The organism is Pantoea sp. 18069 (assembly GCF_902706035.1).
Lineage (GTDB): Bacteria > Pseudomonadota > Gammaproteobacteria > Burkholderiales > Burkholderiaceae_C > Comamonas.
In genome coordinates, this window is record NZ_CACSJA010000015.1 from 1 (window position 1) to 56,368 (window position 56,368).

A 56,368-nucleotide genomic window follows, 5' to 3' on the forward strand; every position below is an offset into this window, starting at 1 on the left:
GCGCAAAGCCCGCAAAGGCCAAGTGCGCAGCCTCTGCGAAGCAGGAACCCACCGAAGTGACTTGTTCAGGCTCAATGCCTGCAATGGGCGCGGTAGGAATCCCCTGCCGTTAGGCAGGGGAGGATGTCAAGATTTCTCTGAACGCTGGTCACGATGCGATATCGCTTAAATTGAAGGCGGCGAATGCAGACGTCAACAAAGTGAATGAAGATGGTCTCTCTGCACTCACCTATGCCGCAACGCATCAGGATTCGGGCGCGATAGACTTTTTACTGAAAGAAAAATTCCAGTTATCGAAGAGCCAGGTATGGGAGGCAATCGGCATCTCTGCCAAGACAAATATTGCTATTTGTTTGACATTGTGGGCAGCTATCGAGAGAAATCCTGAAAATTTCATCGATACCGGCGAAGACCTGGTGATACCTGCCGAAGTGAAGATATTCAAGAATTCTGCGGCTCCCACGCTGGAGAGAGGCGTGGATTATAGTCTTCAAGACAGGAATGTGAGCCCGGCACTGGCTCTTGCGACCAGGCCTGCGCAGGGCGACGCGGCGCAGGGGGGGCAAAGAGCAATGGCCCCGATGGGACGGGTCAACGCGAGTCATGCAGTCTTCGATCATTCCGGCATGGACAAAAAGAGGCCGTTAACGCCTCTTGCGGCAGACGAAAGAAATGAATATGAAGAATTATCTTCCTCTGTCAGGCAAAGGCAAAAAATCGTGAATGAGTCTGCTGCTGATGATGATCTCCACTCCATGGTGCAGCTGTCAGCTGGCGTGATCCCTTCTTCCGCGAATAGCCCTAGAGCTGCGCATCCGGATCGCAATGACATGGCGAACAATTCCATGCAGGATCTGCAAGAGCCCGGGAAAGACAGAATGGCTTGAATCACGACCCGCGCCCTGGAGCGCCCATGCACATGGGCCTGGGCACGGCGCGCCGGAAGCTCACTTCATGGACAGGCCCGAGCCGCGTTGCGGCGCAGCGCAAGCGCCTGTGCACGGTGCTGCGGGGCGGATGTTTTCACTGCGCGCCCGAGACCTGCGCCATGAAGGTCGGGCCGGTCTCGCCGTCGCGCCAGCCGGGGTAGGTTTCCATCACTTCGGCGAACAGCGCCGAATCGATCCAGCGCTGCAGCCAGGCCTGCAGCGCGGGCCAGGGCTGCTCGGCCCACTGGGCTTCGTCTATGCGCGCGAACTGGCGCACGAACGGGCGCAGCGCCATGTCGGCCAGGCTGGGGTGCAGGCCGAACAGATAGCCGGTGTCGGCGAGCTGGTGGTCGAGCGCGGCCAGCCAGGTCAGGGCCTCGGTCTGGGCGTCGTTGACTTGCGCCGCGCTGTAGCGCTCGGGGTACTTGCAGCGGTCGAGCGCGGGCTTGAAGCGCGTGTCGAGATCGTCGATCAGCGCCAGCATGTCGGCTTCGCTGCCTTCGGTCGGCGCGAGCCAGCCGTCGGGGTCGTTCTGGCGCAGCGCCCAGAGCATGATTTCCAGGCTTTGCTCGATCACGCCGTCCGCGTTCACCAGCACCGGCACCGTGCCCTTGGGCGAGGCCTGCAGCAGCGCGTCGGGCTTGGCGCGCAGATTGACTTCGCGCAGCTCGCAGGCAATGCCCGAATGGGCGAGCGCCAGGCGGGCGCGGATGGCATAGGGGCAGCGGCGGAAGGAATAGAGAACGGGCAGGGGCATGGGCAGGAGAATCTGGGCCGGAAGGCGGATCGGTGGGAAGGGCAAGGATGATAGCGCCGGCCGGCAGAGGACGGCTGGCGCGAGGCCATTCGCCCGCTGCGGCGCGTCAGAGCTTCTTTACCAAAACCTGGCTCTTGCGGTCCCAGTTGTACTTGGCCTTGCGCGATTCGGGCAGCCAGTTCGGGTCCACGGGCTGGAAGCCGCGCTTGATGAACCAGTGCATGGTGCGGGTTGTGAGCACGAACAGGCTTTCCAGCCCCTGGTTGCGCGCGCGCTGCTCTATGCGCTTGAGCAGTTTTTCGCCGTCGCCCGTGCCCTGGCTCTTGGGCGAGACCGTGACGGCCGCCATTTCGGCGGTCTTTTCCTTGGGATAGGGGTAGAGTGCGGCGCAGCCGAAGATCACGCCGTCGTGCTCGATCAGCGTGTAGTTGGTGATGTCGCGCTCGATCTCGGTGCGGCTGCGCTTGACCAGCGTGCCGTCGTTCTCGAACGGCTCTATCAGCTGCACGATGCCCGCGACATCGTCGGCCGTGGCTTCGCGCAGCTCTTCGAGCTTTTCGTCGATGACCATGGTGCCTATGCCGTCGTGTACATAGATTTCGAGCAGCAGCGCGCCGTCGACCGCGAACGGCAGGATATGGCTGCGTTCGACGCCGGCCTTGCAGGCCTTGACGCAGTGCTGCAGGTAGAAGGCGGTATCGGTGGGCTGCTGCGGCGCGGGCAGCTGGGCCAGCAGGGATTGGGCCGTCGCCAGCGGCAGCTCGGTGTCTATGGGGTTGTCGTCGCCCGCGGGCTCGAGCGGGTGCTGGTGGATTCCCGGCACTTCGGTCATGAAGATCAGTTTGTCGGCCTTGAGCTCGATCGCCACGCTGGTCGCGACTTCCTCCATGTTCAGGTTGAAGGCTTCGCCCGTGGGTGAGAAGCCGAACGGCGACAGCAACACCATCGCGTCCATGTCCAGCGTCTGGCGAATCGCATTCACATCGACCTTGCGCACCAGGCCCGAGTGCTTGAAATCCACGCCGTCCACAATGCCCACGGGGCGCGCGGTGACGAAGTTGCCGGACAGCACGCGCACCGTCGCGCCGGCCATCGGGGTGTTGGGCAGGCCCTGGCTGAACGCGGCTTCGATTTCATAGCGCAACTGGCCCGCGGCCTCCTGCGCGCAGTCGAGGGCCACCGAGTCGGTGATGCGTATGCCGTGAGAGTACTGCGGCGCATGGCCCTTGGCCAGGAGCTGTTCGTTGACCTGGGGGCGAAAGCCATGGACCAGCACGATGCGCACGCCCATGGCCTGGATCATCGCCAGATCCTGGGCAATGCTGGTGAGCTTGCCGGCCGCGATCGCCTCGCCGGTGATGCCGACGACAAAGGTCTGGTTGCGGAATTTATGGATATAGGGCGCAACCGAACGGAACCAGGGAACGAAGGTGAAGTTGAAAACGGTGGACATGGGCGGGGCGGGCGTGCGGGGCGTAGGGCGGCGATTAGCCTTGTTCGATAAGTGTCGCATCATAAGCACGCAGCGGTCGCCTGCAGGGCGCAGGGCAAAGAAGTTGTTGGCGCGCATCAGTCGCCGCCAGAGTCCTGCGCCGGCTTGGAATAAATGAGGCAGCGCGAGCGCCGCCAGCCCGGCCTGCGGATAATGGCGGGCTATGCCTTTTTCCGATCCGCAGACCGCTGCAGCGCCGCGCGCGTACACCCTTGACTTTCCTGCCTCCCTGCCCGTGTCCACACGGCGCGAGGAGATCATGCGCGCCATGGCGCAGCACCAGGTGATCATCGTCTGCGGCGAGACCGGCTCGGGCAAGACCACGCAGCTGCCGAAAATCGCGCTGGCGCTGGGCCGCGGCAAGTGCAACGCTCCGGCCGGCAGCCAGGGCAAGCTGATAGGCCACACCCAGCCGCGGCGCATTGCCGCGAGCTCGGTGGCCAAGCGCATCGCCGAGGAACTCAAGACGCCGCTGGGCGGCGTGGTCGGCTACAAGGTGCGCTTCCAGGACCGGCTGTCCAAGGACACCACGGTCAAGCTGATGACCGACGGCATCCTGCTGGCCGAAACCCAGACCGACCCGCTGCTCAAGGCCTACGACACGCTGATCATCGACGAGGCGCACGAACGCAGCCTCAACATCGACTTCCTGCTCGGCTATCTGCGCCAGATCCTGCCCAAGCGCCCCGACCTCAAGGTGGTCGTGACCTCGGCAACCATCGATGCCGACCGCTTTGCGCGCCACTTTGCATCGAGCACGGGCCCGGCGCCGGTGATCATGGTCTCGGGCCGCACGTTTCCGGTCGAGCAGCGCTACCGGCCGTTCGAGGAAAGTCGTGACTACGGCCTCAACGAAGCGATTGCCGACGGCGTCGACGAACTCTGGGCCGGCGGGCGCGGCGGCGACATCCTGGTGTTCCTGCCGGGCGAGCGCGAAATCCGCGAAGCCGCCGACCATCTGCGCCGCCACCTGCAGCACCAGCCCGTGCTGCGCGGCGCCGAAGTGCTGCCGCTGTTTTCGCGCCTCTCGCAGGCCGAGCAGGACCGCATTTTCGAAGGCCATACGGGCCGGCGCATCGTGCTGGCGACCAACGTCGCCGAAACCTCGCTCACCGTGCCCGGCATACGCTATGTGATCGACGCGGGCACGGCGCGCGTCAAGCGCTACAGCTTCCGCAGCAAGGTCGAGCAGTTGCTGGTCGAGCCCATCAGCCAGGCCGCGGCCAACCAGCGCGCGGGCCGCTGCGGGCGTGTGGCCGACGGCATCTGCATACGCCTTTATGACGAGACCGATTTCGGCACGCGCCCGGCGTTCACCGACCCCGAAATCCTGCGCAGCTCGCTGGCCGGCGTGATCCTGCGCATGAAGTCGCTGGGCCTGGGCGACGTGGTGAACTTCCCGTTCCTCGAAGCGCCTTCGGGCCGGGCGATCGCCGACGGCTACCAGTTGCTGGCCGAGCTGGGCGCGGTGACCGACCACGGCGACATCACGCCCATGGGCCAGGAGCTGTCGCGCCTGCCGCTGGACCCGCGCGTGGGCCGCATGATTCTCGAAGCGCGTGCGCGCGGCGCCGTCGCCGAAGTGCTGGTGATCGCCTCGGCACTGTCGGTGCAGGACGTGCGCGACCGGCCTATAGAGGCCCAGCAGCAGGCCGACCAGCAGCACGCCAAGTTCGACGACGAGAAAAGCGAATTCAGCGGCTATCTGCGGCTGTGGAAATGGCTGCAGGACGCGCGCGGCGGCAAGGTCGTCGCGCAAAGCCGCCGCGAGATGGCCAGCCAGGCCGCGCCCGCGCCCAAGGCCTCGGCGCGCAACGCGGCTTTCCTGCCCGTGGCCCAGCGCAGCACGGGCGCCCAGTCGCCCGCCGACGCGGCGGGCGTGGCAGCCCCGGCCTGGAAGCCCGACGCGGGCGTGCCCGTGCCGGCCGACGACGCCACGCACAAGATCAGCAACCGCCAGTGGGAGCAGCTGCTGCGCCAGAACTTCATCAACATCCGCCGCGTGCGCGAGTGGCGCGACATCTATTCGCAGCTGCTCACCGTCGTGAAGGAGCAGCGCTGGCAGATCAACACCCAGCCCGCGGGCTACGAGGCGCTGCACCTGTCCATGCTCTCGGGCCTGCTGGGCAACCTCGGCTACAAGGGCGACGAAAGCGACAGCTACCTGGGCGCGCGCGGCATACGCTTTCACCCGCACCCGGGCGCGCATCTGTCCAAGAAGCCCGGCCGCTGGATTGTCGCGGCCGAACTCGTCGAGACTTCGCGGCTTTACGGCCGGGGCATCGCGGCCGTGGAGCCGGTGTGGCTGGAGGAAGTCGGCGCCCATCTGCTGAAGAAACAGTTGCTCGACCCGCATTGGGAAAAGAAGAGCGCCGATGTGGTCGCGCTCGAGCGCGCGACGCTGTACGGCCTCGTGGTCTACAACGGCCGGCGCACCAGCTTCGGCAAGGTCGATCCGCAGTCGGCGCGCGAGCTGTTCATCCGCCAGGCGCTGGTCGACGGCGGCTGGGACACGCGCCTGCCTTTCCTGCAGGCCAACCGCAAGCTGGTCGCCAAGATCGAGGAGATGGAGCACAAGTCGCGCCGCCAGGACGTGCTGGTCGACGACGAGCTGATCTACGCGTTCTATGACCAGCAACTGCCCCAGGACGTGTTCAGCGGCGCAACCTTCGAGCGCTGGTTCCAGACCGCAAGCCGCGAGAACGCCGACCTGTTGCGCCTCACGCGCGACGAACTCATGCGCCACGAGGCCGCGGGCATCACCACCCAGGCGTTTCCCAAGGTCATCAAGCTCGGCGGCGTCGATTGCGCGGCCCAGTACCTGCATTCGCCGGGCGACGCGCGCGACGGCGTCACCGTGACGGTGCCGCTGTTCGTGCTCAACCAGGTCAGCGAGGAACGCGCCGAATGGCTGGTGCCGGGCATGCTCAAGGACAAGATCCAGGCACTGCTCAAGAGCCTGCCCCAGCGCCCGCGCAGCCGCTTCGTGCCGCTGCCCGAAAACGCGCAGCGCCTGGCCGCGCTGCTGTGCGCGCCCGAGCGCTTCGTGCAGGGCGGGCTGATAGACGCGCTGCTCAAGCAGGTGCGCGATGAAACCTCGCTGGACGTCAAGCGCGCCGACTTCAAGCTCGACATGCTGAGCCCGCACCTGTTCATGAACTTCCGCGTGACCGACGAGCATGGCCGCCAGCTGGGCCAGGGCCGCAACCTGGGCGCGCTCAAGGCCCAGTTGGGCGCCAAGGCGCGCGGCGCGTTCCAGGCGCTGGCCGGAATGAAGCTTGCGAACGTGCTGGAAGACGGCGCGCCCGCGGCTGCACCCGTGGCCGCCAAGCCTGCGGGCAAGGCCCAGGCTGCGGCGCCCGCCGGCAAGACTCCGGCGCAGACCGCGGCCAAGCCGGCCAGCGATGCGCCCGCGGCCGGCCAGCGCTACACCCAGTGGAGCTTTGGCACGCTGCCCGAGCTGATGGAAATCCGCCAGGGTGCGCAGTCGCTGGTGGGCTTTCCGGCGCTGATCGACCACGGCGATGCCGTGGGCATCGAAGTCTTCGACGAGCCCGAAGTCGCAGCCGCCAGGCACCGCGCGGGCCTGCGGCGCCTGTTCGCGCTGCAGATCAAGGACGCGCTCAAGTACCTCGAGAAGAACATTCCCGACCTGCAGAAAATGGCCGTGGCCTTCATGCCGCTGGGCACGCAGGAGGAACTGCGCCAGCAGATCATCGATGTCGCGCTGGACCGGGCTTTCGTGCTCGATCCGCAGCCCACCAATGCCGCCGAATTCACCCAGCGCGTGCAGGACGGGCGCGGCCGGCTGACGCTGATCGCCAACGAGGTCGCGCGCCTGGCAGGCGCCATCCTGGTCGAGTACTCGGCCGCGGCGCGCAAGATCAAGGACACGAAGAACGCGCCCGAGGCCACGGCCGACGCCCAGCAGCAGCTGCAAAAGCTCATGCCCAGGCAGTTCATCGCCGCCGCGCCCTGGGTGCAGCTGGCCCACTTCCCGCGCTATCTCAAGGCCATTACGCTGCGCCTGGACAAGTGGCGCGCCGACCCCGCGCGCGACGCGGCGCGGCTGGCCGAGCTGCGCCCGCACGAGCAGCGCTACTGGCGGCTGGTGGCCGACCGCAAGGGCCAGGTCGATGCGCGCATGCAGGAATACCGCTGGATGCTCGAAGAGCTGCGCGTGGGCTTTTTCGCCCAGGAGCTGCGCACGCCGTATCCGGTCAGCGTCAAGCGCCTGGACAAGCTCTGGGCGCAACTGCAGCGGTGAACTGCAAGCACCCCCTGAGCGGCCTGCGCCGCTTGGGCGCAATGCGGTCCACTTGGCGCGGATTTCGGGAGCATTGAAGGCCACACGGGGCGGGTCGGCGACCGTCCATGCCCCGACGGGGCGAAGGGCCCTTTAGAACGTGAACACGTTCTTAGAACGTGTTCAAAGTTTCCTGGGCAAGAGAGCCGAGTTGACGAACTGCAAGCTGGTGCTGAGCCAGCGCTCGCAGTTCTTCCACAGCCGCCAGTTCTTGTCCAGCCACGATCCAGCGCTTGGGCATCACCTTGAAGGTGTGCGACTCGCTTCTTCGGCCTTGAGCGAGCCCGCGCTGGACGCCGTGCGGCGTCATCGTGCCAGCCGGTGCGGATGCAGGCGCGCAGGGCTGGGAAGACCTGGACGGCAAGTTCCTGCCGTTCATGGACCGGCACGGCATCGAGACCCTGCTGGTGCGGCCCGATTTCTACCTCTATGGTGCGGTCGGCGCCGCAGAGAGCCCTGAGGCCTTGATCCTGGAGGCTGCGGCATAGCTGGCGAAGGCCGGCTTGAAAGGGGCCGAACCGGCCGCGGCCTGACCCGGTTCGCCAGCGGGGCTCACTGGAGCCCCATCAACAGTGAAGCCGGCGTGCCTGAGCACGCCGGCTTCACTTCTTGCGCCGTCCCGGTTCTTTTCAGTTCGGCTCGACGCCGATCTTCTTGGCCAGGCCCTCGTAGAGCTGCGTCTCCGAGTCGTAGAACTTCGCCACGTCCGGCAGGCTGTTGGCGGTCACGAGCTCCATGCCGGTGGAGCTCACGTACTCGCGGAACGAATCGTCCTGCATGGCGGCCACGATGGCCTGGTTGAGCCGGGCGACGGTGGCTTCGGGCGTCTTGGCGGGCACGAGGAAGGCGATCCAGGTGCCGTAGACGAAGTCGGCCAGCTTCTTGTCGGAGGCCGCGAGGGCGGGCACCTGGGGCAAGGCGGGGCTGGGCTGGGCGCCGGTGGTGGCGAAGGCGCGCACCTTGCCGGATTCGATCATCTGCAGCGTGGCGCCGCCCAGCGGCAGAAAGCTCAGGTCGATCTGTCCGCTCATCAGGTCCTGCACCACGGGCGGCACGCCGCGATAGACCACGTGGTTGATGCCCGATCCGCTCTGGCGCGCCCATTGCTCGCCCAGCAGGTGGATCATCGAGCCGGGCCCGATGTGGCCGAAGTTCAGGCCCTGGCTGCCTGCGGCCTGGGTGTGGGCCGCCAGCTCGCTCAGGTTGCGCGCCGGCAGCTTCGTGCTGCCGGTCAGGATGTAGGGCAGGCGCGCGACCAGCGCCACCGCACGCATGTCCTTGGCGCTGTACTTGACGTGCCGCAGCGTGAACGGCGTCAGGATGGGCTCGGTCTGCGAGGCGATCAGCAGCATGTTCCCGTCGGCCGGCGCATTCAGCAAGCGCTGGGTGCCGATGGAGCCCCCCGCGCCGGGCTGGTTCTCGACGATGACGGGGCGCTGCAGCTGGGCCTGCAGAAGCGGCTGGATCTTGCGCGCCACGCCATCGGTGGGGTTGCCGGCGGGCTGCGGCACCATGATGGACAGCGGCCGTGCCTGGCCTTGCGCACTCGCGCTGGCCGGCGCCAGCGACGCCAGCAGGGTCGGCAGGGCCAGCGCGAGGCCGGCCAGGGTCTGGGTCTTTGTCATGGGTGAAGTCCCTTCAGTCCAGTTTCAACTGGGCCACCATGGGGCGGAACTGCGCCAGTTGCTTGTTGAGCAGCTCCGTTTGCTCCGCCGGGCTGCTGCCTCGGGGCTCGGCCGCCAGTGCGGCCATGCGCTGCTGCAGGGCCGGGCTCTTGACGGCCTTGAGCACGGATTGCTGGATTTTTTGCACCACGTCGCGCGGCGTCTTCGTCGGGGCGAGCAATCCGTTCCAGCCCTCTGTCTCTATGCCTGCCAGGCCGAGCTCGCGCACCGTGGGCACCTCGGGCAGCGAGGGGGAGCGCGCGGGCGACGTGACGGCCAGCGGCTTGAGCGATCCGGCCCGGATGTCGGGCAAGGAGGTGGACAGCTGGTCACCGCCCATATGGATGCGCCCCGCCAGCATTTCCTGCTTCAAGGGCGCGGCGCCCTTGAAGGGAACGTGCGTCAGCGAGGTTTTCGTTTCCTGCTGAAGCCATTCGCCCACCACGTGTAGGTAGGAGCCCGGACCGGTGCTTCCGTACACATAGTGGGTGCCGGCGTCGTTGCGGGCCAGATTCAGGAAGCCCTTCAGGTCCTTGGCATCGACCGAAGGGTTGGCGGTGATGACCAGGGGCACGCCCGCCACAATGCTGACCCCTTGGAAATCGGCGACCGGGTCGAAAGTCAGGCGCTTGGCACGTTCGGCCACCAGGGCGGCCAGCGGGACGGAGATGTTGCCCATCAGCAGCGTATAGCCATCGGGGGCGGCCTTGGCCACGAGGTCGGCCCCCAGCAGGCTGCCGGCGCCGGGCCGGTTCTCGATGACCACCGGCTGCCCCAGTTCCTGGGACATCGGGGGGGCGATCAGGCGCGCCAGCAGATCGGTGGTTCCGCCTGCCGGGAAGGGGACCACGATCTTGATCGGGCGCGCGGGCCAGTCCTGGCAGAAGGCCAGTGGCGTGCCCAGCATCAGGCCGCATGCGGCCAGGGCCTGGAACAGGCGCCGCTTTCCGGCATTCACCGGCGCTGTGCGGGCAGCGCCGCAGAGGGGTTCGAACATTCTTTGTCCTTCGGGTCGGTCGGTTCTGGAGGCGTTGGGGAAGGGCGCAGGCCTGCCGCGCAAGCGCGGCGACCCGCGCCTACGGCACTGGCCAGGCCAGCGGTTCAGCCGGCCTTTTGCTCGTCCTGGATGCGGTTGCGCAGCAGGCCGATGCGTTCGATCTCGACTTCGACGACGTCGCCGTGCTTCATGTAGAGCTTGGGCGTGCGGCCGAAGCCCACGCCCGCCGGCGTGCCCGAGAAGATGACGTCGCCGGCCTGCAGCGTGATCGCCTCGCTGATGGTCGAGATGGTGGTGGCCACGTCGAACAGCATGTCGCGCGTGTTGGACGACTGCATCGTCTGGCCATTCAGGCGCGTTTCGATCTTCAGGCCCGCGCCGCCCGCGGGCAGCTCGTCGGCCGTGACCACGTAGGGGCCCCAGGTTCCCGTGCCATCGAAGTTCTTGCCGACGGTCCATTGGGGCGACTTGAACTGGTATTCGCGCACCGAGATCTCGTTGCCCACGGCATAGCCGAACACGCAGTCCAGTGCCTTGTCCTTGGGAATGTGGCGCCCGCCGCTGCGCAGCACCACCACCATCTCGCCCTCGAAGTCCAGCGAATCGCTGACCAGCGGGCGCTCGACCACGGCGTCGTGGGCGCCCAGGCTGGTGGATGCGCGCAGGAACAGCGTGGGGTAGTCCGGTTGCTCATACGGACTCTCCTTGGTGTGGTCGGCGTAGTTCAGTCCGACGCAGAAGGTCTTGGGCGGCTCCTGGGAGGGCGCCAGGAAAGTGGCGTCGGCGGGGGCGATGAACTGGGTCGCTTCGGCCGCCAGTCGCGCCAGATCCTGGGAGGTCTTTCCCTGGCGCAGCAACGTGCCCAGGTCGACGCCCGGTTCGGCCAGCAGGGCCAGGCCCTGATCGGTGAGCGCGGCCGCGCGCGCAGCGCCGTTGACGAGGAGGGTGGCGAGCTTCATGGGGGTTCCTTGCTTGGACAGATGAGGAGGGTTCCAATAATTATATATTTTCATAAAAAATATATAGATTATGGATTTCCCTACATGATCTGACTTCATGCATTCTTCGCCTGCGATTCGTGGTGTGCAGCCACGCATCTCCTGTCGCACTGCTGCCTCCGCGCTGACCAACGGCATCCGTGCGGACCTCATCAAAGGCAGCCTGCCGCCCGGTGCGCGAGGCTTTGTCGCGCCTGGCCAGCGGCGGCTTCGTGGTGACAGAGGACCAGCGCGGATTCCGGGTGGCCGATGTGTCGGCGCAGGAACTGCACGCCATCATCGAGACCCGCGTGCTCGTGGGGTGCGAGGCGCGCCTGATGGGGGCGCACTACCGGCTCGGCCGGCTAGCTCCAAGTGGCCGAACAACCTTTCGGAGCTGCTGCGCGACCAGACGGCGCGCTACCGGCACCTGTCCGTTGTCCAGGCGCCGGCTTCGGAGGGCAAGGCGGCGTTATTCCCGGAAAATCCAGCCACGACTTCGCAGCGGAGCACCGCCAACTGCTGGAAGCCACCCTGGCCCGTGATGCCGGGCTCGCCACGCAACTCCTGGCCGAGCACCTGCGCAGCACGACGCAGCGGGTGCTGGCGAAATCCTGAACCTCGACAAGCGCCTGAACCCGGCCGGCAGCCGCCCGGGAACGGGAGGTCAGGTGGCGCATCTGCGACAGGAATAGGAATGAAAGTTGTTCTTAGATCTAAGCCGTTCCTGGCGGGCTTGCCGCACCAGGCCAGCGGCCACTGTCGACGAGCGTGCCGAGCTGTATGGCGACCACGCGGTGCACGCGCCATGCATTGTGGGCGCTGAGCAGCGTCTTGCCGGGGACGAAGGCGATGGTGCGCTGGATTTCCTCATCCCTGAGCTCAAAGGCCTGCAGCACGCCTTGGGACACATCATTGAGCACGGCGGCCAGCGGCAGGATGGTGCAGCCACACCCCTGGCGAACCAGCTCCAGCGTGATGTCGATGGAGCTGTCGCTTTCCAGCACGATGCGGGGCTGGAAATCATGGCGTGCGGCAATGCTTTCCACCAGTACGCGCAGCCCATGCTTGGTGCCGGGCAATATCAGGGGGATGTCTTCGAGGTTCTCGAAGAACCATTGCTGGCGTTCGCTACGAAAGCTCGCGGGTGTGATGAGGCAGATGCGCTCCGTGGCCAGCGGCTCGTAGTGCAGGGTATTGAGCGATGCGGGCTTGTACATGATCGCGGCGTCGATCTCGCCCTGGTTGATCTGCTCCAGGATGCTGCTGGCCAGTCCCTCGGTGAACTTGATGCGCGTGGCGGGAAACTCCCTGCGCAGCGCATGGTAGAGCCCGCCGAAGAGCAGCTTGGCGATGGTCGGCTGGGCTGCCAGGTGCAAGGTGGCCGGCCCCGTATCGTGCAAGGCGGCAAGCGCGCCCTGGGCTTGATCGAGCAATTCCCGCACCTGCAGCGCATAGCGCTTGAGCGTTTCGCCGTGCGCCGTCGTGCTCACTCCGCGGCCGCTGCGATGGAAAAGCCTGCAGCCCAGGCGTTGCTCCATCTGGCTGATCCGGCGGCTGAGGGTGGAGACGTCACAGCCCAGTTTCAGCGCGACGGCGGACAGGCTGCCTGCTGCGGCGATCAGCTCGAACAAGTTCAGATCTTCGGAGTTCATGGCCCCAAGGGTAATGCAGGGCCTGTCTTTCGCTGATCGGCCCGGGGTTTGTTTTTTCTGCAAACCAGTTTTGTCGTGCGTTGCGCCCGGGGTGGGCGCCCGAGAATGGCTGACCCTGACCGAGGGCAAGAACGCAGATTCAAAAAATGGAGACAAGAATGCTCAACCGTAAGCTCAAGAACAGCGTGTGCGCGCTGGTTCTGACCACCATGGCCGCAGCCGCCTGGGCCTGGCCCGACAAACCTGTGACCATCGTGGTGCCCTGGCCTCCGGGCGGCCCGTCCGATATTGCCGCGCGGCCGATGGCCAAAGGGCTGGGCGAGGCGCTCAAGCAACCGTTCCTGATCGAGAACAAGCCCGGGGCCGGCGGCAACATCGGCACGGCGGCGGTCGCGCATGGCAACCCCGACGGCCACACGCTGCTGATCACGGCCAGCGGACCCATCGTGATCAACAAGCACCTGTACAAGAAGATGCCGTTCGATCCGCAAAAGCAGCTGCAACCGGTCAGCAACCTGCTGCGCGTGGCCCAGGTGCTGGTGGTGCATCCCTCGCTGCCGGTGAACAATCTGCGTGAGTTGATGGACTACATCCAGCAGCAGAAGGGAAGCTTTTCCTGGGCATCCGCCGGCAATGGCACGACACAGCACATGACGGGCGCATTGTTCCAGGAGCGCACGGGCCTGAACATGAAGCACATTCCCTATCGCGGCTCGGCGCCCGCGATCACGGACCTGGTGGGGGGACATGTTCCCATGCTGATCGACAGCACGATTGCGGTGGTGCCGATGATCAAGTCCGGCAAGGCCAAGGCCATTGCGGTGTCCGGCAAGCAGCGCTCGCCCCATTTGCCCGATGTTCCTACGTTCCAGGAGTCGGGCCTGGCAAGCTTCGAGTCCTATGCCTGGTACGGCCTGTTTGCCCCCGCCAATATCCCCCAGTCCGCCCTGGGCCAGCTCAGCCAGGCGGCGCAGACCTATATGAAATCCGCGGAGTTCCAGCGGGTGATTGCCGACACCGGCTCGGACCAGGTCGCGTCCGATCCTGCCACCTTCTCGGCATTCATCCAGGAGGAGGCCGCGCGCTGGGAAAAGCTCGCGCCCACCCTCAACCTGTCCCTGGATTGACGCACGCAACCCCCATTCCAAGTGAGTGAAAGTCTTGTCATGAGCGAACAACAAATAAACGGTGGCGCACTGCTTGTCCAGGCATTGCAAAGCAACCAGGTGGATACGGTCTATTGCGTTCCGGGAGAGAGCTATCTGCCGGTGCTGGACGCACTCTACGAGCACCCCGGCATGAAGACGATTGTCAGCAAGCATGAAGGCGCTGCGTCCAACATGGCGGACGCCTATGGAAAGCTGACGGGCAGGCCGGGCATCGTCTTCGTGACGCGCGGGCCGGGCGCGACGCATGCGAGCAATGGGGTGCACACCGCCATGCAGGACTCGACGCCCATGATCCTGTTCATCGGCCAGGTCGGCTCGGACGTCAAGGAGCGCGAGGCGTTCCAGGAGATCAACTACCGCAGCATGTTTGGCGATGTGGCGAAATGGGCCACGGAGATCGATTCGATAGAGCGCATTCCCGAGATCGTGAACCGCGCATTCAGCGTGGCGATGTCCGGGCGCAAGGGGCCGGTGGTGATCGGCCTGCCCGAGGATGTGCTGTTCGGCATGACGCAGGCCTTGCCGGCATTGGCACCGGCGAAGACGGTGGAGGCCGCACCCTGTGCCCTGGCATTGCAGGCGCTGCAAGAGGAGCTGCAGCAGGCCCGCCGCCCCTTGGTGGTGGTCGGCGGCACCGGGTGGACCGAGCAGGCCAGCGCGGATCTGCAGCGCTTTGTGCAGGCCCATCAGCTTCCGGTGGCCGCAGGGTTCAGGCGCCAGGACATCCTGGACAACCGCGATCCGCATTATGTGGGGCAGCTGGGGCTGGGCATCTCGCCGGCGCTGGCCGAGACCGTCCAGCAGGCGGACCTGCTGATCGTGGTGGGCAGCCGCCTGTCGGAGGTGACGTCGGGTGCCTATGCGCTGATTCGCAGCCCCCGGCCGGCCCAGCGGCTGGTGCATGCGCATGCGGATGCGCAGGAACTCAATCGCGTCTTCCAGTGCGACGTCCCGGTGCAGGCCGGCGTGGCGGCGATGGCCCAGGCATTGGCGCGCCTGCCCGTTCCCGGCCAGATCGCCGGGCGCGAGACCTGGCTGCAGGAGGCCCGGAAGAACTACGAGCAGCACAACACTCCCTTGCCGCGCCAGCCGCAGCAGACGGGGGTGAGCCTGGCCCATGTCATGGGCTACCTGAACCAGCATTTGCCAGAGGATGCGATCCTCACCAACGGCGCCGGCAACTACACCGTCTGGTTGCACCGCTTCTATCAGTACAAGAAGCTGGCCACCGAACTGGCGCCCACCAATGGCGCCATGGGCTACGGCCTGCCAGCGGCGATTGCCGCCAAGCTGCACGCGCCCGAGCGTACGGTGGTCTGCTTTGCCGGCGACGGCTGCTTTCTGATGTACCCCCAGGAGCTGGCCACGGCCAAGCAGTTCGGGGCCAACGTGATCGTGATCGTGGTCAACAACGGCATGTATGGAACGATACGCATGCACCAGGAGCGCGAGTTCCCGGGCCGGGTGAGCGCCACCGATCTTGAGGGCCCGGACTTTGTCCTGCTGGCGCAGGCATTCGGCGCGCATGGCGAGCGTGTGGAAACCGATGACGCCTTTGCCCCGGCCTTCGAACGGGCCATGGCCTCGGGAAAGCCGGCGCTGATCGAGCTGCGCACCGACCCGGCCCAGATCGGTCCGCAAGCGCGCCTTGCCGCATGAGCCGGGCGACACCGCATCCAGGCAATCCACAGAACATGGGCTTTCCAATGCAGCATTCCTATACCGACACGCGCCTGTTGATCGACGGGCAATGGGTGGACGCCGCCAGCGGCAGGACCATCGCCGTGCGCAACCCCGCCACGGGCCAGGTCATCGGCCATGTGGCCCATGCCGGCATCCCCGAACTCGACCGTGCGCTGGCCGCCGCCCAGAAGGGCTTCGAAGTCTGGCGCGACACGTCGGCGCACGAGCGCGGCGCCGCCATGCGCCGCGCCGCCGGCCTGCTGCGCGAGCGCGCAGACCAGATCGCCCGCCTGCTGACCCAGGAGCAGGGCAAGCCCCTGGCCGAAGCCAGGGGCGAGGTGCTGGCCGGCGTGGGCATCATCGAATGGTTTGCCGACGAGGCCATGCGCCTGTACGGGCGCATCGTGCCCGCGCGCCGCCTCGACGTGCAGCAGCAGGTCATCAAGGAGCCCGTGGGGCCCGTGGCGGCCTTCACGCCCTGGAATTTCCCGGTCAACCAGATCGTGCGCAAGCTCGGTGCGGCGCTGTCCACGGGCTGCTCCTTCCTGTGCAAGGCGCCCGAGGAAACCCCGGCCTCGCCCGCAGCCCTGTTCCAGTGCTTCGTGGACGCGGGCGTGCCCGCAGGGGTGCTGGGGCTGGTCTATGGGGACCCGGCCGAAATCTCCGCCTACCTGATTGCCCACCCCGTGATCCGCAAGGTCACCTTCACCGGCTCGACTCCCGTGGGCAAGCAGCTGGCCGCGCTGGCAGGCGCGCACATGAAGCGCTGCACCATGGAGCTGGGCGGCCACGCCCCGGTCATCGTGGCGGAGGACGCCGATGTCGCGCTGGCCGTCCAGGCCGCCGGCGCGTCCAAGTTCCGCAACGCCGGCCAGGTCTGCATCTCGCCCACGCGTTTCCTGGTGCACAGCAGCTTGCGCGAGGCCTTCACCCAGGGCCTGCTGCGGCATGCCGAGTCGCTCAAGGTGGCCAACGGCCTGGACGAGGGCACGCAGATGGGCCCGCTGGCCAATCCGCGCCGCATCGCGGCCATGAAGGCCCTGGTGGCCGATGCCCAGGCACAAGGCGCCAAGCTGCTGACCGGCGGCGAGGCCCTGGGCAGCGCCGGCAACTTCTTTGCCCCCACGGTGCTGGCCGACGTGCCGCTGCAGGCCGACGTGTTCAACCACGAACCCTTCGGCCCCGTGGTGGCACTGCGCAGCTTCGAGCGCATCGAGGAGGCGATCGCCGAGGCCAACCGCCTGCCGTTCGGCCTGGCCTCCTATGCATTCACCGGCTCGCTCAAGACCGCCCACCTGCTGTCGCGCCGTGTCGAGGCCGGCATGCTGTGGATCAACCAGCCGGCGGTGGCGTCGGCCGAAATGCCTTTTGGCGGCGTCAAGGATTCGGGCTACGGTTCGGAAGGGGGGCCCGAGGCCCTGGATGCCTACCTCGTGCCCAAGGCCGTGTCGATTGCCATGGTCTGATCAATGGGGTGAGGCCAGCACGGCGCGCAATTCGGCCTGGTCCACATTGCGCACCGCGCCAAAGCCGGCGATATGGCGCGCCTGCTCGGGAACGATGCAGACAATGCGAAAGTCACCGAGCTGCGCCATGCTCGCGGCGTCCGGAAAGCGCCGCAGGTAGGCGTAGCGCGCGCTGCCCCAGGCGGACGAGCCCGGCGTGGGCGTCCTCGCCTGGCCGACGATGGATACGCGTTCATGGATATGCACGACCTGCTGCGAGGCATCGCTTTGGGCGACCAGCAGGCTGACTTCGGAATGGGCGAGCATTTGCCGGGAGTGTGCCGCGCTGGCGCTGACCAGCAGCACCAGGCACTCTGCGAGGCCATCGATCGCATACGGCACCAGCGCCAGCCCGGGCGCCTCGTCAGTGTGCAGCGACTGCGTACCCAGCGTGGCAGTGCGCCGCGTGTGGAGCAGGACGCGCAGCGTTTGTGTGGGGCGTGGAGCGAGGGTCATGATCGTGATCCGGTGGGGACACACCCAGGCACAGGCGTGTTCGTGGTGATGAACTCCGTGCCCATTGCGCGGCGCGGGGCCGCGGGCACTGCGCTGTGCGCATCGCCGGAGCAAAGCGGCCTGGCCGGAACGGCTGGCGCAGTCGCCGGTTCTTCGGAGTGGACGGATGGCAGCACCGCGCTGCGCGCAGATTCCATGGCAGATCCTTCTTCACGGGGCGTTTTCTGCACCGCATGGGACGAGTTATAGAAGGCCTGGCGGGGCTGGGTAGCGGTGTAAGTTGACTTGCCAATATGTTTCTTTTAGACACAAATTGGTTAATGGATTGTTTCCAAACATTAATGAAACTTCGGGTGGAGCAAGCGTGGTCGCGTGGCTTCAAGCTGCGACATACGTGCCTGCATTGCGCCCACCGTTGTCATCCAATGGCCGCCGCGAATGGGGTAGCCAGCGGGCGTGCCTGCCGCCGGGCCGATCAGGGTGGGTCCGCGCGCCCAAACCCAGGGCAGGGGCATTGCGCGACGGCCCGGTGATTCGCAATACCAACCCCGGTCGTCCTCGCATGGCGGCGTTTTTTCCACCTTTCCGTGTCCAGAGCGCCCGTCGATCGCATTTGTCGAGCGCACCATGGCTGGCCAGTTCGCCGACAACCGCCGCACCGTTGCCGGGACGGCCGCCGGCAACAACGGCCGGATTGCGGGCTGCATGTTGTGCAACATCCGCGGCAGCCCTGCGCCCGGCCCGGCCTACCTGCAACTGTCCGCCGCGTTCTGGCCGGACGCGGGTCGCGCAGGTGACCCTTACCTAGGTCTGTTCCTAGTGCCAGCGCGGTCGCGCTGGCCTAGTCTGGGCGCTGATTTCATCTCGAGCAACATCCATGCGCCCTCACCACGCTTTCTGGCCCAAGCGGCTGCCCCATTCGATCACCGTCCCGGCCACGTCGGTGTGGGACAACCTGGCCGTCAGCGCGCGGCGCTATCCCGACAAGACGGCGCTGGTGTTCTTCGGCCGGCACCTGACCTATGGCGAACTGGCCGCGGGCGTGGAGCGCATGGCGGCCTACCTGCAGGGCCTGGGCGTGGGCGCGGGCGACCGCGTGATCGTGCTGATGCAGAACTCGCCGCAGCTGGTGTTCGCGCATTACGCGATCATGCGCGCCAACGCCGTGGTGGTGCCGGTGAACCCTATGAACCGGGCCGAAGAGCTGCAGCACTACATCACCGATCCCGATGCCAAGGTCGCATTGACCTGCGGCGATCTCGCCGGCGAACTCGCCAAGGCCAGCAATGCCTTGCCCGCGGGCAGCGGCCTGCAGCATCTGGTGGTCACGCAGTTCAGCGATGCGTTCGATGCCGACGTGCAAGGGCCTGACGCGCCGCCCGAACAATGGCGCGAATGGCTGGGCACGCGCCACCCCTTGCCTGAACTGGCCGCAGGCCAGGTCCATGCCTGGGATGAGGCGCTGGCCTGCACGGATACGTCGCCGGCGCATACCGCGGGCAGCAACGATCTGTGCGTGCTGCCGTACACCAGCGGCACCACGGGCCTGCCCAAGGGCTGCATGCACACCCACCGCAGCGTGATGCACAACGCCGTAGCATCCGGCATGTGGAGCAATGCCAGCAGCGAGCAGGTCGTGCTGGGCGTGGTGCCCATGTTCCACATCACCGGCCTGGTGTCGATGCTGCACACCTGCATCTACCTGGGCGCGACGCTGGTCATCATGCCGCGCTGGGAGCGTGAACTCGCGGGGCGGCTGATCTCGCGCTACCAGGTCACGAGCTGGACCAATATCCCGACCATGGTCATCGACCTGATGGGCAGCCCGAACTTCGACAGCTACGACCTCACCAGCCTGCGCCATATCGGCGGCGGCGGTGCCGCCATGCCCCAGGCCGTGGCCCAGCGCCTGCTCGACCAGTTCGGCCTGCGCTACATAGAAGGTTACGGCCTGACCGAAACCGCCGCGCCGTCGCACACCAATCCGCCCGACCGGCCCAAGCAGCAATGCCTGGGCATCCCTTTCATGGGCACCGACGCGCGCGTGATCGACCCCGATACGGGCCAGGAAGTGCCCCAGGGTGAGCAGGGCGAAATCGTGATCCACGGCCCCGAAGTCTTCGCCGGCTACTGGAAATGCCCCGAGGCCACGGCCGCGGCCTTCATCGAAATTGACGGCAAGCGCTTCTTCCGCTCGGGCGACCTGGGCCGCATTGACGAAGACGGTTACTTCTTCATCACCGACCGCCTCAAACGCATGATCAACGCCAGCGGCTTCAAGGTCTGGCCTGCCGAAGTCGAGGCCCTGATGTTCAAGCACCCGGCCGTGCAGGAAGCCTGCGTGATCTCGGCGCGCGACAGCTACCGCGGCGAGACCGTCAAGGCCGTGGTGGTGCTGCGCGCTTCGCACAAGGGGCAGGTCAGCGCCCAGGAAATCATCGACTGGTGCCGCGAGCACATGGCCAGCTACAAGGCGCCGCGCCAGCTGGTGTTTGTCGACGCGCTGCCCAAGAGCGGCAGCGGCAAGGTGATGTGGCGGCTGCTGCAGGAGCGCGAAGCCGCAGTGTGAAGACGGGGCTGCGCGGCCGCCGCCGCAGCCCCCTGGACTGATTCGATCAACCCTGGATTTTTAGGCTTTCAACATGACTTCGCATCCGCAAAAATGCCCCATGAATGTTCCCCCGTTGAACCGACGCACGCTGCTGCAAGGCGCAGCCGCATGGACGGGCGCCGGCGTCCTGGGCACGGCCCAGGCACAAACCGGCAAGGCCACCTGGCCGTCCAAGCCCATACGCATCATCGTGCCCTACAACGCCGGAGGAAGCACCGATGTCGTCGCGCGCACGCTGGCCGATGGCATGGCCAGACGCCTGGGCAAGCCGGTGCTGGTGGACAACCGCGGCGGCGCGTCCGGCATTCTGGGCACCGACGCGGTGGCCCGCGCCCCGGCCGATGGCCATACGCTGCTGGTGTCGCTTTCGACCTCGATGATGGTCAACCAGTTTCTCTATTCCAAACTGCCCTACAACCCGGAAAAGGACCTGGAGCTGATCACCCAGATCGCCACCGCCCCCATCGTGCTGGTCGTGCACCCCTCGGTGCCCGCCAACAACATGCAGGAGCTGCTCGAATACGTGAAGGCCAGCAAGGGCAAGCTTTCCTACGGTTCCTGGGGCCAGGGATCGCAGGCGCATCTGGTGGGCGCCTATCTGAGCAAGATGACCGACTCCGACATGACCCATGTCGCCTACAAGGGCGAGGCGCCCATGCTGCAGGACCTGCTGGGCGGCCAGTTGCAGATGTGTTTCGCGGGCGTGGCCGGCGCCAAGCCCTTTGTCGACGCGGGGCGGCTCAAGGCCATAGGATTGGTGGGCCGTGAGCGCGCGCCGACCTTGCCCCAGGTGGCGACCCTGCATGAGCAGGGCCTGACCGACGCGGCCTATTCGGTGGTCGGCTGGATAGGCATGGGCGCACCCGCGGGAATTCCCGCCGAAGTGGTGGCCCAGCTCTCCAGCCTGGTCAAGGAGCTGGCGCAGGACCCCAAGGTGCAGGAGCAGTTGGTCAACACCGGCGGCCTGGCGGTGATGGGCACGCCCCAGGCGTTCCGCGCGGCCTACCAGCGCGACGCGCCGGCCTGGAAGGCGCTGGTGGCGGCAGCGAATGTGAAGCTGGATTGACGCAAGCTCCCTGCGCCTTCTCGTCAATTTCCCCATGGAATCCCCGATGTCGTCCGATACACCGTTTCAAGCACTCTCCGACCTGATCCGCGGGCACGCGCAGGCCCAGCCTGACGCGCCCGCTGTGCGGGATGAACACCAGAGCCTCAGCTACCGGGAGCTGGATCTGCTCATGGACCGGGTTGCCGCCGCGCTGCAGCGCGATGGCGTGCAGCCCGGTGAGGCCATCGCCATCTGTGCGCTGAACTCGGCGCGCTATGCGGCGCTGTTCCTCGGGGCGCTGCGTGCCGGCGTCGTGGTGGCGCCGCTCGCGCCTTCGTCGACGGCGCAAAGCCTGGCTTCCATGCTGCGCGATGGCCAGGCACGCCATCTGTTCCTGGACAAGGGCGTCCAGGATCTGGTCGCCGAGGCGGGCACGCCCGTGCCGTGCATATCGCTCGATGGCCTGGCGCCCGGCCGGGCCTTCGATGACTGGCTGGCTGCAGACGATGCGCGGCCGCAGCCGGTGGCGGTGACGCCCGGGAGTGCGTTCAACATCATCTATTCCTCGGGCACCACCGGCACACCCAAAGGCATCGTGCAGTCGCACGGCATGCGCGCTGCGCATGTGCGCCGCGGGGGGCTGTACGGCTACGGTCCCGGGAGCACCACGCTGCTGGCGACACCGCTGTATTCCAACACCACGCTGGTGGTGTTCTTCCCCACGCTGGGATTCGGCGGCTGCGTGCAGTTGATGGCCAAGTTCGATGCGACGCGCTATCTGCAGTTGTCGCAGCAGCACCGTGTGACGCACACCATGCTGGTGCCCGTGCAGTACCAGCGCATCATGGCGCTGGCGCAATTCGGTGACTACGATCTTTCCAGCTTTCGCTTCAAGTTCTGCACCAGCGCACCGTTTCTCGCCGAGCTCAAAGCCCGGGTGCTGGCGCGCTGGCCCGGCGCCCTGACCGAGTTCTACGGCATGACCGAAGGCGGCGGCTCCTGCATCCTGGACGCCCACCTGCACCCCGCGAAACTGCACACCGTGGGCCAGCCCGCCGAAGGGCATGACATCCGCCTGATCGATGAGGAGGGGCGCGAGGTGGGCCCTGGCGAGCCGGGCGAAGTGGTCGGTCATTCGCCGGGAATGATGACGGGCTATCACAATCAGCCGGAAAAGACACGCGAGGCCGAGTGGTTCGACGCCGGGGGCAAGCGCTTCATCCGGACGGGCGATGTGGGCCGCTTCGACGCCGACGGTTTCCTGATCCTGTGCGACCGGCGCAAGGACATGATCATCAGTGGCGGCTTCAACATCTACCCCAGCGATCTGGAGGCGCAGCTGCGTGAGCACCCGGCCGTGGACGACGTCGCCGTGGTGGGCGTGCCCTCGGCGCAATGGGGCGAGACGCCGGTGGCCTTCGTGGTGCGGGGCAAGGGCCATAGCGTTGCGCCCGAAGAAATCATGGCGTGGTACAACCAGCGCGCCGGCAAGACCCAGCGCCTGGCCGATCTGCGGTGGATGGACGAACTGCCGCGCAGCCCGATCGGCAAGGTGCTGAAGCGGGATTTGCGCGAGGCCTACGTGTTATCCGTCTAGGATATGCCGCCGGGTGGATTGCCATGGGCCAGCGTCGCTTTGTCAGTGGACCGACGCCGCCCATAATGGCCGTTCCTTTCTCATCGCTTGTAGCGCAAGGGCTCCCTCCATGTCCATTCATTTGTTCGCCTCGTCTTTCGTCCGGCCCCTGGTCGCGTCCCTGTCGCTGGCCTTTGTCGCCACGCTGGCCCAGGCACAGTTGCCGACTGCGCCCCTTGCACCCCATGCGGCGGTGCACGCGCTGGCCCAGCAGGAGCAGCAGCCGCTGCTCGACACGCTGCGCGATCTGGTGCATATCGAGTCGGGCAGCAAGGACCTCGAAGGCCTGGCGAAGATCGCCGCCTTGATCGCCAGCCAGTTGCAGCAGCGCGGCGCCGCGGTGGAGATCCTGCAGCCCAGCGACGTCTACCGCCTGGACGACACGCCCGAGAAGGTCGGGCCCGTGGTGCACGCCACATTCCAGGGCCAGGGCACGAAAAAGATCATGTTCATCGCCCACATGGACACCGTCTACCTCAAGGGCATGCTCAAGGACCAGCCGTTTCGCATAGACGGCGACAAGGCCTACGGCCTGGGCATAGGCGACGACAAGCAGGGCGTGGCCACCATCATTCACACCGTGGGCATGCTGCAAAAGCTGGGCTTCAAGGACTACGGCACGCTCACGGTGCTGATCAACGGCGACGAGGAAATCAGCTCGCCCGGCTCACGCAGCACCATCACGCGCATTGCCGCCGAGCAGGACGCCGTGTTCTCGTTCGAAGGCGGCGGCGCCACCGGCGCGCTGCGCCTGGCCACCAGTGGCATAGGCGCGGCCTACCTCACGGTGGACGGCAAGGCCTCGCACGCCGGCGCATCGCCTGAAAAGGGCGTGAATGCGCTGTACGAGATGTCGCACCAGCTGCTTCAGATGAAGGAGCTGTCCAGGCCCGAGCAGGGCCTGAAGCTGAACTGGACCGTGGCCAGCGCCGGCACCAACCGCAACGTGGTGCCGGCCCAGGCCAAGGCGCAGGCCGATGCCCGGGCCCTGAAGGTGTCCGACTTCGACGCGCTTGAAAAGGAGCTGCAGGCCAAGGTGCAAAACAAGCTGCTGCCCGAATCCAGGGTGCAGGTGAAGTTTGAAGTGCGCCGCCCACCGCTGGAGGCCACCGAGGCCTCGCGCCGCGTCGCCGAGCATGGCAAGCGGATCTACCAGGAAATCGGCCTGCCGCTGTCCGTGCTGTCCGAAGCCACGGGCGGCGGCACCGATGCCGCCTTTGCCGGACTCAAGACCCGGGGCGCGGTGGTCGAAGGCATGGGGCTGAGCAGCTTCGGCGCGCATTCCAACGACGCCGAATATGTGCTCATCGACACCATCGTGCCGCGCCTGTATCTGGCCACGCGCATGGTCATGGACCTGTCCAGCGGCAAGCTCAAGTAAACCGCGCTGCCTGCGCGCAAATCACTGCGGCGCAGGCACTATTGCCGCTGGAGAATGCTTTCGGCGCACGCGATGAAGCTGCGCAGCGTGGGCGGGTAATACGCGGGGTTCCAGATCAGCATGGCCGGTGCAAGCACTTGCTCGCCTTGGATCCTGATGAATCTGACGCCGTGAACGCGCGAGCGGGCCAGTGACCTGGGTACCACGGAAACGCCCAGGCCATTGGCGACCATGGCCACGATGGTCAGCCATTGGCGCGCCGCATGGGCTATTTTCGGGTGGATTCCGGCACGCGAGAATATGGCGATCACGTTGTCATAGTTTGCCGGGGCCACATCCCGGGAAAACATCACAAAGCGCTCCTGGCTCAGTTGCTTCAACTCCACTGAATCGCACTGTGCCTGGGGATGATCTTGCGGCAAGCAGATGAGGAATTCGTCTTCCCCCATCGGCAGGGATGCCAATTGAGGAGGAACCGTGGAGGCATTCACGAACCCGGCATGAATCTGGCCGCGCAGCAGCTCGTTCACCTGGTCGGCACTCGACATCTCCCTGAGCACCACATCCACGTCCGGCATTTGCGCATTGAACTGCCTGACGATGCCCGGCACCTCCCGGTAGATCTGCGAACCGGTCATGCCGATCTCCAGTCGGCCGCGCATTCCCCGGGCGACGATCTTGGCCACATTCGACGCCCGCGCCACTTGCTCCAGGACCTGGCGCGCTTCCTCCAGGAAGGCCTCGCCCGCCTGGGTCAGCTCGACATGCTTGCTGTCGCGGATCAGCAGCTTGACTTCCAACTCATCTTCCAGTGACTTGATGGCGCTGCTCAATGGCGGTTGGGTAATGGAGAGCTTGCTGGCTGCGCGCCCGAAATGCAGCTCTTCGGCCAGCACGACAAAGTAACGAAGAAAGTGAAGCTTCATGGGGCGAAAAAGTGGGCAGGACCAAGCACGGCTCCTTCCCCAACGATTCTTAAAAAGAATCACTCTAACCAAAATGAGGATTGGACGCGAATGGTTGCGCCGGGGAAGATGGGGACGCATCGATTGACAGGACGGTGCGCATACCAATTACAACCGGAGACATGTCATGAAAATCCTTCCTCGGGCTTTGACCCTGGCGGCCAGCTTGCTGGCGGTTTCAGCGGCGATAGGCCAGACCTACCCTTCCGCGCCGGTCACGATGGTCGTGCCGTTTGCCGCCGGCAGCGGCACGGATGCCGTGGCGCGCATCGTCGCCAGAAAGCTCGGCGAGCGCCTGAAACAGCCGGTGCTGGTCGATAACCGCGCCGGCGCCAACGCGCAGATTGCCGCCCAGTTCGTGGCCAAGGCCAAGCCCGACGGCTACACCTTGTTCATGACGACCAATACGTCGCACTCCGCCAATCCCAGCCTGATACTCAATCTCAAGTACGACCCCATCAAGGATTTCACGCCGGTCGCGCGCGTGGGCGAGCTGCCGTTTGCCCTGGTCGTGGGCAAGAACGACCCTGCCAGGACGCTCAAAGAGTGGATAGCACAGGTCAAGGCCAACCCCGGAAAATTCTCCTACGCCACGCCCAACAGCACTTCGCTGGTGGCCTCCGAAACCATCAAGCGGATTGTCGGCCTGGATGTGGTGGCCATCCCCTACAAATCGAGCCCGCAGGCCCTCACGGACCTGATCGGCGGGTCGGTGCAGATGTACGTCGTCGATCTGGGTTCGGGCATGGGCATGATCAATGCAGGCAGCGTACGGGTTCTGGGCGTCACCACCAAGGAGCCGCTCAAATCGATGCCCGATGCCGTGCCCATCGTCAAGGAGGTGCCTGGATTCGACCTGACGTCCTGGAACGGAATCTTCGGACCCGCGGGCATGCCCAAGCCTGTCGTCGACAAGCTGAACCTGGAACTGCAAGAGGTTCTGGCCGACAAGGACGTGCAGAAATCGCTGGGCCAGCTGGGCTTCGAGACCTGGCCGACCAAGACGCCGGAAGAGTTCGCCCAATACGTGGCAGACCAGCTGGAGCACTGGGGCGCCCTCGTCAAGCAGGCCGGCATCCGTCCCGAATGACCATGGCCGCATCGCACTCAGCCCCCACAGCCGGTCCGCTCGCAGGCGTCAAGGTGCTCGACCTGACATCGGTCGTCATGGGGCCTTTCGCGACCCAGATCCTGGCGCAGCTGGGCGCCGAGGTCATCAAGGTCGAGACGCCCGAAGGCGACAACATGCGCCATGTGGGGCCCATGCACCATGCGGGCATGGGGCCCATCTTCCTGCATGCCAATGCGGGCAAGCGAAGCATCGTGCTGGACCTCAAGCATCCGGAGGGCCGAGAGGCCGCGCTGAAGCTGGCCGAAGGCTGCGATGTGTTCATCAGCAACGTGCGCCCCCAGGCGCTGGCGCGTCTGGGAATGGACTACGAAGCCGTGCGCCAGCGCAGCCCGCGCATCATCCATGTGAGCTGCTGCGGCTTCGACCAGGACGGGCCCGATGCCGCCCGGCCCGCCTACGACGACCTGATCCAGGGCGCGACCGGTGTTCCGTGGCTGATGGGGCAATACGGAGCGCCCGAGCCCGCCTATGTGCCGACCACGCTGGCCGATCGCGTGACGGGCCTGCACACGGTTTACGCCGTCACGGCGGCGCTTTATGCGCGCAGCCAGTCCGGCGTGGGCCAGGCCGTGGTGGTGCCGATGTTCGAGGCCATGGCGCAGTTCATCCTGGGCGATCACATGGCCGGCCTGAGCTTCGAGCCGCCGATTGGAAAACCCGGCTACGCACGGCTGCTGACGCCGCACCGCAAGCCTTATGTCACCAGCGATGGCATGTTGTGCGTGCTGATCTACAACGACAAGCACTGGAAGAGTTTCTTTGCCGCCATAGGCGAAGCCGAAGGGCTGGCGCGCGATCCCCGCTTTGCAACGCACAGCGCGCGCGCCGCCCACATCGATGCGGTGTATGCCGAAGTCGCTCGCCTGATGCGCACCCGCACCACCGCGCAATGGCGCGTGCTGCTGGACGCCGCCGACGTGCCCAACATGCCGATGAACAGCCCGCAAGACCTGCTGGCCAATCCGCAGCTGCGTGCCACGGGGTTTGTGAGCGACACGGTGCATCCCACAGAAGGGCCCATGCACGCGCTGGCGCACCCGACGAAGTGGTCGGCCACGCCGCCCGCGCGCAGTTTTTCCCCCGCGCCACGCCTGGGTGAACACACCCGCGAACTCCTCGAAGAAGCCGGCTACACGCCGCAGCGCATAGCCGCCTTGCTCGCGCAGGGCGCTTGCCGAACCGACCCCTGAAAGAAAGATCCACATGCCTCCAAGCTACCTGGTGCGCAGCGCCGATGTGCCGGCCTATCAGCCCGCCAACCACCACCACACCTGGAACCAACGGCTGATCGGTCCCGAGACCGTAGGCGCCCAGCAGATGGAAGTGCTGCTGGGCACGCTGCACAAGGGCGGCGGCGCCTTGCCCCATGCCCACCCCGGCATCGAGCAGGCCTGCTATCTGCTCGAAGGCTCGGCCCATGTCGAAGTGGCCGGCCAGTCGTTCGAGATGGCGCCCGGCGACACCTGCTTTTTTCCTGCCGACCAGATGCATGTCTTCACCGTCACCAGCGACACCCCGGTGAAGCTGCTGGTGATCTACAGCCCGCCCTACGGCGAATCGCCCGACAAGGTGGTTCGCCCCGGCAATGCCACTTCGAACGGAGGCGCCCAATGAACTTCGCCCACACCCCTGAACAGGAACAGATCCGCGACGCCATCGAGCGCGTCTGTGCCCCATTCGATGCCGACTACTGGCTGCGCAAGGACCAGGAAGGCGGCTTTCCCGATGATTTTCACCAGGCGCTGGCTGCGTCCGGCTGGCTGGGCATTGCCATGCCCGAAGCCTACGGCGGTGCCGGCCTGGGCATCAGTGAAGCGGCGCTGATGACGCAGACGATTTCCGCCACCGGTGCCGGTCTGTCCGGTGCCTCGGCGGTCCACATGAACATCTTCGGCCTGCACCCGGTCGTGGTGTTTGGCACCGATGAACAAAAGCAGCGCTGGTTGCCGCCGCTGATCGCGGGCACGGACCGCGCCTGCTTCGGCGTGACCGAACCCAATACCGGGCTCAATACCTTGAAGCTCAAGACGCGTGCAGTGCGCGACGGCGACCACTATGTCGTGCACGGCCAGAAGGTCTGGATCAGCACGGCCCAGGTGGCCAACAAGATCCTGCTGCTGGCGCGCACCACGCCGATAGAGGAGTGCCAGGGCACGCAAGGCCTGAGCCTGTTCTATACCGACATGGACCGCAGCAAGGTGGAAGTGCGTGAAATCGAAAAGCTGGGCCGCAAATGCGTGGACTCCAACCAGGTGTTCATCGACGGCCTGCGCATTCCCGTGGAGGACCGTGTCGGCGAGGAAGGCAAGGGCTTCAGCTACATCCTGCACGGCCTGAACCCGGAGCGCATCCTGATCGCCAGCGAGGCCGTGGGCCTGGGGCGCGCGGCCTTGAAGCGGGCCGCGGGTTATGCGAACGAGCGCGAAGTGTTCGGCCGTCCTATCGGCCAGAACCAGGGCATACAGCACCCGCTGGCCAAATCCTGGATGGAGCTCGAAGCCGCCGACCTGATGGTGCACAAGGCCGCCTGGCTGTATGACCAGCATCTGCCCTGCGCGGCCGAAGCCAACAGCGCCAAGTACCTGGCCGCGGAAGCCTGTTACCACGCTTGTGAAAACGCCATCTTCACCCACGGCGGCATGGGCTATGCCAAGGAATACCACGTCGAGCGCTACCTGCGCGAGTCCTGGATTCCGCGCCTGGCTCCTGTGAGCCCGCAACTGATCCTGTGCTTTATTGCCGAGAAAGTGCTGGGCCTGCCCAAGTCCTATTGAGTCGGGTGCAGCGGGCGCAGGCACACGGTCGTGCCTTTGAAAAAACACGGCCGGCGTTTTGCGGCCACAATGCGGGTTCTCTTGAATTTGGAAACATCTGTGAACCAACCCATTGCACACGCCGAACTGATTGCCAACTACCGCAAGGTCGCGGCCGATGCCGCCACGAAGGCGCAAAAAGTGCAGGCTGCAGCCTCCAAGGGTCCGGCGGTCGCCAAATCGGCAAGTGACACCGCGGCCAAGGCTGCGCGTCGACGCGATGTGCTCGCTTCCAAGCTGGCCAAGCTGGGCGTGGTGCTGGCTGACTGACCTGCCACGCGCAGCGATCCGCAGATCGCAAAAATGGCGGCGAGTCCTCTGTGGCTCGCCGCCATTTTTTTGCCTGGCGTTCAGTGCGGCGCTGGGCAGCGCCGCACGCTCATTCCGGGTAGACGGCCTTGATGGCGCGCGTGCCCAGTACTGCGCCCGTGACCGCATCGATTGCAACGGGCTGTACTTCGGTGCCGGTTTGCGCGTCCAGCAGCCGAACCATGGACCCGTAACCGCGGTGCTTTCGCCCCCAGGCGCCAATCAGCAGCAGCACCGGCAGGAAATCGCGGCCGGCCTGGGTCAGAACGTATTCATCGCGCGGCGGGCGCTCGGAGTACTGGCGCTTTTCCAGCAGCTTTTCTTCCGTCAGCGCGGCGAGCCGCTTGGTCAGCATGGTGGGCGCGATGCCAAGACTTTTCTTGAATTGCTCGAAGCGGGTCATGCCCGCGTTCGCATCGCGCAGGATCAGCATGGTCCAGGCGTCGCCCAGCAGGTTGAGGCTGCGGGCAATGGGGCAGGGGCCTTCGGCAGATTTTTTTGAGTCCATATCTTTTCAGTATTGACTAACTATTGTTTCGATACTAACATCCAGACCACAGCCAGTCCAGCAAAGCCTGGGGAACGTCACGAGCTCCTGCGCATTCTGCGGCCAGGCAAGGCGTTCCGGTTGTCGAAGACGTTAAATCAAATTGAAAAGGAAATGAAAATGGCCACCCCATCGAACGCAGCCTCTCGCGCCATCGCCCAACGCGCGCTCCCGTCGCTGGCGACCTCACTTGCGCTGTCGCTTGCCTTCATTCTTCCGGTGCATGCCCAGGAAAAATCCGTGGAAAAGCGCGACGCGGCGACGTCCCGTGCAGAGGTCGTTGCCGACCTTGCGCTGTGGCGCCGCGCCGGACTCGACCGGTCCGAGCCGCTGCACAGCTCCTACAGCCTCCAGTCGTCGGAATATGGCGCAGCCCACCAGGAGTACCTGCGCCTGCGCGCCAGCGACGAATTCCAGCGCGAAGTCCAGAAGGCGCTGGCGCAAAGATAAGCGCGAGCAGTGCAATGCCCGCGCCCGCCGCTGGCGTCTACTTGCCCTGGGTCAGCTGGGCGTAGCTGGTCATCAGATTGCGGTAATCGGGAATGTGGTTGGCGAACAGCGTGCCCAGGCCTTCGACATCATTGCGCCAGTCGCGGTGCAGCTCGCAGGCCACGCCGAACCAGGTCATGAGCTGCGCGCCCGCGGACGACATGCGGTCCCAGGCCGACTGGCGCGTGAGTTCATTGAACGTGCCTGACGCGTCGGTGACGACAAAGACCTCGAAGCCTTCGGCAATCGCCGACAGCGCGGGGAAGGCCACGCAGACTTCGGTGACGACGCCGGCGATCAGCAACTGCTTCTTGCCCGTGGCCTTGATCGCCTTGACGAAGTCCTCGTTGTCCCAGGCGTTGATCTGCCCGGGCCGGGCGATATAGGGCGCATCGGGAAACTGGGCCTTGAGTTCGGGCACCAGCGGGCCGTTCGGGCCTTCCTCGAAGCTCGTGGTCAGGATGGTCGGTAACTTGAAGTAGCTCGCGAGGTCGGCGAGCGCGAGCACGTTGTTCTTGAACTTGTCGGGGTCGATGTCGCGCACCAGGGACAGCAGGCCGGTCTGGTGGTCGACGAGCAGCACGGCGACGTCGTTCTTGTCGAGGCGGACATAAGGCTTGGACATGGTATTTCTCCTTGAAACTCACGATCAATGCCCGTGAGGGCGGGAAAACCCAGTGCGATCGGCGGTAGAGCCTGTCGCACTGGCGATATCAGGCGTGCATTTGCCCGAAGCGGCCGCTGTTGAAGTCGGCGATCGCTTCGGCAATCTCGGCCTGGGTGTTCATCACGAACGGCCCATGGCCCACGATGGGCTCGGCTATGGGTTCACCGCCGAGCAGCAGCAGCGTCGCATCGCTGTTGGCTTCGATTTCCACGCCGCTGCCGCTGCGCTCGAACTGCACCAGCTGGCCTTCGCGCACGACTTCCTGGCCGTTGACCAGCACCGTGCCATGCAGCACCACCAGCGCCAGCGTATGGCCGTCGGGCGTATCGAAGCGCGCCACGCGGCCTTGCTGGAGCCGCACGTCCCAGACGTCGACCGGCGTGAAAGTCTGCGCCGGGCCGCGGTGGCCGTCAAACGCTCCGGCGATCACGCGCACCTGGCCCGCGCCATGGGGCAGCGGCACCGACGGAATCTGCGCGTCGACCAGCGTCTGGTAGCGTGGCGCGGCAAGCTTGTCCCTGGCGGGCAGGTTGACCCACAGCTGCACCATTTCCAGCGTGCCGCCGCGTTCGGTGAATGCCTGCGAATGGAACTCTTCATGCAGGATGCCGCTGGCCGCGGTCATCCACTGCACGTCGCCCGGGCCGATCAGGCCGCCGGCGCCCGTGGAGTCGCGGTGTTCCACTTCGCCCTGGTAGACGATGGTCACGGTCTCGAAGCCGCGGTGCGGGTGCTGGCCCACGCCGCGCGGCTGCGCGGTCGGCGTGAACTGCGCCGGGCCCGCGTAGTCGAGCAGCAGGAACGGGCTCAGATGGGCGCCGTGGCTGTTGTAGCTGAACAGCGAGCGCACGGGAAAGCCGTTGCCCACCCAGTGCGGGCGGGGCGCGCTGTAGGTTCCGAGGATTTTCTTCATGGCTTTTCTCCTGTGGCACGAGGCGGTGCCTCGAATGCATGCCTGAAGAATAAATCCAGAACGAAACTGGCGGTAGTCCGCAAAAATTGCGTTCATCGTTCCATTTGAGGAACAATGAATGCGATGAGAGATCTCAACGACCTTTATTACTACGTGCAAGTGGTCGAGCATGGCGGCTTCGCGCCCGCGGGCCGCGCGCTGGGCGTGCCCAAGTCCAAGCTCAGCCGGCGCATCGCGCTGCTCGAGGAGCGCCTGGGCGTGCGCCTGATACAGCGCTCGACGCGTAGCTTCGCGGTGACCGAAATCGGCCAGACCTATTACCAGCACTGCAAGGCGATGCTGGTCGAGGCCGACGCGGCCGAGGAAGCGATTGCGCTGACCCAGGCCGAGCCCTGTGGCGCGGTGCGCATGACCTGCCCGGTAGCGCTGCTCGACGCGCGCGTCGCCGCAATGCTGTCGGCGTTCATGGCGCAGTACCCACGCGTGCAGATTCAGCTGGAGGAAACCAATCGCCGTGTCGACGTGCTCGGCGAAGGCATCGACCTTGCGATCCGCGTGCGCCCGCCGCCGCTCGATGACAGCGATCTGGTGATGCGCGTGCTCGGCGAGCGCGACCAGTGCCTCGTGGCAAGCCCGCTGCTGCTCGCGAAAACCGGTGTTCCGCGCCACCCCGCGGACCTCGCCGGCCTGCCCAGCATGGGCCTGGGCCAGCCGCAGAATGACCATGTCTGGGCGCTGATCGGGCCCGATGGCGCGCAGGCCAACATCCATCACCAGCCGCGCTTCATCACCCAAGGCATGGTCGCGCTGCGCACCGCGGCCATCGCGGGCGTGGGCATCGTGCAACTGCCGCGGATGATGGTCGGCGGGCATTGCGCGCGCGGCGAACTCGTCGAAGTGCTGCCCGGCTGGGCGCCGCAGCGCGAGATCATCCATGTGGTGTTCGCTTCGCGGCGCGGGCTGCTGCCTTCGGTCAGGGCTTTACTTGATTTTCTTGCCGAGCAGTTTGCCGCGCTGCAGGAGGATTGAGGGCTTTAGCGGCCCGGCGCGCTGCCCAGGGTGTCGAGCAGCATCTGCGTGTGCTGGCCCAGCGTGGGCGCGGCAAACGGCTGCGGGCCGGGCGTGCGGTCGAAGGCAATGGCGCGCGTGAAGCCGCGGTAGCTGCCCAGGGTGGGGTGGGCGATGTCGGCAATCATCGATTCGGCCGCGACCTGCGGATGGTCGAACATGTCCTGCACCGTGCGTGCCGCGGCGCAGGGCACGGCTTCGCCGAACAGCGCTTCCCATTCGAGCGCGCTGCGCGCCGCGAGCGCCTGGCGCAGCAGCGGCACGAGCTCAGCATGGTGCTGGGCACGCAGGCGCACGCTCGCGTAGCGCGGGTTGTCGGCGAGTTCGGGCAGGCCTGTTCTTTCGCACAGGGCTTTCCAGAAATGCGGCGTGTTGGCCGAGATGTAGAGATGGCCTTCGCGCGTGGGGTGGATGCCTGTGATGCCGCCCGAGCGCATGTCGCGCCCCACGTCCCGGGGCTCGCCTTCGGCCCAGACCAGCCGCGCCGACTGCATGGTCAGCGCCGCGCGCAGCAGCGAGACGCCCACATGCTGGCCCATGCCGCTTTGCGCGCGCTCATACAGCGCCGAGGACACGCCCGCGGCGACCAGCGCCGACGCGTAGTAGTCGACCACCGAGCCATAGAGGATCTCGGGCGGGCCGCCTTCCTTGGCCTGCATGGCGCACATGCCGGTCATGGTCTGCAGCACCTGGTCGTAGCCGGCCTTGGCGCGCAGCGGGCCGCTGGCGCCGTAGCCCGTGACGCTGCAGTAGACCAGGCGCGGGTTGATCTGTGTGAGCTGCTCGAAAGCGATGCCCAGGCGTTCGGGCACGCCGGGGCGGAAGTTGTGCACCAGCACGTCGGCGTCGCGCACCAGGCGCAGCAGCGTCGCGAGTTCCTCGGATTGCTTCAAGTCCAGCACCATGCCCCATTTGCTGCGGTTGACGCCGACGAACGCACGGCTTTCGGCCTCTAGCGTCGACGGGTACCTGCGCAGGTTGTCGCCCGTGGGCGGCTCGATCTTGATGACTTCGGCGCCCTGGTCGGCGAGCAGTGAACAGCCATAAGGCCCGGCGATATAGGCACTCAGGTCCAGCACGCGAATGCCGCTCAAGGGGCCGCGCGGGCCGGGCCGCTGTTCTGACAGGTCTTGCTGCATGGGGTCTCTTCTCTCACTGGAATCCCGGGGCCCTGCGCAGCCGCATGCCGCGGCACTGCCCGGGGAAAGGTGGCGACGTTTCAGTCGGCCACGATATTGCGGTCTTTGGCGAGTGTCTTCCAGCGCTCGACATCCTTTTGGATCACATCGGCGAACTGCGGCGGCGTCAGCGCCGTGGTCAATGCGCCTTCGCGCAGGAAGTTGGCCTTGATCTGCGGGCCCGCGAGGATCTGGTTCACGGCCTGGTTGAGCTGGTTGACGATGGGCGCGGGCGTGCCTGCAGGGGCAAGCAGGCCCCACCACAGATCGAATTCATAGCCGGGTACGGCCGTGGCCATGGGCGTGAGCTCGGGCGCGATGGGGCTGGGCTGCAGGCTGGTGATGCCGATGGCACGCAGCTTGCCGTTGCGCACCATGGGCAGGATGGATGGGCCGCTCGAGATCATCAGCTGCACCTGGTTGCCGATCACGTCGGTCACGGCCGGCCCCTGGCCCTTGTAGGGCACATGGGTGATGTCGAAGCCCGGCGCCATGGCGCGCAGCAGTTCGGTGGCGAAATGGTTGACGCTGCCCGTGCCCGACGACGCATAGTTGAACTTGCCGGGGTTGGCCTTGACGGCGCTGATCAGTTCGGCCGGCGTGCGCGCCGCGAAGTCATTGTTCACGGCGACCACGAACGGGCCGCGGGCGAACATCGCCACGGGCGCAAAGCTCTTGACGGGGTCGAACGGCATCCTGGTCTGCACGGCCGAATTGGTCGTCATGCTCGACGAGACCGCGACCAGCGTATAGCCGTCGGGCTGGGCCTTGGCGACCTGGCCGGTGCCGGTGTTGCCGCTCGCGCCGGGCCGGTTCTCGACGATCACCGCCTGCTTGAGCAGGTCGCCGAGTTCCTTGGCGATCTGGCGCGCAAACGAATCGTTGGAGCCACCGGGCGGGTAGGGCACGACCATGGTGATCGGTTTTGCAGGGTATTGCTGTGCCTGCGCCAGGGGCGCGAAGCCGGCCAGGGCCAGGGCGGCGGCCGTGCAGAGCACGCTGCGGCGCAGCGCGGGTTTGCGGTTCGAAGTCTGCATGTTGTCTCCTTGTTGTAATTCGTCTCGGCGGGCTGGTTGCCCCCCTGTGCAATCAGTCGTTGCGCGCGGCGAGGCCCAGCGCCCGGGCCTGGGCGACGATGGCCTGGGCGCGCAGCACGAACGGGCGATCGATCATCTTTCCGTCGACCACATAGGCGCCTACGCCGTCGGCATCGGCCCGGGCGGCGGCACTGACCACCTTGAGCGCGCTCGCGAGCTCGGCGGCGCCGGGCTGGAACACTTCGTTGGCGACCGCGACCTGGCTGGGGTGTATGCAGGTCTTGCCCGTGAAGCCCAGGCGGGCGGCAAGCTCGGCTTCGGCGCGAAAGCCGTCGGCGTCCTGGATGTTGGCGAACGCGCCGTCATAGGCCGCAATGCCGGCTTCGGCCGCGGCCAGGCGCACGCCCATCAGCACCTGGGCAACGGCCGTGGGCTCGCGGCGGTGCAGGCCATAGGGTTCGAACAGATCGCCCAGGCCGACCTGCAGGCCTATGGCCAGCGGGTGGGCCGCGGCGATCTCATGCGCCAGGCGCAGCGCGCGCGGCGTCTCGATATTCAGCAGCAGGCGCGGCGCCTGGGCCATGCCCGCGGCGCGCGCCGCGCGTTCCACCGCTTGCGCGGCGGCGCGCACATCGTCGGCGGTTTCGGGCTTGGGCAGGTTGATCCAGTGCACGGCGGGGCACACGATGTCGGCCACGTCGCGCTCGAAGTGCGGCGTGTCCATGGCATTGATGCGCACGATCAGCGTCTTGCGGTGGCCGCTCAGCGCCTCGGGGCTGCGCAGAAAGCCTTGCAGCAGTGCGCGCGCCTCGTCCTTGCGGGATTCGGCGACGGCGTCCTCGAGGTCGAAGGAAAGGCCGTCGGCCGCGCCGACCAGCGCTTTGGCGAACAACTCGGGACGGGATGCGGGGACAAACAGTTTGCTTCTCATGCGGCCATTGTGGAACGCGTAAAAAACAAAAGAAACACATGCAATCTTTCTTCAAAACAAAGAAATAATGTGGTGATGGAAACCCAATACCTGCGCAGCTTTTTGCTGGTCATCGAGACCGGTTCCCTGGCCGAGGCGGCACGCCGCATGCACCTGACGGCGGCCGCCGTCGCCCAGCAGATGCGCACGCTCGAGCGCGAATTCGGCACCGAGCTGCTGGCGCGCGCCGGGCGCACCGTGGCGCCCACGCCTGCGGGCCACCGGCTCGCGGCGACGGCGCCGCAACTGCTGCGCGACCTGGCCCATGCGCGCACCCATGTGAACCAGGAGTCCGAAGTCGGCGAGCTGACGCTGGGAACGATCAACACCGCGCTGCACAGCCTGCTGCCCGACATCCTCGCGCGCTTCGTCGCCGAGCTGCCCGGCGTCAAGGTCTTCCTGCAATCGGGCACGACCCAGCAGGTCTACCAGGCCGTGCAGCAGGGCACGCTGGACGCGGCCGTATGCCTTTACCCGCCGTTCGCGCTGTCCAAGGCCTTCGACTGGTCGCTGCTGCGCGAGGAGTCGCTGATCCTGCTCGCGCCGCGCCATCTGGCGGGCCTCACGCCGTTCGAGCTGCTGCGCACCCAGCCGCTGATACGCTATGACCGCAGCCTGGGCGGCGGGCAGATGATAGAACGCTACCTGCGCGCCAACCAGATCAGCGTGCCGCGCGAACGCTTCGAGCTCAGCTCGCTGGTGGCGATTTCCATGATGGTCGACCGGGGCCTGGGCGTGGCCGTGGTGCCCGACACCGCGCTTGACTGGCCCGACGGCCACAACGTCGTGCGGCTGGCGCTGCCCGGCCAGACCGAGTCGCGCCGCTTCGGTACGCTGTGGCTGCGGTCTTCGCCGCGGCTGGCGCGCATACGCCGGCTGGTGGATTGCGCCCAGGCCGTGGTCATGGAGCGCGGCTATGCCGTTCCCGGCACGAGACCCTCTGCGGGTTATGCCGAATAGCTATACCTGCTAGCGGGCGATACGCCTAGTGGCGGCGGCTGCAATTGTTCAGAATCAGACGCAATACACAGGAGAGACAACAGCAATGCAAACGGCCATTCCCTGCCTTTTGATGCGTGGCGGCACCTCGAAAGGGCCTTTCTTTCGCGCCGCCGACCTGCCGCAGGATCTGCCCACGCGCGACAAGGTGCTGCTGGCCGCGCTGGGCTCGCCCGACAAGCGCCAGATCGACGGCATCGGCGGTGCGCATCCACTGACCAGCAAGGTCGGCATGGTGTCGCTGAGCCAGCGCGAAGGCATTGACCTCGAATTCCTGTTCGCCCAGCTCCAGCCCGAAAAAGACACCGTGGACACCACGCCCAACTGCGGCAACATGCTGGCCGCCGTCGTGCCGTTCGCGCTGGAGACCGGCATGGTCAGCGCGCGCGGCGAGACCAGCACCTTCCGCGTGCTCACGCTCAACACCGACATGGCGGCAGACATCACCGTGCAGACGCCGGGCGGCCAGGTCTCCTATGAAGGCCAGGCGCGCATCGACGGCGCGCCCGGCCAGTCGGCGCCGGTCGACATCAGCTTTCTCGACACCGCGGGCTCGGTCTGCTCTGGCCTGCTGCCCACGGGCAGCCCAAAGGACAGCATCACCGTCACGGGCGAAGGCTTCGACGATTTCACGCTCGATGTGACCTGCATAGACAACGGCATGCCGCTGGTGATCCTGCGCGCGCAGGATGTCGGTCGCACCGGCCAGGAAAGCGTGGCCGATCTGAACGCGGACACCGACCTCAAGCGCCGCATCGAGGCGCTGCGCCTGCAGATTTCGCAGCGCATGGGCCTGGGCGATGTGTCGCAGAAGAACTACCCGAAGATGACGCTGATCGCGCCGCCCGCGCAGGGCGGAGCGCTGACCACGCGCAGCTTCATTCCCCATGCCTGCCACGACGCCATTGGCGTGCTTGCCGCCGTGACCGTGGGCACGGCCGTGAAGATGCCCGGCACGGTCTGCGAAGGCGTGGCCCGGTTGCCCGCGGGCGCGGGCAGCGTCACGGTGTCGGTAGAGCACCCCACGGGCGAATTCAGCGTCACGCTCGACAGCGATCCGGCGGAGCCTTCCGTGGTGACCAAGGCCGCATTGCTGCGCACGGCGCGGCTTTTGATGCGCGGAGAAGTCATGGTGCCGCGCGCCGTCTGGAACGGCGCCGCCTGAGCGCATCACCTCTCCATGGGCCCGCGCGCCCCTGGACCCCCCATTTTTGTGAATATCAGGAGAACATCGCGATGATCATCGACGTACACGGCCACTACACCACGGCCCCCGCAGCACTGGGCGCCTGGCGCGATCTGCAGATCGCCGGCCTCAAGGACCCCAGCCAGGCCCCATCGGCCAGCGCGCTGAAGATCAGCGACGACGAAATCCGCGACACCATCGAGAACAACCAGCTCAAGCTGATGAAGCAGCGCGGCTCGGACCTGACCATCTTCAGCCCGCGCGCCAGCTTCATGGCCCACCACATCGGCGACTTCGAGACTTCGGCCACCTGGGCCGCGATCTGCAACGAGCTGTGCTTTCGCGTCAGCGAACTGTTTCCCGAGCACTTCATTCCCGCGGCCATGCTGCCGCAGTCGCCGGGCGTGGATCCCGCGACCTGCATTCCCGAACTCGTCAAGTGCGTCGAGCAATACGGCAACGTCGGCATCAACCTCAACCCCGATCCATCGGGCGGCCACTGGACGTCGCCGCCGCTGTCCGACCGCAGCTGGTACCCGATCTACGAGAAGATGGTCGAGTACGACATCCCGGCCATGGTCCATGTGAGCACCAGCTGCAACAGCTGCTTTCACACCACGGGCGCGCACTACCTGAACGCCGACACCACGGCCTTCATGCAATGCCTGACCAGCGACCTGTTCAAGGACTTCCCCACGCTCAAGTTCCTGATTCCGCATGGCGGCGGCGCCGTGCCCTACCACTGGGGGCGTTTCCGCGGCCTGGCGCAGGAGCTGAAAAAACCGCTGCTGGACGACCATCTGCTCAACAACATCTTCTTCGACACCTGCGTCTACCACCAGCCGGGCATTGATTTGCTGACCAAGGTGATCCCGGTCAAGAACATCTTGTTTGCCAGCGAGATGATTGGTGCGGTGCGCGGCATAGACCCCACCACGGGCCATTACTACGACGACACCAAGCGCTATATCGAAGACACGGTCAATCTGAACGAGGAAGAGCGCTTCCAGGTCTACGAAGGCAATGCGCGCCGCGTGTTCACGCGCCTCGACGCAGCGCTCAAGAAGAAAGGCCTGTAAGCAGGCCACGGACAACAGGAGAATTCAATGTACGAACTCGGTGTGGTTTATCGCAATATCCAACGCGCGGACAAGGCCGCGGCCGACGCGCTCGCCGCCTTGGGCTCGGCCACGGTGCACGAGGCCATGGGCCGCGTGGGCCTGCTCAAGCCCTATATGCGCCCCATCTACGCGGGCCAGCAGGTCTCGGGCACGGCCGTCACGGTGCTGCTGCAGCCCGGCGACAACTGGATGATGCATGTGGCGGCCGAGCAGATCCAGCCCGGCGACGTGGTGGTCGCGGCCGTCACCTCCGAATGCACGGACGGCTATTTCGGCGACCTGCTGGCGACCAGCTTCCAGGCACGCGGCGCGCGCGCGCTGATCATCGACGCCGGCGTGCGCGACGTGAAGACGCTCCAGGATATGAACTTCCCGGTCTGGAGCCGCGCCATTTCGTCGCGCGGCACCATCAAGGCCACGCTGGGCTCGGTCAACATTCCCGTGGTCTGCGCGGGCATGTGGGTCACGCCCGGTGACGTGATCGTTGCCGACGACGATGGCGTGGTCTGCGTGCCCGCTGCCCGGGCGGCTGCCACCCTCGACGCCGCGCAAAAGCGCGAAAGCTTCGAAGGCGAGAAACGCGCCAAGCTGGCTTCGGGCGTGCTTGGGCTGGACATGTACAAGATGCGCGAGCCGCTGGAAAAAGCCGGCCTCCGATACCTTGACTAACACCCCCTGAGCCGCTTACGCGGCTTCCCCCTCTCATCCTTCGGTGGAGGGGGACGACACCATCGCTGCGGGGCGGCCCTTGCTCGGTGTCTCCCACCTGGGACACGCCGGTTTCATAAGCCGCTGACATTGCGAAAGTCGTGGATAAAAAACAAAGCGGAATAACATGTCAAATTTTGAAAAGACCCCCGGCTGGCTCGACTGGTATAGCGGCCCGGCCAAGCCGAAATTCCAGCTGCCGGCGGGCGCGGTCGATGCCCATTGCCATGTGTTCGGCCCGGGCAATGAATTCCCGTTTGCGCCCGAGCGCAAGTACACGCCCTGCGACGCGAGCAAGGCGCAGCTGTTCGCGCTGCGCGAACATCTGGGCTTTGCGCGCAATGTGATCGTGCAGGCCACCTGCCACGGCGCCGACAACAGCGCCATGGTCGATGCCTGCCAGGCCGCGGGCGGCAAGGCGCGCGGTGTGGCCACTGTCAAGCGCAGCATCAGCGACGATGAGCTGCAGGCGCTGCATGACGCCGGCGTGCGCGGCGTGCGCTTCAATTTCGTCAAGCGCCTGGTAGACTTCACGCCCAAGGATGAGTTGCTGGAGATCGCCGGCCGCATCCAGAAGCTGGGCTGGCATGTGGTGATCTACTTCGAGGCCGTGGACCTGCCCGAGCTGTGGGACTTCTTCACCAGCCTGCCGACCACGGTGGTCGTCGACCACATGGGCCGGCCCGACGTGAGCCAGCCCATTGACGGACCCGAGTTCGCGCTGTTCCTGAAGTTCATGCGCGAGCACCCCAATGTCTGGAGCAAGGTCTCGTGCCCCGAGCGCCTGTCGGTCACCGGCCCCAAGGCGCTGGCTGGCGAGCAGAACGCCTACCGCGACGTGCTGCCGTTCGCGCGCCGCGTGGTCGAGGAATTCCCCGACCGCGTGCTGTGGGGCACCGACTGGCCGCACCCCAACCTCAAGGACCATATGCCCGACGACGGCCTGCTGGTGGATTTCATTCCCCACATCGCGCCCACGGCCGAGCTGCAGCGCAAGCTGCTGGTGGACAATCCCATGCGTCTTTACTGGCCAGAAGAACATGGCACCCCCTGAGCTGCTTACGCCGGATGGCCGGCCCCAGCTTCCCCCTCTCAACCTTCGGTGGAGGGGGACGACACCCTCGCTGCGGGGCGGCCCTTGCTCGGTGTCCCTGGCCTGGACCCAGCCGGTTTCACGGGCTCTGCACCGTGATTCACTGCGTATTGAATATTGAAGGAGGAGTCGCTTTATGGCTCTGCACAAACCCTATACCGATGTGCCCGGCACCATCATCTTTGACGCCCAGCAGTCCCGCAAGGGCTACTGGCTCAACCAGTTCTGCATGTCGCTGATGAAGGCCGAGAACCGCGCGCGCTTCAAGGCCGACGAGCGCGCCTACCTCGACGAGTGGGCGATGACCGAGGAGCAAAAGCAGGCCGTGCTGGCCCGCGACCTGAACTGGTGCATGCGCACCGGCGGCAACATCTACTTTCTGGCCAAGATAGGCGCGACCGACGGCAAGAGCTTCCAGCAGATGGCCGGCTCGATGACCGGCATGACCGAAGACGAATACCGCGCCATGATGCTTGCCGGCGGCCGTTCGGCCGATGGCAACCGCGTCGTCGGTGAAGATGGCGACGCCCAGGCGCACCGCCAGCCCCAAGGAAACTCTGCCCGCAAGGAGGGCAACTGAATGGCCCGCATCACCGCCTCTGTCTTTACCTCGCATGTGCCCGCGATCGGCGCCGCCCTCGACCTGGGCCGCGACCAGGACGACTACTGGAAGCCGCTGTTCAAAGGCTATGAGCCTTCCAAGCAGTGGATGAAGGACAACAAGCCCGACGTCATCTTCCTGGTCTACAACGACCACGCGACGGCGTTCAGCCTGGACATGATTCCGACCTTCGCTATCGGCACGGCCGACAGCTTCACGCCTGCCGACGAAGGCTGGGGCCCGCGCCCCGTGCCCACCGTGATCGGCCACCCCGACCTGGCTTCGCACATCGCGCAGTCGGTGATACAGCAGGATTTCGACCTGACCATCGTCAACAAGATGGACGTGGACCACGGCCTCACCGTGCCGCTGTCGCTGATGTGCGGCCAGCCCACGCCGGAAGAAGGCTGGCCTTGCCCGGTGATTCCGTTTGCCGTCAACGTCGTGCAATACCCCGTGCCTTCGGGTCAGCGCTGCTTCAACCTGGGCCGCGCGATCCGCAAGGCCGTGGAAAGCTATGACGAAGACCTCAACGTCCACATCTGGGGCACGGGCGGCATGAGCCACCAGCTGCAGGGCGCGCGCGCGGGGCTGATCAACAAGGAATGGGACCTGAACTTCATGGACCGCCTGATCGACAACCCCCACGGCCTGGCCAAGATGCCGCACATCGACTATGTGCGCGAAGCCGGCTCGGAAGGCATCGAGCTGGTGATGTGGCTGATCGCGCGCGGCGCGATGAGCGACATCGACAGCCCGGCGCCCGTGCCCAAGGTCGCACACCGCTTCTACCATGTGCCCGCGTCGAATACGGCGGTGGGCCACCTGATCCTGGAGAACCAATAAACATGAGCAAGACCATCAAAGTAGCCCTGGCCGGTGCCGGCGCCTTCGGCATCAAGCACCTCGACGGCATCAGGAACATTGACGGCGTCGAAGTCGTCTCCCTCGTGAGCCGCGACCTGGAGAAGACGCGCGAAGTCGCGGCCAAGTACGGCATCCCGCATGTCACCACCGATCTCGCCGACAGCCTGGCACTGGCCGAAGTCGACGCCGTGATCCTGTGCACGCCCACGCAGATGCATGCGGCCCAGGCGATTGCGTGTCTGCAGGCCGGCAAGCATGTGCAGGTCGAGATCCCCATGGCCGACAGCCTGGCCGACGCCGAAGCCGTGGTCGCGGCCCAGAAGGCATCGGGCCTGGTCGCGATGTGCGGCCATACGCGCCGCTTCAACCCCAGCCACCAGTGGGTGCACCACAAGATTGGTGCGGGCGAGTTGAACCTGCAGCAAATGGATGTGCAGACCTATTTCTTTCGCCGCACCAACACCAACGCGCTGGGCCAGGCGCGCAGCTGGACCGACCACCTGCTGTGGCACCACGCAGCCCATACCGTGGACCTGTTCGCCTACCAGGCGGGCAGCCCCATCGTGCAGGCCAACGCCATCCAGGGTCCTGTCCACCCCGTGCTGGGCATCGCCATGGACATGAGCATCCAGCTCAAGGCGGCGAACGGCGCGATCTGCACGCTGAGCCTTTCGTTCAACAACGACGGCCCACTGGGAACGTTCTTCCGCTATATCGGTGACAACGGCACCTATCTGGCGCGCTATGATGACCTGTTCAACGGCAAGGAAGAGCAGATCGACGTCTCCAAGGTCGATGTGTCGATGAACGGCATCGAGCTGCAGGACCGCGAGTTCTTCGCGGCCATCCGCGAAGGCCGCGAGCCCAACGCCAGCGTGACCCAGGTGCTGCCTTGCTACCAGGTGCTGCATAAGCTTGAACAACAATTGAATTGATACACCCCCTGAGCGACTACGTCGCTTCCCCTGAACAAGGGAGGCAAGAGGGCGTTCCCCTCGGTGCGGGGCGGCGTCCTGAGCTCCGTCGAAGGGCTCGGTGCCCCTCGCTTGGGCCGCGCCAGTATCATGGGCTGCGTACTAGCAGATACCTCGTTATTTGTAACCTCCAGGCCAGCGCACGCGAAACAGCATGCGCTGGCTTTGCCTTTTCAAGGATTGACCCATGCAGACACGCAAAATCGGCCCTTTCGACGTCACTTCCGTCGGTCTGGGCTGCATGAATCTGAGCCATGCCTACGGCACGCCTCCCAGCGCCGAGCAGGGGCGCGAGCTGCTCGCCCATGCGCTGGACCAGGGCGTGACGCTGTTCGACACCGCCGCGCTCTACGGCTTTGGCGCGAATGAAACGCTGGTCGGCCCGGTGCTCGCGCCGCACCGCGCGCGCATCACGCTGTGCAGCAAGGGCGGCATGGCCGGGGTGGTGGGCGAAGACGGCGTGACGCGCCGCGTGATCGACGGCCGGCCGGCGACGCTGCGGCGCAACTGCGAAGACAGCCTGCGCCGCCTGGGCACCGACGTGATCGACCTCTACTACCTGCACCGCTGGGACAAGTCGGTGCCCATCGAGGAATCCGTGGGTGAAATGGGCCGGCTGCTGCAGGAAGGCAAGGTGCGCGCGCTGGGCCTGTCCGAAGTCTCGGCCGACACGCTCTCGCGCGCCCACCGCGAACACCCGATCACGGCGCTGCAAAGCGAGTATTCGCTGTGGTCGCGCAATGCCGAACTCGGCACGCTGCAGCGCTGCGCCGAATTGGGCGTGGCCTACGTCGCGTTCAGCCCGCTGGGCCGGGGTTTTCTGGGCGGCGGCCTGCTCGATGCGGCGACGCTGGGCGAAAAGGACGTGCGCACCGCCATGCCGCGCTTCTCGGCCGAGAACTACCCGCGCAACCTGCGCCTGCTCGCGCCCATGCGCGAAATCGCCGAACAGGCCGATTGCAGCCTGGCGGCACTGGCCATTGCCTGGGTGCTGCACCAGGGGGAACATGTGATCGCGCTGCCCGGCACCACGCAGCGCAAGCACCTCGACGAAGACCTGCACGGCGGCGAAGTCAAGCTGTCGAGCGCCCATATCGAGCAGCTCGACGCGCTGTTCCAGCCATCGGCGATTGCCGGTAGCCGCTATGCGGCGCAGGGGCACAGGGAAGTGGATACCGAGGAATTCTCGCCCAAGGCCTGACGTACGTTCCCTGCGCACAGGGGGCTGGTGCGCAGGGCCCGGCGTGCGCCACGCCGGTGTCACGGTGCAAGCTGCACCGCGTCTTGCAGCGCCAAGGCGCATGACAAGCCCCCAGTGCAAAAGAACAATTCTGCAACTGCTTCCTCCTGGAGAGCATGGGGTAAGGGGAAACCCTGTAAATAGATAAAAACTATCTATTTATAATATTGATGAATTTTATGTTTCGTGGTGGCAAATGCCTTCCGGGGCCGGTGCATCTTGCGGTCTCTGGCGGGCATGGCGTATCGCGGCAATGGCATATTGCTGTGTCGACGGCTTGTGTCGTGGTGAAAAATTTTCACTGCTGAGCGAAACCGGGGATCGTCATGAGTCGGTAAAGCGACTGCGATGGCAGTCGTTGCGAATTCGAAACATTGATATATTATTTTCCATAATCCTCTTGTTATTCGACTTCAGATCCCGATGAATGTAAACTCTGCCACAGCACCTCGTAGTATTCTTTCCAAAAAGCATTTGCCTGGTTCATTTTTCTCCCATTTAATGAATTTCCAATATTTCTATGCACAGCATATCTTGGCTGAGCGTGAATTGGATGACGCTATTGAAGAATTTGAACTCACGCCCGATAATAATGAGGGAGTTGAATATTGGCTGAGTGAATTTTCTGAAAAACTGGTGTATTATGTGCATTTTTTGAAGGAGGCAGAAGAGAAGTATTCAGATGCAAATGACTGTTTTTATGCATGCCAGACTACTTTTGATAATGCATCGGTGGCTTGGGAGAATTCACAAAAGTCAACCAGAGAGTCCACTTTTGTGAAACTGGTTGCTGCGCGGGCGGAATATTTTTCAGCCATGGGTCGTAGGCGAGAACAGGGTTTTGAGCTGGAGGTTGCTCGAGAAGACCTCAGGAATCTCAAGATTTATATATGTGAGGAACTCGATGCTGTGTATGGTGATACTTGTATGGGGGATAATGAAAAATACAAGTCTGTGCTGAATGCGGTTAATATTGCCAAGACAGCCGAGGAGAAGTCTTTTGCAGCCAGGAAGGAATTGAATGAATTTTGGATTTCTCAGAAACCAGGTCAATTTCCGCCTGCAACGACGATAGCCGCCACGACAATGGATTCTTCGGCTGAGAAATCGCGCTCCATCACCATGGATCTGGATCGTAATATTTTCCAAGAGCACGAAGCTAGCGATTCGACTCAGGATGTCGAGGAAGTCCAAAGTGATGCAATGAAGGATTCCGAGCAGGATGTGGCTTCGCTTCAGGCGCTGGTGGCTGACTTGAGAATTTGTGTTGATGATTCAGTTTGTGAAGCTGGCGACCCGGGCAAGAATGTCGAGATTGTAAAAAATAATGCAGTGAAGGCAGTGACAATCAATCAGGGCGCCGATGTCATGCGGTTTTTCTCGAACGTGCAAGATAAGCTGGCCTATGCGCAGCATGAGTTCGACGAAGCCATCGACAGCATGAATGCCTTGTGCAAAGCCAAGGCCGCATGGGTGCACGCCGAGAAGGCCCGGGCGAAGGAGCTTGCCGCGGCGATCGATCAAGCGAAACTTGAAAAAGAGGTCGCCGAAGTTGCTGTCGATGCGCTCAGACCGATGGACAAGGGGTTTTTCGAGGCGGGCAAGGTCCGGGAATGTGACCCGCAGGCTGAACAAGAACAAGAAGCCAACTGGCGGGAAGCCGAGCAGGCCTTTATTTCGCACCTCTGCAAGTTGCATTGGGCCCGCGTAGCGTTCAATGAGGCAAACGCCATTCTCAACAGCAAGATCATGGCATCCCATTGGCAGTTCGATGCCGACATCAACGTGTGCCTGCAGCGCGCGCTGAAAGCTGCCAGCGAAGTGAATGCAGCCGTGGCGGAAGGCGAGAGCCAGGCATGCCTGATGGATATTGGGCCGGTCTTCGATACGGATGCGCATGGCAGGCCAATGCTGCCTTTCATCCAGCAGCCGGCGAAGGTTCAGGGTCCATCGGACATGATCGACAGCGATCATGACACGCCGTTCATTGGCCTGTCGCCGGGCCCCGGTGGTGATCAACTGGTGGCGCGGCAAGCAAACGATTCGGGTGTCGCCGCCATGGAGGATGGCGATCTGACTGGCATGCTCCAGGACGAAGCGCATGAACTCCAGGCGGGCCTGAGCGGGGTTGCGCCGGACAGCGCTCACTCTCTCTATCACTGAACCGCCCCCGCATGGTTTTGCCATGAGAAAAGCCGCTGCAGTGGCCCGCAGCGGCTTGGCTTTTCCCTATGGGCGAGGGTCTTACAGTTCCAGATTCGCGCGGCGTATCACATCACCAAAGCGCTTGTTCTCATCGACCATGAAAGTCTTGAATTCTTGCGGCGTGGGGAAGTAGTTCTCGTAGCCGAAGGTCTGGAACTTGGGTTGCACATCGGGCTCGGCCAGCACCTTCATGGTGTCGCTGCGGATCTTCTCGACCACGGCCGCGGGCGTGCTCTTGGAGACCGCGAAAGCGTTCCAGCCCGTGACGATGGCGTTGGCCGGGCCGCCCGACTCGGCGATGGTCGGCACGTCTTCGTAGCCCTTGAGACGGTGCGGAGCCAGCACGGCCAGGAAGCGCACCTTGCCCGAGCGCGCCAGCGGGCCGGCCGTGCCCGACGAGCCCAGCGCGAACGCGAGTTCGCCCGTGGCCACGCTGGTGTAGAGCTGGCTGGTTTCCTTGTAGATCACATGCTCCATCTTCGTGCCCGTGAGCGATTCGAGCAGGGCCGAACCCAGGTGCACGGGATTGCCCACCGACCACGAGCCGTAGTTGAGCTTGCCGGGGCGCGCCTTGGCGTCGGCGATCAGGTCGGCGACGGTCTTGTAGGGGCTGTCCATCGCCACGCAGACGAAGAAGAAGGTACGGAACAGCGGCAGGACGACTTCGAAGTCCTTGTCGATGTTGTAGGGCAGCTTCTTGAACAGGTGGGGGTAGGCCGCGAGGTGGACGTTATCGAGCTGGATGATGTCCGTGCCGTCGTTCGCGCCGCGCTTGAACGCATCGATGGCGATGAAGCCGTTGCCGCCGGGACGGTTTTCAACGATGACCGGCTGGCTCCACAGGCGCGCGAGCTTGTCGGCGATGAGGCGCGAGGTGCCATCGGGGCCACCGCCTACGGGGAAGGGGTTGATGATGCGCACCTGCTTGGTGGGCCAGTGGGTCGCGGTCTGCGCGCGGGCCGGGGCCATGGCACCGAGCGCAAGCGCGCCCAAGGCAAGGCCGGCGCTGCGGCGGTTCATTTGGCGGGTGGTTATGGTCATTTTGTCTCCGTTGTCAGCTGATCGCGTTTTTTGGCGCTGTTGCTCCCCATGTGGACCGGGGTGCAGGCAAATGATTCCGCATTGTGGCAGGCCTGTTCGCATCACCTAGACGCGCACCTCTCTACCAGCTATAGCAAAATGGCATGGTTACAGCTTGAGTGCGCCATGAATCTTCAGCAGATAGAAACTTTTGTACAGGTGGCCGAGACCGGCAGCTTCAGCAAGGCAGCATTGCTGCTCGATATCGCGCAGCCGGCCTTGAGCCGTCAGGTGCGAACCCTGGAGATCGAGCTGCGCGAAACGCTGCTGATCCGTACCGGACGCGGCGTGACGCTCACGGATGCGGGGCGCAGGCTGCTCGAGCATGGCCACGCCATCATGCAGCGCGTGGCGCTGGCCAAGGAAGACCTGGGAAGCCAGCGCGACGAACCCGTGGGGCGCATCGTGGTCGGCCTGCCGCCCAGCCTCGCGCGCCGGCTCACGCTGCCGCTGATCGATGTCTTCAGCCGGGAAATGCCCAAGGCCGGCCTGGCCGTGGTCGAAGGCTTCTCGGTCAACATGGCCGAGTGGCTGACTTCGGGGCGCATGGACCTGGCGCTGGTCTACACGCCCGAGCCGCAACCGCAGGTCGAAGTCACGCCGGTGCTCGAAGAGCGGCTGTGCCTGATCGGGCCCGCAAGCATGGGCGAGCGCATGTCGGTGCGCTTCGAGGAGTTGTCGGGCTATCCGCTGGTCATGCCCCAGCGCGGCCAGATCTTTCGCAAGCTGATGGAAGCCCAGGCGACGCTGTCGCAGGTCAAGCTCAACGTGGTCTGGGAAGTCTCCAGCGTTCCGGCGATTCTCGACCTGGTGCGCGGCGGCTACGGCTACGCGGCGCTCACCGCCAGCGCGCTCAGCAGCCACGACCACCAGGACGAACTGGCCTGCATTCCCATCGAGTCGCCGGGCATCGTGAGCACGCTGTGCATGGCGCAGTCGGCGAAGAAGAAAAGCACGCCGCTGATACGCCGCACTTCGGAGTTGCTGCGGGGGTTGTGTCTGGAGGCGGCTGTCAGGCCCTTGAAGGGGGAGTGACTTTTTTTGGGGGCCGGCCTGTGTGCACAAGCATGCTCTCAATCTCCCCCGTTCGTGGTGAGCTTGCCTAGCCGGCCGCGTCGCACCATGAACGGCCTGGCCGACGAAAAGCCGTAGCTTTCGGCTCATCCTTCACAACAACGGCCTTAACTCCTGCGCCGCATCCCGCAGCAGCGGCAGCAGATTGCGCGTGAGCGCCTGGGCCGTCATGTGCTGCGCCGACATCACGGCATTGAGCGCGGCCACGGTCTGGCCGGCGCTGTCGCGCAGCGGCACGGCAATCGCCTGTACGCCCAGTTCATGCTCTTCCTGGGCAATGCAATAGTCCTGGGCGCGCACCTGGTCCAGGCAGGCGCGCATTTCGGCGGGCTGGGTCAGCGTGTGCAGCGTGAGCCGGTGCAGCGTGCGGCAGGCCAACCATTCTTCGAGCGCGGGCAAGGGCAAAGCGGCCAGCAGCACCCGGCCGGTCGACGACGCGTGCGCCGGCAGGCGGCTGCCCAGGTGCACGCCATGGGCGAACAGTGGCTGGGCCGCGCCTTGCGCCGTGCTGCGCGCGATGACCACGGTTTCGCTGCCCGCCAGAATCGCCGCGGAAAACGAGAACGCCGCCATGGCGCTGAGCCGGTTGAGCACGGGCTGCACGGTGCGCGGCAGGCGGGCGCTTGCGAGGTAGCTGCCCGACAGCCCCAGCACCTTGGGCGTGAGCCAGAAATGGTGGCCGTCGGATTCGAGATAGCCGAGGTGAGCGAGCGTCAGCAGATGGCGGCGTGCGGCCGCGCGCGTGAGCCCCGCGCGCTCGGCGGCGAGCGTGGCATTGAGCCGCTGGCGCTCGGTGTCGAAGCATTCAAGCACTGCCAGGCCCTTGCCCAGGCCTGCGATGTAATCGGCCGCGGCAATGCCGGGGCCGGGCGATGAAGGAGGCGAGGTCATGGGCGGCGTTGAAGATATTGCGCGATAGTCGCACATTTTGCGCGATCACCGCGCAAAAGTCTATCCAAGCTTGCGCCGGCGCAGAGCATCGCTTCTAAGCTAGCGACAAACAACCTTGGTGGATAGACACATGCGCACACAAGTGGCAATCATCGGCGCCGGCCCCGCAGGCCTGCTTCTGGGACAACTGCTCTATGAGGCAGGCATAGACAACGTGATTCTGGAGCAGCGCAGCCCCGACTATGTGCTCGGCCGCATCCGCGCGGGCGTGCTCGAACAGGTCACGGTCGATTTGCTCGCACAGGCCAAGGCCGACACGCGCATGCGTGCCGAAGGCCTGCCGCATGACGGCATCGAGTTGCTGTTCGGCGGCAAGCGCCACCGCATCGACCTGCATGAACTCACGGGCGGCAAGCGCGTGATGGTCTACGGCCAGACCGAAGTCACGCGCGACCTGATGGAGGCGCGCGAGCGCGCAGGGCTGCTCACGGTGTACGAAGCCCAGGATGTGACGCCGCTGGAGTTCGGCAGCGAGCGCCCGCGCGTGCGCTACCACAAGGACGGCCAGCAGCACGAAATCAGCTGCGACTTCATCGCCGGCTGCGACGGTTTTCACGGCGTGTGCCGCGCGAGCATTCCCGCGGACCGCATACGCAACTACGAGAAGGTCTACCCGTTTGGCTGGCTGGGCATACTGGCCGACGTGCCGCCGGTGTCGCACGAGCTGATCTATGCCCACACCGAGCGCGGCTTTGCGCTGTGCAGCCAGCGCAGCGCCACGCGCAGCCGTTATTACCTGCAGGTGCCGCTGACCGACAGGGTCGAGAACTGGAGCGATGAAGCGTTCTGGGACGAGCTGCGCCTGCGCCTGGACCCCGAAGCGCGCGAGCACCTGGTCACCGGCGCTTCGCTGGAAAAGAGCATTGCGCCGCTGCGCAGCTTCGTGTCCGAGCCCATGCGCTTTGGCCGCATGTTCCTCGCGGGCGACGCGGCGCATATCGTGCCGCCCACGGGCGCCAAGGGGCTGAACCTGGCTGCATCGGACGTTGGCTATCTGTCGAAGGCATTTGCCGAGTACTACCAGCAGCGCAGCAGCGAAGGCATAGACCGCTATTCGGAAGTCAGCCTGCGCCGCGTCTGGAAGGCCGAGCGCTTCTCGTGGTGGATGACCTCGCTGATGCACCGCTTTCCCGATTCGGGCGAGTTCGATCGCAAGGTGCAGGAAGCCGAACTCGACTACCTCGTGCATTCGCGCGCGGGAGCGACTTCGCTGGCCGAGAACTATGTCGGTCTGCCATTGAATTGACAAAAAAAGGCGCTGCATAAGCAGCGCCCGAATTCCCTGAGGGGAAGAGACATTCGTTGTCTGCGCCTCAGTAGGCCGCACCATGCGCCGCCAGTACCGGATCGCCCTGGATGGCCGTCGAAGCGCGGCCATCGGCGCCTACCGGCACATCGCCTACCAGCGTGCTGCGGTAGAGCTGGCGGTCGTATTCAAGCGCGAAGATGTCCTGCGGCGCGACATGGGCTGTCGAGCGGTTGTCCCAGAAAGCGATCGAGCCGGCCTCCCACTTGAAGCGCACGGTGAATTCGCTCGCCACCGCGTGCTCCCACAGCAACTCCAGCAGTACGCGCGATTCGCGCGTGCGCAGGCCGGTGATGGTCTTGAGAAAGCCGGGGCTGATGTAGAGCACCTGTTCGCCGGTTTCGGGATGCACGGTGACCAGCGGGTGTTCGCTGACCAGGGTGTTGTTCTTGATGAGTTCCAGATACTCGGGCGTGGGGCTTGCGCCCGTGGGGGGGCTGAAGCGGTGCTCGCCGCGCAGGCCTTGCAGGAACGCTTTGAGCGGCTCCGACAGCGCATCATAGGCGGCCGCGAGGTTGGTCCATTGCGTGTCGCCGCCATAGGGCGGAATGGTCACGCCGCGCAGTATGGAGGCTGCGGGCGGGTTGTGCGCCGCGGTGACGTCGGCGTGCCAGCCGGTCCAGGGGCGGCGCTCGGGTTCGCTGCCGTGGCTGTTGGCGCGGCGGTGCTTGGCGATCGAATACAGCTCGGGGTGGCCTTCGACATGGCCGAACACCGGGTGGCCTATGGTCAGCTCGCCAAACTGGCGCGCAAACGCGACATGTTGTTCGTGGCCCAGATGCTGGTCGCGAAAGAACACGACTTTCCAGCGCAGCAGCGCCGAGCGTATGCTGTGGACTTCCGCCGGCGTGAGCGGTTCGCTCAGATCGACGCCTTGGATCAGCGCGCCGATATGGGCCGACTGCGGCACGGCGCTGATATGCGGCGTGGCCTGCAGCGCCGTCTCGAGGCGATCGCTCAGCAGCTCCTTGGCGCTGGCGTTCAAACGCATGTTCATGGGAGTCTCCTGGTTCTGGGTGTGGTTTCAGGGGGCCTTGGCAAGGGTGCGCGGTGCTGCCGGCAGCAGGCCCAGTTCGCTGAGCAGTGCCTGGTTGTTGCCGAGTTGCGCCTGCAGCAGTTGCTGCGTCGCCTGCGGGCCCTGGAACCATGGCTCCCACTGGTTGAGCGCGACGAAATCTTTCCATTCACGCGTTTGCGACACCTTGTGCAGCGCGGCGACCCAGTAGGCTTTTTGCGCGTCGCTTGCGCCGGGCACGGTCATCACGCCCTGAAACGAGTCGCTGACATAGTGGATGCCTTGCTCTTTCCAGGTCGGTGCCTGGGCGAACGGGCCGCTCAGGCGCTGCTCGGCGGCAATCGCCAGCACGCGGATGCGGCCGCTTTGCAGATAGGGCAGCAGATTGGGCGTGGTGGCCGAGACCACGTCGAGGTGGCCGCCGACCAGCGCCGTCATCGACTCGGCCGAGGACTTGTAGGGCACGATGCGCAGTCCCTTGATATCCACGCCGGCCTGCTTGAGCGGCTGCGCCACGCCCAGGTGGATGTGGTTGCCCAGTGTGGTCGCGATGCCTATCGAATACTTGCCCGGGTCCTGCCTGAGGTGATCGATCAGGTCCTGCGTATTGCGCAGCGGCGAGTCGGCGCGCACCACCACCGTGACGAACTCGCGAAACAGCGTCGCCAGCGGCGTGCCTTTTTGCAGGTGGTCGGGCAGGGCGTTTTGCGCAAGGCTGTTGCCGTAGCTGGTGCTGAGCGTCATCAGCGCATGCGCGTCGCCCGGGTGACGGTGCAGGCCTTCGAGCGCGACGATGCCATGGGCGCTCGATTTGTTGCTCACGATAAAGCCCGGCGCGAGCTTTTCGCGTGTCAGCAGTTCGGTCAGCTTGCGCGCGGCGACGTCGAGGGCCGCGCCCGCGCCGCTGGGCACGATGAACTCGGTGGCCTTGCGCGGCTGCCAGGTTCCGGCAGCATCGGCTTGGGCCTGCGCTGGCAGCCAGGCGCAGGCGAGCGCCAGGCCGGCGGCGAGCGCGGCAAGGCCAGGGCGCAGGGACAGGGGGTGGGGCGTGATCGACATGGCGCGGTTCCTTGGTCAGCAAGATCGCAGCGTGCTGCTGCGTTGCTGTGCACTTTAGGAACCAGGGCCTTCGAGGGGAACAAAGTTTTTCGCATGAGCTTGCGCGATAAACGCGCAAGCACTTGCCGCGTCACATCGTGATGTATTCCGGGTGCCGCTTGCGGATGTCCGCAACGCGGCTCAAGGTGCCTGAAAGATGCGCACGCAGCGCCGCCTGCGCCGCGTCGGGCGCGCCGCTGGCCAGCGCGTCGACGATGCGCCGGTGGTCGCGCACCACGCGCTCGGCGTTGCCGGTCGAGGGCAGGTCCAGCCGGCGCAGCCGGTCCAGATGGCCGCTGCGCCGCTGCACCAGCTCGTACAGGTCAGGCGCGCCCGCCGCTTCGTACATCGCGCGGTGAAAGGCCTGGTCGGCCGCGATGAATTCCTCGGCGCCGCTGGTGGCCAGGGCCGCCTGTACGTCCACCATGGCCGTCAGGCGCGCGTAGAGCGCTGCATCGCCGGCCAGCGCCAGCGTGCGCACGACCTCCAGTTCGATCGCGCAGCGCAGGAACTGGGCCTGTTCGGCCGACGGCAGGTCGATGCGGCTGACCAGGGTGGCATGCTGCGCAAAGATGTCGACCAGGCCCTCCTGGCGCAACTGCATCAGTGCGTCGCGTACCGGCGTCTGGCTCAATTGAAAGCGTTCGGCCAGTTCGGCGCGGGACAGGGGCGTGCCTGGTGCCAGTTCGAGTGAAATGATGGCTTCGCGCAGCCATCCGAATACTTGCGGGGCTGCCTGGCGGGTGCGATCGAGCTTGTGGATTGTCTTCATGGGTGTCGCTATGGAAGCCATGATTTTAGGGTGTGAAGGCATTGACGCGCTAATATATTAGTGCTTCAATGCATTCGCATTTCAACATTTCAATAATTACCGGAGACATCACCATGCACCGTCGCCTTGTCCTGGCTGCCGCCTGCAGCACCCTTTGCCTTTTCACCGCCGCTGCCCATGCGGCTGACTGGCCCACGGCCAAGCCCATCACCTGGGTCGTGCCTTTTGCGCCTGGCGGCTCGACCGACGTCGTCGCGCGCATGGTGGGGCAGGAGCTGTCGGCCGCGCTCAAGCAGTCGGTGGTGGTCGACAACCGGCCGGGCGCGGGCGGCGCGATCGGCGTGCAGGCCGTGGCCCGCGCGCCGGCCGACGGCTATACGCTCATTGGCGGCACCATCAGCACCCACGCGATCAACACGGCCCTCTACAAGAAGCTGCCCTACGACCCGATCAAGGATTTCGAGCCGGTCACGCTGATCGCCTACGTGCCCAACGTGCTGATGGTCAACAGCGCCCTGGGCGTGAACACGTTCGAGGAACTGGTCGCATGGATACGCAAGAACCCGGAGAAGGCCTCCTATGCCTCGTCCGGCGCGGGCACCTCTACCCATCTGACCGGCGCGCAGATGGCCGAATTGATCAAGGTACCCATGCAGCACATCGCCTACAAGGGCAGCCCGCAGGCGCTGCAGGACGTGGCCGCGGGCAACGTGCCTTTCCTGTTCGACCAGCTCACGGCCGGCCTGCCGCTGGTCAAGGCCGGCAAGCTCAAGTTCCTGGCCGTGACGACCAAGACGCGCTCGCCGCTCGCGCCCGATGTGCCCACGACCGCCGAGGCGGGCTTTGCGGGCCTGGACCTGGTGTCCTGGCAGGCGGTCTACGCGCCCAAGGGCACGCCCAGGGACGTCGTGACCCGGCTCAACACCGAAGTCGTCAAGGCACTGCGGTCGCCTGAACTCAAAGCCAAGCTGGAGACGCAGTTCGGCATGCAGGTGGTCGGCAGCACGCCGGCCGAACTGGCCGCCGTCACCGCCGCCGACACCGCCCGGCTGGGCGAGCTGGTCCGCAGGACCGGAGCCACCACAGAGTAACGAACAGAGAGACAGAAGAGCACCATGGCACGCGACATCACCATCACCCACGTCCGGATCACGCCCATCGCCTTTCGCGACGGACCGCTGCTCAACGCGGCCGGCATCCACGAACCCTGGGCACTGCGTGCCATTGTCGAGATCGAGACCAGCGACGGGCGCGTCGGCATTTCCGAGACCTACGGCGACGAGCCCATGCTCAAGGTGCTCGAGCAGGCGCGCCCGCTGCTGATAGGCCTGTCGCCGTTCGCGCTCAACACCATGGAGGAGCGCGTGCGCGCGACGATCACCGCCGTGCCCGGCGCCGTGGAATTCGAGCTTGCGCCCGGCTCGCATGCCGCGAAGAATGCGCCCAAGGTGATCAGCACCTTCGAGGTCGGCATGCTCGACCTGCAAGGCCAGATCGTCGGCGCGCCCGTGGTCGACCTGCTCGGCGGCGCGGTGCGCCCGGCCGTGCCCTACAGCGCCTACCTGTTCTTCAAATATGCGGAGCATATCGGCCAGCCCTATGCGCCCGACGCCTGGGGCGAAGGCATCAGCCCCGCGCAGATCGTCGCGCAGGCGCGCCGCATGATCGCGCTCTACGGCTTCCAGAGCATCAAGCTCAAGGGCGGTGTGTTCGAGCCCGGCCAC

At 65.4% G+C, this 56,368-nt stretch carries 50 protein-coding genes and 1 pseudogene (1 of these 51 cut by a window edge); 31 read left to right on the forward strand and 20 right to left on the reverse strand.

What is annotated here, in order from left to right:
• Positions 1–200: 200 nt before the first annotated feature.
• The gene (locus tag GVL12_RS13365) at positions 201–887 is read left to right on the forward strand and encodes a hypothetical protein (RefSeq protein ID WP_159914738.1); all 687 of its coding nucleotides are present in this window, start codon (positions 201–203) and stop codon (positions 885–887) included.
• A gap of 136 nt (positions 888–1,023) precedes the next feature.
• On the opposite strand, the gene GVL12_RS13370 is transcribed toward GVL12_RS13365, so the two are convergent.
• On the reverse strand, positions 1,024–1,686 hold the full coding sequence (locus tag GVL12_RS13370) for a glutathione S-transferase (RefSeq protein ID WP_200843738.1): 663 nt from the start codon (positions 1,684–1,686) through the stop codon (positions 1,024–1,026).
• Between the two features lie 106 nt (positions 1,687–1,792).
• Positions 1,793–3,139, reverse strand: a complete 1,347-nt coding sequence (gene argA / locus GVL12_RS13375; protein ID WP_159914740.1) for an amino-acid N-acetyltransferase — start codon at positions 3,137–3,139, stop codon at positions 1,793–1,795.
• A gap of 202 nt (positions 3,140–3,341) precedes the next feature.
• Here argA and hrpA point away from each other — a divergent pair, with 202 nt between their 5' ends.
• Entirely contained in the window at positions 3,342–7,445 is a 4,104-nt protein-coding gene (gene hrpA / locus GVL12_RS13380) for an ATP-dependent RNA helicase HrpA (protein ID WP_159914742.1), read from the forward strand.
• Between the two features lie 162 nt (positions 7,446–7,607).
• Here the strand turns inward: hrpA and GVL12_RS13385 are convergent.
• Positions 7,608–7,755 (reverse strand): annotated as a pseudogene (locus GVL12_RS13385) (IS5/IS1182 family transposase); the annotation flags it as partial.
• A 40-nt stretch (positions 7,756–7,795) separates the two neighbouring features.
• Between GVL12_RS13385 and GVL12_RS13390 the strand changes: the two are divergent.
• A complete protein-coding gene (locus GVL12_RS13390) occupies positions 7,796–7,972 on the forward strand; it encodes a hypothetical protein (protein WP_159914744.1) in 177 nt (58 codons plus the stop codon).
• A gap of 141 nt (positions 7,973–8,113) precedes the next feature.
• Here the strand turns inward: GVL12_RS13390 and GVL12_RS13395 are convergent, their stop codons facing one another.
• From GVL12_RS13395 to GVL12_RS13410, 4 genes are all read right to left on the reverse strand, one after another.
• Positions 8,114–9,109 carry a tripartite tricarboxylate transporter substrate binding protein gene (locus tag GVL12_RS13395; protein WP_159914746.1) on the reverse strand — a complete coding sequence of 332 codons (996 nt, stop codon included), beginning with the start codon at positions 9,107–9,109 and terminating at the stop codon, positions 8,114–8,116.
• A 13-nt stretch (positions 9,110–9,122) separates the two neighbouring features.
• A complete protein-coding gene (locus tag GVL12_RS13400; protein ID WP_159914748.1) occupies positions 9,123–10,145 on the reverse strand; it encodes a tripartite tricarboxylate transporter substrate binding protein in 1,023 nt (340 codons plus the stop codon).
• Positions 10,146–10,249: 104 nt separating this feature from the next.
• Positions 10,250–11,104 carry a fumarylacetoacetate hydrolase family protein gene (locus GVL12_RS13405; protein WP_159914750.1) on the reverse strand — a complete coding sequence of 285 codons (855 nt, stop codon included), beginning with the start codon at positions 11,102–11,104 and terminating at the stop codon, positions 10,250–10,252.
• Positions 11,105–11,838: 734 nt separating this feature from the next.
• Positions 11,839–12,777 (reverse strand): LysR family transcriptional regulator, encoded by a 939-nt coding sequence (locus GVL12_RS13410; RefSeq protein ID WP_159914752.1) that lies wholly within the window; start codon positions 12,775–12,777, stop codon positions 11,839–11,841.
• A 158-nt stretch (positions 12,778–12,935) separates the two neighbouring features.
• Here GVL12_RS13410 and GVL12_RS13415 point away from each other — a divergent pair, with 158 nt between their 5' ends.
• Genes GVL12_RS13415 through GVL12_RS13425 form a run of 3 tightly spaced genes read left to right on the forward strand, consistent with a single transcriptional unit; the run spans position 12,936 to position 17,095 of the window.
• On the forward strand, positions 12,936–13,904 hold the full coding sequence (locus tag GVL12_RS13415; RefSeq protein ID WP_159914754.1) for a tripartite tricarboxylate transporter substrate binding protein: 969 nt from the start codon (positions 12,936–12,938) through the stop codon (positions 13,902–13,904).
• Positions 13,905–13,943: 39 nt separating this feature from the next.
• Positions 13,944–15,605: a thiamine pyrophosphate-binding protein gene (locus GVL12_RS13420; RefSeq protein WP_159914756.1), complete on the forward strand. Its 1,662-nt coding sequence runs from the start codon at positions 13,944–13,946 to the stop codon at positions 15,603–15,605.
• 47 nt (positions 15,606–15,652) lie between these two features.
• Entirely contained in the window at positions 15,653–17,095 is a 1,443-nt protein-coding gene (locus GVL12_RS13425; RefSeq protein ID WP_159914758.1) for an NAD-dependent succinate-semialdehyde dehydrogenase, read from the forward strand.
• On the opposite strand, the gene GVL12_RS13430 is transcribed toward GVL12_RS13425, so the two are convergent.
• Positions 17,096–17,590: a pyridoxamine 5'-phosphate oxidase family protein gene (locus tag GVL12_RS13430; RefSeq protein ID WP_159914760.1), complete on the reverse strand. Its 495-nt coding sequence runs from the start codon at positions 17,588–17,590 to the stop codon at positions 17,096–17,098.
• Between the two features lie 877 nt (positions 17,591–18,467).
• Here GVL12_RS13430 and GVL12_RS13435 point away from each other — a divergent pair.
• The 4 genes from GVL12_RS13435 to GVL12_RS13450 all read left to right on the forward strand — a co-directional run bounded on the left by GVL12_RS13435 (position 18,468) and on the right by GVL12_RS13450 (position 24,266).
• A complete protein-coding gene (locus tag GVL12_RS13435) occupies positions 18,468–20,159 on the forward strand; it encodes a long-chain fatty acid--CoA ligase (protein WP_159914762.1) in 1,692 nt (563 codons plus the stop codon).
• A gap of 100 nt (positions 20,160–20,259) precedes the next feature.
• Positions 20,260–21,267 (forward strand): tripartite tricarboxylate transporter substrate binding protein, encoded by a 1,008-nt coding sequence (locus GVL12_RS13440; RefSeq protein WP_159914764.1) that lies wholly within the window; start codon positions 20,260–20,262, stop codon positions 21,265–21,267.
• Between the two features lie 46 nt (positions 21,268–21,313).
• Positions 21,314–22,846, forward strand: a complete 1,533-nt coding sequence (locus tag GVL12_RS13445) for a class I adenylate-forming enzyme family protein (protein ID WP_235033864.1) — start codon at positions 21,314–21,316, stop codon at positions 22,844–22,846.
• A gap of 109 nt (positions 22,847–22,955) precedes the next feature.
• Positions 22,956–24,266, forward strand: coding sequence for a M20/M25/M40 family metallo-hydrolase (locus GVL12_RS13450; RefSeq protein ID WP_159914768.1), 1,311 nt, complete (start codon positions 22,956–22,958; stop codon positions 24,264–24,266).
• A 38-nt stretch (positions 24,267–24,304) separates the two neighbouring features.
• On the opposite strand, the gene GVL12_RS13455 is transcribed toward GVL12_RS13450, so the two are convergent.
• The gene (locus tag GVL12_RS13455; RefSeq protein WP_159914770.1) at positions 24,305–25,192 is read right to left on the reverse strand and encodes a LysR substrate-binding domain-containing protein; all 888 of its coding nucleotides are present in this window, start codon (positions 25,190–25,192) and stop codon (positions 24,305–24,307) included.
• Positions 25,193–25,358: 166 nt separating this feature from the next.
• Here GVL12_RS13455 and GVL12_RS13460 point away from each other — a divergent pair, with 166 nt between their 5' ends.
• The 5 genes from GVL12_RS13460 to GVL12_RS13480 all read left to right on the forward strand — a co-directional run bounded on the left by GVL12_RS13460 (position 25,359) and on the right by GVL12_RS13480 (position 29,446).
• Complete coding sequence (locus tag GVL12_RS13460) at positions 25,359–26,321, forward strand: tripartite tricarboxylate transporter substrate binding protein (protein WP_159914772.1); 963 nt, start codon at positions 25,359–25,361, stop codon at positions 26,319–26,321.
• 2 nt (positions 26,322–26,323) lie between these two features.
• Entirely contained in the window at positions 26,324–27,553 is a 1,230-nt protein-coding gene (locus tag GVL12_RS13465) for a CaiB/BaiF CoA-transferase family protein (RefSeq protein ID WP_200843739.1), read from the forward strand.
• Between the two features lie 13 nt (positions 27,554–27,566).
• Complete coding sequence (locus GVL12_RS13470) at positions 27,567–27,977, forward strand: cupin domain-containing protein (RefSeq protein WP_159914776.1); 411 nt, start codon at positions 27,567–27,569, stop codon at positions 27,975–27,977.
• Complete coding sequence (locus tag GVL12_RS13475) at positions 27,974–29,137, forward strand: acyl-CoA dehydrogenase family protein (RefSeq protein WP_159914778.1); 1,164 nt, start codon at positions 27,974–27,976, stop codon at positions 29,135–29,137. Before GVL12_RS13470 ends, GVL12_RS13475 begins: the two co-directional genes overlap by 4 nt.
• 99 nt (positions 29,138–29,236) lie before the next feature.
• Positions 29,237–29,446, forward strand: a complete 210-nt coding sequence (locus GVL12_RS13480) for a hypothetical protein (protein ID WP_159914780.1) — start codon at positions 29,237–29,239, stop codon at positions 29,444–29,446.
• A 109-nt stretch (positions 29,447–29,555) separates the two neighbouring features.
• Here GVL12_RS13480 and GVL12_RS13485 read toward each other — a convergent pair whose 3' ends face one another.
• Positions 29,556–29,993, reverse strand: a complete 438-nt coding sequence (locus tag GVL12_RS13485) for a helix-turn-helix domain-containing protein (RefSeq protein WP_159914782.1) — start codon at positions 29,991–29,993, stop codon at positions 29,556–29,558.
• A gap of 159 nt (positions 29,994–30,152) precedes the next feature.
• Here GVL12_RS13485 and GVL12_RS13490 point away from each other — a divergent pair, with 159 nt between their 5' ends.
• Positions 30,153–30,482 (forward strand): hypothetical protein, encoded by a 330-nt coding sequence (locus tag GVL12_RS13490; protein WP_159914784.1) that lies wholly within the window; start codon positions 30,153–30,155, stop codon positions 30,480–30,482.
• A gap of 37 nt (positions 30,483–30,519) precedes the next feature.
• Here GVL12_RS13490 and ycaC read toward each other — a convergent pair whose 3' ends face one another.
• Both ycaC and GVL12_RS13500 read right to left on the reverse strand, forming a co-directional pair.
• The gene (ycaC, locus tag GVL12_RS13495) at positions 30,520–31,146 is read right to left on the reverse strand and encodes an isochorismate family cysteine hydrolase YcaC (RefSeq protein WP_159914786.1); all 627 of its coding nucleotides are present in this window, start codon (positions 31,144–31,146) and stop codon (positions 30,520–30,522) included.
• An 88-nt stretch (positions 31,147–31,234) separates the two neighbouring features.
• On the reverse strand, positions 31,235–32,101 hold the full coding sequence (locus tag GVL12_RS13500) for a pirin family protein (protein ID WP_159914788.1): 867 nt from the start codon (positions 32,099–32,101) through the stop codon (positions 31,235–31,237).
• Between the two features lie 123 nt (positions 32,102–32,224).
• On the opposite strand from GVL12_RS13500, the gene GVL12_RS13505 reads away from it, so the two are divergent.
• The gene (locus GVL12_RS13505; RefSeq protein WP_159914970.1) at positions 32,225–33,130 is read left to right on the forward strand and encodes a LysR family transcriptional regulator; all 906 of its coding nucleotides are present in this window, start codon (positions 32,225–32,227) and stop codon (positions 33,128–33,130) included.
• Positions 33,131–33,135: 5 nt separating this feature from the next.
• Here the strand turns inward: GVL12_RS13505 and GVL12_RS13510 are convergent, their stop codons facing one another.
• From GVL12_RS13510 to GVL12_RS13520, 3 genes are all read right to left on the reverse strand, one after another.
• Entirely contained in the window at positions 33,136–34,308 is a 1,173-nt protein-coding gene (locus GVL12_RS13510) for a CoA transferase (protein WP_159914790.1), read from the reverse strand.
• Between the two features lie 80 nt (positions 34,309–34,388).
• Positions 34,389–35,384, reverse strand: coding sequence for a tripartite tricarboxylate transporter substrate binding protein (locus tag GVL12_RS13515; RefSeq protein WP_159914792.1), 996 nt, complete (start codon positions 35,382–35,384; stop codon positions 34,389–34,391).
• 52 nt (positions 35,385–35,436) lie between these two features.
• On the reverse strand, positions 35,437–36,315 hold the full coding sequence (locus GVL12_RS13520) for a CoA ester lyase (RefSeq protein ID WP_159914794.1): 879 nt from the start codon (positions 36,313–36,315) through the stop codon (positions 35,437–35,439).
• Positions 36,316–36,390: 75 nt separating this feature from the next.
• On the opposite strand from GVL12_RS13520, the gene GVL12_RS13525 reads away from it, so the two are divergent.
• The 10 genes from GVL12_RS13525 to GVL12_RS13570 all read left to right on the forward strand — a co-directional run bounded on the left by GVL12_RS13525 (position 36,391) and on the right by GVL12_RS13570 (position 47,306).
• On the forward strand, positions 36,391–37,314 hold the full coding sequence (locus GVL12_RS13525) for a LysR family transcriptional regulator (protein WP_159914796.1): 924 nt from the start codon (positions 36,391–36,393) through the stop codon (positions 37,312–37,314).
• 85 nt (positions 37,315–37,399) lie between these two features.
• Complete coding sequence (locus GVL12_RS13530; RefSeq protein ID WP_159914798.1) at positions 37,400–38,518, forward strand: 4-oxalomesaconate tautomerase; 1,119 nt, start codon at positions 37,400–37,402, stop codon at positions 38,516–38,518.
• A 71-nt stretch (positions 38,519–38,589) separates the two neighbouring features.
• Positions 38,590–39,618: an amidohydrolase family protein gene (locus GVL12_RS13535; RefSeq protein WP_159914800.1), complete on the forward strand. Its 1,029-nt coding sequence runs from the start codon at positions 38,590–38,592 to the stop codon at positions 39,616–39,618.
• 27 nt (positions 39,619–39,645) lie between these two features.
• Positions 39,646–40,329, forward strand: a complete 684-nt coding sequence (ligK, locus tag GVL12_RS13540; RefSeq protein ID WP_159914802.1) for a 4-carboxy-4-hydroxy-2-oxoadipate aldolase/oxaloacetate decarboxylase — start codon at positions 39,646–39,648, stop codon at positions 40,327–40,329.
• A 166-nt stretch (positions 40,330–40,495) separates the two neighbouring features.
• On the forward strand, positions 40,496–41,422 hold the full coding sequence (locus GVL12_RS13545) for an amidohydrolase family protein (protein WP_159914804.1): 927 nt from the start codon (positions 40,496–40,498) through the stop codon (positions 41,420–41,422).
• A gap of 175 nt (positions 41,423–41,597) precedes the next feature.
• On the forward strand, positions 41,598–42,041 hold the full coding sequence (ligA, locus tag GVL12_RS13550) for a protocatechuate 4,5-dioxygenase subunit alpha (protein WP_159914806.1): 444 nt from the start codon (positions 41,598–41,600) through the stop codon (positions 42,039–42,041).
• Complete coding sequence (locus tag GVL12_RS13555; protein WP_159914808.1) at positions 42,042–42,908, forward strand: class III extradiol dioxygenase subunit beta; 867 nt, start codon at positions 42,042–42,044, stop codon at positions 42,906–42,908.
• 2 nt (positions 42,909–42,910) lie between these two features.
• Entirely contained in the window at positions 42,911–43,864 is a 954-nt protein-coding gene (locus GVL12_RS13560; protein ID WP_159914810.1) for a Gfo/Idh/MocA family oxidoreductase, read from the forward strand.
• 226 nt (positions 43,865–44,090) lie between these two features.
• On the forward strand, positions 44,091–45,104 hold the full coding sequence (locus GVL12_RS13565; protein WP_159914812.1) for an aldo/keto reductase: 1,014 nt from the start codon (positions 44,091–44,093) through the stop codon (positions 45,102–45,104).
• 462 nt (positions 45,105–45,566) lie between these two features.
• On the forward strand, positions 45,567–47,306 hold the full coding sequence (locus GVL12_RS13570; RefSeq protein ID WP_159914814.1) for a hypothetical protein: 1,740 nt from the start codon (positions 45,567–45,569) through the stop codon (positions 47,304–47,306).
• Between the two features lie 81 nt (positions 47,307–47,387).
• Here the strand turns inward: GVL12_RS13570 and GVL12_RS13575 are convergent, their stop codons facing one another.
• Positions 47,388–48,389: a tripartite tricarboxylate transporter substrate binding protein gene (locus GVL12_RS13575; RefSeq protein WP_159914816.1), complete on the reverse strand. Its 1,002-nt coding sequence runs from the start codon at positions 48,387–48,389 to the stop codon at positions 47,388–47,390.
• Between the two features lie 165 nt (positions 48,390–48,554).
• Between GVL12_RS13575 and GVL12_RS13580 the strand changes: the two genes are divergently transcribed.
• A complete protein-coding gene (locus GVL12_RS13580; protein WP_159914818.1) occupies positions 48,555–49,463 on the forward strand; it encodes a LysR family transcriptional regulator in 909 nt (302 codons plus the stop codon).
• Positions 49,464–49,595: 132 nt separating this feature from the next.
• Here the strand turns inward: GVL12_RS13580 and GVL12_RS13585 are convergent, their stop codons facing one another.
• Positions 49,596–50,393, reverse strand: a complete 798-nt coding sequence (locus tag GVL12_RS13585) for an IclR family transcriptional regulator C-terminal domain-containing protein (protein ID WP_159914820.1) — start codon at positions 50,391–50,393, stop codon at positions 49,596–49,598.
• A 130-nt stretch (positions 50,394–50,523) separates the two neighbouring features.
• On the opposite strand from GVL12_RS13585, the gene pobA reads away from it, so the two are divergent.
• The gene (pobA, locus tag GVL12_RS13590; protein ID WP_159914822.1) at positions 50,524–51,699 is read left to right on the forward strand and encodes a 4-hydroxybenzoate 3-monooxygenase; all 1,176 of its coding nucleotides are present in this window, start codon (positions 50,524–50,526) and stop codon (positions 51,697–51,699) included.
• Between the two features lie 67 nt (positions 51,700–51,766).
• Here the strand turns inward: pobA and GVL12_RS13595 are convergent, their stop codons facing one another.
• The 3 genes from GVL12_RS13595 to GVL12_RS13605 all read right to left on the reverse strand — a co-directional run bounded on the left by GVL12_RS13595 (position 51,767) and on the right by GVL12_RS13605 (position 54,644).
• Positions 51,767–52,756, reverse strand: a complete 990-nt coding sequence (locus GVL12_RS13595) for a TauD/TfdA family dioxygenase (protein ID WP_159914824.1) — start codon at positions 52,754–52,756, stop codon at positions 51,767–51,769.
• A gap of 27 nt (positions 52,757–52,783) precedes the next feature.
• Positions 52,784–53,833, reverse strand: a complete 1,050-nt coding sequence (locus GVL12_RS13600; protein WP_159914826.1) for a tripartite tricarboxylate transporter substrate binding protein — start codon at positions 53,831–53,833, stop codon at positions 52,784–52,786.
• Positions 53,834–53,963: 130 nt separating this feature from the next.
• Positions 53,964–54,644, reverse strand: a complete 681-nt coding sequence (locus tag GVL12_RS13605; RefSeq protein ID WP_159914828.1) for a GntR family transcriptional regulator — start codon at positions 54,642–54,644, stop codon at positions 53,964–53,966.
• 113 nt (positions 54,645–54,757) lie between these two features.
• Between GVL12_RS13605 and GVL12_RS13610 the strand changes: the two genes are divergently transcribed.
• Complete coding sequence (locus GVL12_RS13610; protein ID WP_159914830.1) at positions 54,758–55,735, forward strand: tripartite tricarboxylate transporter substrate binding protein; 978 nt, start codon at positions 54,758–54,760, stop codon at positions 55,733–55,735.
• Positions 55,736–55,759: 24 nt separating this feature from the next.
• Positions 55,760–56,368, forward strand: the start of a protein-coding gene (locus GVL12_RS13615) for a glucarate dehydratase family protein (RefSeq protein WP_159914832.1). It continues 666 nt past the right edge of the window; the window shows 609 of its 1,275 coding nt (coding positions 1–609); it begins with the start codon at positions 55,760–55,762; the stop codon falls past the right edge of the window.

Bases quoted from the DNA above. Each gene is read 5' to 3' on its own strand.
- GVL12_RS13440 (WP_159914764.1), top strand. From the start codon at position 20,260: ATGAATGTTCCCCCGTTGAACCGACGCACGCTGCTGCAAGGCGCAGCC.
- GVL12_RS13520 (WP_159914794.1), bottom strand. From the start codon at position 36,315: ATGAGAAGCAAACTGTTTGTCCCCGCATCCCGTCCCGAGTTGTTCGCC.
- GVL12_RS13605 (WP_159914828.1), bottom strand. From the start codon at position 54,644: ATGAAGACAATCCACAAGCTCGATCGCACCCGCCAGGCAGCCCCGCAA.
- GVL12_RS13570 (WP_159914814.1), top strand. From the start codon at position 45,567: ATGAATGTAAACTCTGCCACAGCACCTCGTAGTATTCTTTCCAAAAAG.
- ligK (WP_159914802.1), top strand. From the start codon at position 39,646: ATGTACGAACTCGGTGTGGTTTATCGCAATATCCAACGCGCGGACAAG.
- GVL12_RS13565 (WP_159914812.1), top strand. From the start codon at position 44,091: ATGCAGACACGCAAAATCGGCCCTTTCGACGTCACTTCCGTCGGTCTG.
- GVL12_RS13370 (WP_200843738.1), bottom strand. From the start codon at position 1,686: ATGCCCCTGCCCGTTCTCTATTCCTTCCGCCGCTGCCCCTATGCCATC.
- GVL12_RS13405 (WP_159914750.1), bottom strand. From the start codon at position 11,104: ATGAAGCTCGCCACCCTCCTCGTCAACGGCGCTGCGCGCGCGGCCGCG.
- GVL12_RS13435 (WP_159914762.1), top strand. From the start codon at position 18,468: ATGCGCCCTCACCACGCTTTCTGGCCCAAGCGGCTGCCCCATTCGATC.
- ligA (WP_159914806.1), top strand. From the start codon at position 41,598: ATGGCTCTGCACAAACCCTATACCGATGTGCCCGGCACCATCATCTTT.
- GVL12_RS13485 (WP_159914782.1), bottom strand. From the start codon at position 29,993: ATGGACTCAAAAAAATCTGCCGAAGGCCCCTGCCCCATTGCCCGCAGC.
- GVL12_RS13490 (WP_159914784.1), top strand. From the start codon at position 30,153: ATGGCCACCCCATCGAACGCAGCCTCTCGCGCCATCGCCCAACGCGCG.
- GVL12_RS13530 (WP_159914798.1), top strand. From the start codon at position 37,400: ATGCAAACGGCCATTCCCTGCCTTTTGATGCGTGGCGGCACCTCGAAA.
- argA (WP_159914740.1), bottom strand. From the start codon at position 3,139: ATGTCCACCGTTTTCAACTTCACCTTCGTTCCCTGGTTCCGTTCGGTT.
- GVL12_RS13610 (WP_159914830.1), top strand. From the start codon at position 54,758: ATGCACCGTCGCCTTGTCCTGGCTGCCGCCTGCAGCACCCTTTGCCTT.
- GVL12_RS13465 (WP_200843739.1), top strand. From the start codon at position 26,324: ATGGCCGCATCGCACTCAGCCCCCACAGCCGGTCCGCTCGCAGGCGTC.
- GVL12_RS13415 (WP_159914754.1), top strand. From the start codon at position 12,936: ATGCTCAACCGTAAGCTCAAGAACAGCGTGTGCGCGCTGGTTCTGACC.
- GVL12_RS13445 (WP_235033864.1), top strand. From the start codon at position 21,314: ATGTCGTCCGATACACCGTTTCAAGCACTCTCCGACCTGATCCGCGGG.
- GVL12_RS13505 (WP_159914970.1), top strand. From the start codon at position 32,225: ATGAGAGATCTCAACGACCTTTATTACTACGTGCAAGTGGTCGAGCAT.
- GVL12_RS13595 (WP_159914824.1), bottom strand. From the start codon at position 52,756: ATGAACATGCGTTTGAACGCCAGCGCCAAGGAGCTGCTGAGCGATCGC.
- pobA (WP_159914822.1), top strand. From the start codon at position 50,524: ATGCGCACACAAGTGGCAATCATCGGCGCCGGCCCCGCAGGCCTGCTT.
- GVL12_RS13460 (WP_159914772.1), top strand. From the start codon at position 25,359: ATGAAAATCCTTCCTCGGGCTTTGACCCTGGCGGCCAGCTTGCTGGCG.
- GVL12_RS13410 (WP_159914752.1), bottom strand. From the start codon at position 12,777: ATGAACTCCGAAGATCTGAACTTGTTCGAGCTGATCGCCGCAGCAGGC.
- GVL12_RS13580 (WP_159914818.1), top strand. From the start codon at position 48,555: ATGAATCTTCAGCAGATAGAAACTTTTGTACAGGTGGCCGAGACCGGC.
- ycaC (WP_159914786.1), bottom strand. From the start codon at position 31,146: ATGTCCAAGCCTTATGTCCGCCTCGACAAGAACGACGTCGCCGTGCTG.
- GVL12_RS13535 (WP_159914800.1), top strand. From the start codon at position 38,590: ATGATCATCGACGTACACGGCCACTACACCACGGCCCCCGCAGCACTG.
- GVL12_RS13425 (WP_159914758.1), top strand. From the start codon at position 15,653: ATGCAGCATTCCTATACCGACACGCGCCTGTTGATCGACGGGCAATGG.
- GVL12_RS13600 (WP_159914826.1), bottom strand. From the start codon at position 53,833: ATGTCGATCACGCCCCACCCCCTGTCCCTGCGCCCTGGCCTTGCCGCG.
- GVL12_RS13430 (WP_159914760.1), bottom strand. From the start codon at position 17,590: ATGACCCTCGCTCCACGCCCCACACAAACGCTGCGCGTCCTGCTCCAC.
- GVL12_RS13500 (WP_159914788.1), bottom strand. From the start codon at position 32,101: ATGAAGAAAATCCTCGGAACCTACAGCGCGCCCCGCCCGCACTGGGTG.
- GVL12_RS13510 (WP_159914790.1), bottom strand. From the start codon at position 34,308: ATGCAGCAAGACCTGTCAGAACAGCGGCCCGGCCCGCGCGGCCCCTTG.
- GVL12_RS13395 (WP_159914746.1), bottom strand. From the start codon at position 9,109: ATGACAAAGACCCAGACCCTGGCCGGCCTCGCGCTGGCCCTGCCGACC.
- GVL12_RS13525 (WP_159914796.1), top strand. From the start codon at position 36,391: ATGGAAACCCAATACCTGCGCAGCTTTTTGCTGGTCATCGAGACCGGT.
- GVL12_RS13515 (WP_159914792.1), bottom strand. From the start codon at position 35,384: ATGCAGACTTCGAACCGCAAACCCGCGCTGCGCCGCAGCGTGCTCTGC.
- GVL12_RS13455 (WP_159914770.1), bottom strand. From the start codon at position 25,192: ATGAAGCTTCACTTTCTTCGTTACTTTGTCGTGCTGGCCGAAGAGCTG.
- GVL12_RS13545 (WP_159914804.1), top strand. From the start codon at position 40,496: ATGTCAAATTTTGAAAAGACCCCCGGCTGGCTCGACTGGTATAGCGGC.
- GVL12_RS13560 (WP_159914810.1), top strand. From the start codon at position 42,911: ATGAGCAAGACCATCAAAGTAGCCCTGGCCGGTGCCGGCGCCTTCGGC.
- hrpA (WP_159914742.1), top strand. From the start codon at position 3,342: ATGCCTTTTTCCGATCCGCAGACCGCTGCAGCGCCGCGCGCGTACACC.
- GVL12_RS13555 (WP_159914808.1), top strand. From the start codon at position 42,042: ATGGCCCGCATCACCGCCTCTGTCTTTACCTCGCATGTGCCCGCGATC.
- GVL12_RS13450 (WP_159914768.1), top strand. From the start codon at position 22,956: ATGTCCATTCATTTGTTCGCCTCGTCTTTCGTCCGGCCCCTGGTCGCG.
- GVL12_RS13575 (WP_159914816.1), bottom strand. From the start codon at position 48,389: ATGACCATAACCACCCGCCAAATGAACCGCCGCAGCGCCGGCCTTGCC.
- GVL12_RS13475 (WP_159914778.1), top strand. From the start codon at position 27,974: ATGAACTTCGCCCACACCCCTGAACAGGAACAGATCCGCGACGCCATC.
- GVL12_RS13400 (WP_159914748.1), bottom strand. From the start codon at position 10,145: ATGTTCGAACCCCTCTGCGGCGCTGCCCGCACAGCGCCGGTGAATGCC.
- GVL12_RS13470 (WP_159914776.1), top strand. From the start codon at position 27,567: ATGCCTCCAAGCTACCTGGTGCGCAGCGCCGATGTGCCGGCCTATCAG.
- GVL12_RS13420 (WP_159914756.1), top strand. From the start codon at position 13,944: ATGAGCGAACAACAAATAAACGGTGGCGCACTGCTTGTCCAGGCATTG.
- GVL12_RS13585 (WP_159914820.1), bottom strand. From the start codon at position 50,393: ATGACCTCGCCTCCTTCATCGCCCGGCCCCGGCATTGCCGCGGCCGAT.